General features: G+C 70.8%; 52 protein-coding genes (2 of these 52 only partly in view). 28 read left to right on the top strand and 24 right to left on the bottom strand.

Annotated features, from left to right (window positions below; all coding sequences use genetic code 11):
- The 6 genes from AB0B28_RS01795 to AB0B28_RS01770 form a co-directional block, all read right to left on the bottom strand.
- A protein-coding gene (locus tag AB0B28_RS01795) for a cyclopropane-fatty-acyl-phospholipid synthase family protein (RefSeq protein WP_360114795.1) crosses the window boundary here: on the bottom strand, positions 1-349 show its 5' end (the start). 890 nt of this gene lie to the left of the window's left edge; only the first 349 of its 1,239 coding nucleotides appear in the window; it begins with the start codon at positions 347-349; the stop codon falls past the left edge of the window.
- A complete protein-coding gene (locus AB0B28_RS01790; protein WP_360114792.1) occupies positions 333-1,082 on the bottom strand; it encodes a DUF1365 domain-containing protein in 750 nt (249 codons plus the stop codon). Before AB0B28_RS01790 ends, AB0B28_RS01795 begins: the two co-directional genes overlap by 17 nt.
- On the bottom strand, positions 1,076-2,335 hold the full coding sequence (locus tag AB0B28_RS01785) for an FAD-dependent oxidoreductase (RefSeq protein ID WP_360114789.1): 1,260 nt from the start codon (positions 2,333-2,335) through the stop codon (positions 1,076-1,078). The genes AB0B28_RS01790 and AB0B28_RS01785 overlap by 7 nt, the downstream gene beginning before the upstream one ends.
- 75 nt (positions 2,336-2,410) lie before the next feature.
- A complete protein-coding gene (locus tag AB0B28_RS01780) occupies positions 2,411-3,484 on the bottom strand; it encodes an alpha/beta hydrolase (RefSeq protein WP_360114786.1) in 1,074 nt (357 codons plus the stop codon).
- On the bottom strand, positions 3,481-4,431 hold the full coding sequence (locus AB0B28_RS01775; RefSeq protein WP_360114784.1) for an acyl-CoA desaturase: 951 nt from the start codon (positions 4,429-4,431) through the stop codon (positions 3,481-3,483). The genes AB0B28_RS01780 and AB0B28_RS01775 overlap by 4 nt, the downstream gene beginning before the upstream one ends.
- A gap of 101 nt (positions 4,432-4,532) precedes the next feature.
- Entirely contained in the window at positions 4,533-5,132 is a 600-nt protein-coding gene (locus AB0B28_RS01770; protein WP_360114781.1) for a hypothetical protein, read from the bottom strand.
- A 155-nt stretch (positions 5,133-5,287) separates the two neighbouring features.
- Between AB0B28_RS01770 and AB0B28_RS01765 the strand changes: the two genes are divergently transcribed.
- The 4 genes from AB0B28_RS01765 (at position 5,288) to AB0B28_RS01750 (ending at position 9,661) form a co-directional block, all read left to right on the top strand.
- Positions 5,288-5,767: a DUF805 domain-containing protein gene (locus AB0B28_RS01765; protein WP_360114778.1), complete on the top strand. Its 480-nt coding sequence runs from the start codon at positions 5,288-5,290 to the stop codon at positions 5,765-5,767.
- A gap of 89 nt (positions 5,768-5,856) precedes the next feature.
- A complete protein-coding gene (locus AB0B28_RS01760; RefSeq protein ID WP_360114775.1) occupies positions 5,857-7,038 on the top strand; it encodes an FAD-dependent oxidoreductase in 1,182 nt (393 codons plus the stop codon).
- Positions 7,039-7,048: 10 nt separating this feature from the next.
- On the top strand, positions 7,049-7,978 hold the full coding sequence (locus AB0B28_RS01755) for a sigma-70 family RNA polymerase sigma factor (protein ID WP_360114772.1): 930 nt from the start codon (positions 7,049-7,051) through the stop codon (positions 7,976-7,978).
- Between the two features lie 60 nt (positions 7,979-8,038).
- A complete protein-coding gene (locus AB0B28_RS01750) occupies positions 8,039-9,661 on the top strand; it encodes an acyl-CoA dehydrogenase family protein (protein ID WP_360114769.1) in 1,623 nt (540 codons plus the stop codon).
- A 4-nt stretch (positions 9,662-9,665) separates the two neighbouring features.
- On the opposite strand, the gene AB0B28_RS01745 is transcribed toward AB0B28_RS01750, so the two are convergent.
- Positions 9,666-11,048 (bottom strand): tryptophanase, encoded by a 1,383-nt coding sequence (locus AB0B28_RS01745; RefSeq protein WP_360114766.1) that lies wholly within the window; start codon positions 11,046-11,048, stop codon positions 9,666-9,668.
- A gap of 116 nt (positions 11,049-11,164) precedes the next feature.
- On the opposite strand from AB0B28_RS01745, the gene AB0B28_RS01740 reads away from it, so the two are divergent.
- The 7 genes from AB0B28_RS01740 (at position 11,165) to AB0B28_RS01710 (ending at position 17,824) form a co-directional block, all read left to right on the top strand.
- A complete protein-coding gene (locus AB0B28_RS01740) occupies positions 11,165-11,605 on the top strand; it encodes an Lrp/AsnC family transcriptional regulator (protein WP_360114763.1) in 441 nt (146 codons plus the stop codon).
- Between the two features lie 124 nt (positions 11,606-11,729).
- The gene (locus AB0B28_RS01735) at positions 11,730-12,206 is read left to right on the top strand and encodes a hypothetical protein (protein ID WP_360114760.1); all 477 of its coding nucleotides are present in this window, start codon (positions 11,730-11,732) and stop codon (positions 12,204-12,206) included.
- A gap of 157 nt (positions 12,207-12,363) precedes the next feature.
- On the top strand, positions 12,364-15,402 hold the full coding sequence (locus AB0B28_RS01730; protein WP_360114757.1) for a BTAD domain-containing putative transcriptional regulator: 3,039 nt from the start codon (positions 12,364-12,366) through the stop codon (positions 15,400-15,402).
- 116 nt (positions 15,403-15,518) lie between these two features.
- A complete protein-coding gene (locus tag AB0B28_RS01725; RefSeq protein WP_360114754.1) occupies positions 15,519-15,911 on the top strand; it encodes a YbaB/EbfC family nucleoid-associated protein in 393 nt (130 codons plus the stop codon).
- Complete coding sequence (locus AB0B28_RS01720) at positions 15,911-16,231, top strand: type VII secretion target (protein ID WP_360114751.1); 321 nt, start codon at positions 15,911-15,913, stop codon at positions 16,229-16,231. Before AB0B28_RS01725 ends, AB0B28_RS01720 begins: the two co-directional genes overlap by 1 nt.
- A gap of 4 nt (positions 16,232-16,235) precedes the next feature.
- Positions 16,236-16,937 carry a hypothetical protein gene (locus AB0B28_RS01715; RefSeq protein ID WP_360114748.1) on the top strand — a complete coding sequence of 234 codons (702 nt, stop codon included), beginning with the start codon at positions 16,236-16,238 and terminating at the stop codon, positions 16,935-16,937.
- Between the two features lie 14 nt (positions 16,938-16,951).
- Positions 16,952-17,824, top strand: a complete 873-nt coding sequence (locus AB0B28_RS01710; RefSeq protein WP_360114745.1) for a hypothetical protein — start codon at positions 16,952-16,954, stop codon at positions 17,822-17,824.
- Between the two features lie 101 nt (positions 17,825-17,925).
- Here AB0B28_RS01710 and AB0B28_RS01705 read toward each other — a convergent pair whose 3' ends face one another.
- Entirely contained in the window at positions 17,926-19,047 is a 1,122-nt protein-coding gene (locus AB0B28_RS01705) for a HAMP domain-containing sensor histidine kinase (protein ID WP_360114742.1), read from the bottom strand.
- Positions 19,044-19,709: a response regulator transcription factor gene (locus AB0B28_RS01700; protein ID WP_360114739.1), complete on the bottom strand. Its 666-nt coding sequence runs from the start codon at positions 19,707-19,709 to the stop codon at positions 19,044-19,046. The genes AB0B28_RS01705 and AB0B28_RS01700 overlap by 4 nt, the downstream gene beginning before the upstream one ends.
- Before the next feature lie 138 nt (positions 19,710-19,847).
- Between AB0B28_RS01700 and AB0B28_RS01695 the strand changes: the two genes are divergently transcribed.
- From AB0B28_RS01695 to AB0B28_RS01685, 3 genes are all read left to right on the top strand, one after another.
- On the top strand, positions 19,848-21,260 hold the full coding sequence (locus AB0B28_RS01695) for an ABC transporter permease (protein ID WP_360114736.1): 1,413 nt from the start codon (positions 19,848-19,850) through the stop codon (positions 21,258-21,260).
- Between the two features lie 2 nt (positions 21,261-21,262).
- Positions 21,263-21,928 carry an ABC transporter ATP-binding protein gene (locus tag AB0B28_RS01690; protein WP_360114733.1) on the top strand — a complete coding sequence of 222 codons (666 nt, stop codon included), beginning with the start codon at positions 21,263-21,265 and terminating at the stop codon, positions 21,926-21,928.
- Between the two features lie 151 nt (positions 21,929-22,079).
- The gene (locus AB0B28_RS01685; RefSeq protein ID WP_360114730.1) at positions 22,080-22,823 is read left to right on the top strand and encodes a hypothetical protein; all 744 of its coding nucleotides are present in this window, start codon (positions 22,080-22,082) and stop codon (positions 22,821-22,823) included.
- Here the strand turns inward: AB0B28_RS01685 and AB0B28_RS01680 are convergent.
- Genes AB0B28_RS01680 through AB0B28_RS01670 form a run of 3 tightly spaced genes read right to left on the bottom strand, consistent with a single transcriptional unit; the run spans position 22,814 to position 24,850 of the window.
- Positions 22,814-23,260, bottom strand: a complete 447-nt coding sequence (locus AB0B28_RS01680) for a MarR family transcriptional regulator (RefSeq protein WP_360114727.1) — start codon at positions 23,258-23,260, stop codon at positions 22,814-22,816. The two genes, AB0B28_RS01685 and AB0B28_RS01680, sit on opposite strands and share 10 nt — an antisense overlap.
- Entirely contained in the window at positions 23,257-24,081 is an 825-nt protein-coding gene (locus tag AB0B28_RS01675) for an alpha/beta hydrolase (RefSeq protein ID WP_360114724.1), read from the bottom strand. The genes AB0B28_RS01680 and AB0B28_RS01675 overlap by 4 nt, the downstream gene beginning before the upstream one ends.
- A 43-nt stretch (positions 24,082-24,124) precedes the next feature.
- Complete coding sequence (locus AB0B28_RS01670; protein WP_360114844.1) at positions 24,125-24,850, bottom strand: DeoR/GlpR family DNA-binding transcription regulator; 726 nt, start codon at positions 24,848-24,850, stop codon at positions 24,125-24,127.
- A 353-nt stretch (positions 24,851-25,203) separates the two neighbouring features.
- Between AB0B28_RS01670 and AB0B28_RS01665 the strand changes: the two genes are divergently transcribed.
- The 7 genes from AB0B28_RS01665 to AB0B28_RS01635 are packed head-to-tail and all read left to right on the top strand — an operon-like array spanning position 25,204 to position 32,920.
- Positions 25,204-26,262 carry a sugar ABC transporter substrate-binding protein gene (locus AB0B28_RS01665; protein WP_360114721.1) on the top strand — a complete coding sequence of 353 codons (1,059 nt, stop codon included), beginning with the start codon at positions 25,204-25,206 and terminating at the stop codon, positions 26,260-26,262.
- A 15-nt stretch (positions 26,263-26,277) separates the two neighbouring features.
- Positions 26,278-27,069 (top strand): ATP-binding cassette domain-containing protein, encoded by a 792-nt coding sequence (locus AB0B28_RS01660; RefSeq protein WP_360114718.1) that lies wholly within the window; start codon positions 26,278-26,280, stop codon positions 27,067-27,069.
- Positions 27,066-28,310: a sugar ABC transporter permease gene (locus AB0B28_RS01655; RefSeq protein ID WP_360114715.1), complete on the top strand. Its 1,245-nt coding sequence runs from the start codon at positions 27,066-27,068 to the stop codon at positions 28,308-28,310. The genes AB0B28_RS01660 and AB0B28_RS01655 overlap by 4 nt, the downstream gene beginning before the upstream one ends.
- A 3-nt stretch (positions 28,311-28,313) precedes the next feature.
- Complete coding sequence (locus tag AB0B28_RS01650) at positions 28,314-29,813, top strand: FGGY-family carbohydrate kinase (protein WP_360114713.1); 1,500 nt, start codon at positions 28,314-28,316, stop codon at positions 29,811-29,813.
- A complete protein-coding gene (locus AB0B28_RS01645; protein ID WP_360114711.1) occupies positions 29,806-31,278 on the top strand; it encodes an FGGY-family carbohydrate kinase in 1,473 nt (490 codons plus the stop codon). The genes AB0B28_RS01650 and AB0B28_RS01645 overlap by 8 nt, the downstream gene beginning before the upstream one ends.
- Before the next feature lie 11 nt (positions 31,279-31,289).
- Positions 31,290-31,904 (top strand): histidine phosphatase family protein, encoded by a 615-nt coding sequence (locus tag AB0B28_RS01640; protein WP_360114709.1) that lies wholly within the window; start codon positions 31,290-31,292, stop codon positions 31,902-31,904.
- Positions 31,901-32,920, top strand: a complete 1,020-nt coding sequence (locus AB0B28_RS01635) for a 2-hydroxyacid dehydrogenase (protein ID WP_360114706.1) — start codon at positions 31,901-31,903, stop codon at positions 32,918-32,920. The genes AB0B28_RS01640 and AB0B28_RS01635 overlap by 4 nt, the downstream gene beginning before the upstream one ends.
- A gap of 42 nt (positions 32,921-32,962) precedes the next feature.
- On the opposite strand, the gene AB0B28_RS01630 is transcribed toward AB0B28_RS01635, so the two are convergent.
- Positions 32,963-33,520, bottom strand: coding sequence for a dihydrofolate reductase family protein (locus tag AB0B28_RS01630; RefSeq protein WP_360114703.1), 558 nt, complete (start codon positions 33,518-33,520; stop codon positions 32,963-32,965).
- Between the two features lie 39 nt (positions 33,521-33,559).
- The gene (locus AB0B28_RS01625) at positions 33,560-34,432 is read right to left on the bottom strand and encodes a LysR family transcriptional regulator (RefSeq protein ID WP_360114700.1); all 873 of its coding nucleotides are present in this window, start codon (positions 34,430-34,432) and stop codon (positions 33,560-33,562) included.
- 121 nt (positions 34,433-34,553) lie between these two features.
- Between AB0B28_RS01625 and AB0B28_RS01620 the strand changes: the two genes are divergently transcribed.
- A complete protein-coding gene (locus AB0B28_RS01620) occupies positions 34,554-35,543 on the top strand; it encodes an NADP-dependent oxidoreductase (protein ID WP_360114697.1) in 990 nt (329 codons plus the stop codon).
- Positions 35,544-35,790: 247 nt separating this feature from the next.
- On the top strand, positions 35,791-36,513 hold the full coding sequence (locus AB0B28_RS01615) for a phosphotransferase (RefSeq protein WP_360114694.1): 723 nt from the start codon (positions 35,791-35,793) through the stop codon (positions 36,511-36,513).
- Here AB0B28_RS01615 and AB0B28_RS01610 read toward each other — a convergent pair.
- Entirely contained in the window at positions 36,510-37,670 is a 1,161-nt protein-coding gene (locus AB0B28_RS01610; RefSeq protein WP_360114691.1) for a sulfotransferase, read from the bottom strand. The two genes, AB0B28_RS01615 and AB0B28_RS01610, sit on opposite strands and share 4 nt — an antisense overlap.
- Positions 37,671-37,748: 78 nt before the next feature.
- Positions 37,749-38,234 (bottom strand): ATP-binding protein, encoded by a 486-nt coding sequence (locus AB0B28_RS01605; protein WP_360114688.1) that lies wholly within the window; start codon positions 38,232-38,234, stop codon positions 37,749-37,751.
- 197 nt (positions 38,235-38,431) lie between these two features.
- Here AB0B28_RS01605 and AB0B28_RS01600 point away from each other — a divergent pair, with 197 nt between their 5' ends.
- The 3 genes from AB0B28_RS01600 (at position 38,432) to AB0B28_RS01590 (ending at position 43,800) form a co-directional block, all read left to right on the top strand.
- Positions 38,432-39,169, top strand: a complete 738-nt coding sequence (locus AB0B28_RS01600; protein WP_360114685.1) for a hypothetical protein — start codon at positions 38,432-38,434, stop codon at positions 39,167-39,169.
- Positions 39,170-39,266: 97 nt separating this feature from the next.
- Positions 39,267-40,637: a DNA polymerase Y family protein gene (locus AB0B28_RS01595; RefSeq protein WP_360114682.1), complete on the top strand. Its 1,371-nt coding sequence runs from the start codon at positions 39,267-39,269 to the stop codon at positions 40,635-40,637.
- Positions 40,630-43,800: an error-prone DNA polymerase gene (locus AB0B28_RS01590; RefSeq protein WP_360114679.1), complete on the top strand. Its 3,171-nt coding sequence runs from the start codon at positions 40,630-40,632 to the stop codon at positions 43,798-43,800. The genes AB0B28_RS01595 and AB0B28_RS01590 overlap by 8 nt, the downstream gene beginning before the upstream one ends.
- Here the strand turns inward: AB0B28_RS01590 and AB0B28_RS01585 are convergent, their stop codons facing one another.
- Genes AB0B28_RS01585 through AB0B28_RS01575 form a run of 3 tightly spaced genes read right to left on the bottom strand, consistent with a single transcriptional unit; the run spans position 43,801 to position 47,845 of the window.
- Positions 43,801-44,736 carry a Dyp-type peroxidase gene (locus AB0B28_RS01585; protein ID WP_360114676.1) on the bottom strand — a complete coding sequence of 312 codons (936 nt, stop codon included), beginning with the start codon at positions 44,734-44,736 and terminating at the stop codon, positions 43,801-43,803. It abuts the gene before it with no gap.
- Positions 44,737-44,782: 46 nt separating this feature from the next.
- Positions 44,783-45,412: a DUF1345 domain-containing protein gene (locus tag AB0B28_RS01580; protein WP_360114673.1), complete on the bottom strand. Its 630-nt coding sequence runs from the start codon at positions 45,410-45,412 to the stop codon at positions 44,783-44,785.
- Positions 45,413-47,845 (bottom strand): ATP-dependent Clp protease ATP-binding subunit, encoded by a 2,433-nt coding sequence (locus AB0B28_RS01575; RefSeq protein WP_360114670.1) that lies wholly within the window; start codon positions 47,843-47,845, stop codon positions 45,413-45,415.
- 178 nt (positions 47,846-48,023) lie between these two features.
- Between AB0B28_RS01575 and AB0B28_RS01570 the strand changes: the two genes are divergently transcribed.
- A complete protein-coding gene (locus AB0B28_RS01570; protein ID WP_360114667.1) occupies positions 48,024-50,348 on the top strand; it encodes an FdhF/YdeP family oxidoreductase in 2,325 nt (774 codons plus the stop codon).
- Here AB0B28_RS01570 and AB0B28_RS01565 read toward each other — a convergent pair.
- The 5 genes from AB0B28_RS01565 to AB0B28_RS01545 form a co-directional block, all read right to left on the bottom strand.
- A complete protein-coding gene (locus tag AB0B28_RS01565) occupies positions 50,311-51,552 on the bottom strand; it encodes an MFS transporter (protein WP_360114664.1) in 1,242 nt (413 codons plus the stop codon). The genes AB0B28_RS01570 and AB0B28_RS01565 overlap by 38 nt on opposite strands.
- On the bottom strand, positions 51,549-52,547 hold the full coding sequence (locus AB0B28_RS01560; protein ID WP_360114661.1) for an ABC transporter substrate-binding protein: 999 nt from the start codon (positions 52,545-52,547) through the stop codon (positions 51,549-51,551). Before AB0B28_RS01560 ends, AB0B28_RS01565 begins: the two co-directional genes overlap by 4 nt.
- A complete protein-coding gene (locus AB0B28_RS01555; protein ID WP_360114658.1) occupies positions 52,544-53,332 on the bottom strand; it encodes an ABC transporter ATP-binding protein in 789 nt (262 codons plus the stop codon). Before AB0B28_RS01555 ends, AB0B28_RS01560 begins: the two co-directional genes overlap by 4 nt.
- Positions 53,329-54,381 (bottom strand): iron ABC transporter permease, encoded by a 1,053-nt coding sequence (locus AB0B28_RS01550; RefSeq protein WP_360114655.1) that lies wholly within the window; start codon positions 54,379-54,381, stop codon positions 53,329-53,331. Before AB0B28_RS01550 ends, AB0B28_RS01555 begins: the two co-directional genes overlap by 4 nt.
- A gap of 141 nt (positions 54,382-54,522) precedes the next feature.
- Positions 54,523-56,079: an SDR family oxidoreductase gene (locus AB0B28_RS01545; RefSeq protein ID WP_360114652.1), complete on the bottom strand. Its 1,557-nt coding sequence runs from the start codon at positions 56,077-56,079 to the stop codon at positions 54,523-54,525.
- Positions 56,080-56,211: 132 nt separating this feature from the next.
- Between AB0B28_RS01545 and AB0B28_RS01540 the strand changes: the two genes are divergently transcribed.
- On the top strand, positions 56,212-56,444 hold the 5' portion of the coding sequence (locus tag AB0B28_RS01540) for a DUF998 domain-containing protein (protein ID WP_360114649.1). Its footprint extends 427 nt past the window's final position; only the first 233 of its 660 coding nucleotides appear in the window; it begins with the start codon at positions 56,212-56,214; its stop codon lies beyond the right edge, outside the window.

The following is a 56,444-nucleotide window of genomic DNA, read 5'->3' as shown; positions in this document are numbered from 1 at the left end:
GCAGGCGTTGCAGTGGGGCCGGGACGAGGGTGTCGATGTGGGCGGCGAGCGCGGTGAGGAGCCGGGGCAGGTCGTCGGTGTCCCAGTCGCGGGCCTGGTAGGCCTCGCCGAAGCCAATGAGGCCGCCGGTGCCGATGCGGTTGAGGAAGGTCTGGGGGCGATGGAGGCGCAGGAGCGGGAGGCCTTCGGGGCCGACCGATCCATTGGGGGTTTCGACGCGGAGCGGGACGCGGCCCGCTATGCGGCGCATGAGGGTCGAGGCGATGCCGGCGCGCAGCGGCGCGTGGGGCGCGCGAGCCACGTCGGGCCAGCGCCGCGGGTCGGTGCGGGTGTCAGTAGGTGTGTTCACTGTGGACCTCTCGTTCGGGTTCGCGACGGTGGACGGGCAGTCCTCTGGCCCACAGGGCGATGCCGTGGGCTCGGATGCCGGCGGTGACGGCGAGGGTGTTGAACGGGTGGCGGATCGTGGCGGCCAGGAGTGCTCTGGTGCCGGCGGGCCTGCGGCGGCCGGTGACGGTGGCGACGAGGGTCGGTTCGCCGTCGAGGTCGTAGGCGACGGCGAGGTGGAGCCGGTCTGCGGGTTCGGGGAGGGTCATCCGGTAGTCCCCCGCGACGGGCAGGAACGGGGAGACGTAGAAGTCCTTGGCGGTCTCGGCGCGGCCGCGGGCGTCGGGGGTGAGGAGGTAGCGGTGGCGGCCTTGGTAGGTGTTGTGGACTTCGGCGATGACGCAGCGCGGGCCGGTCTCGGGGTGGCGGCACCAGTAGACGGTGAGCGGGTTGAACACGTGCCCGAAGGCGCGGGCGTGGGCGAGCATGCGGATGCGGCAGCCAGTGAGGTCGATCCCTTCGGCGGCGGCGAACTCGGTGAGGCTGTCGCGGAGGGTCTGGCCTTGGGCGGTGATGTGGTCGCGGGTGCGGAATCGGGCGAGGGGCCGCAGCCAGGCGGGCGGGCGCGGCGGGTCGTCGATGTCGAGGAGCCAGTAGAACGTGCGGTGTCGCAGCCGGTGGGTGATCGGGCGCAGGCGGGTGTGCCGCACCGTGGCCTCGTAGAGCGCGGCGCCTCGGGCCCAGCCGGTCACCATGGCGCGCCCAGGCTGGTGGCGGCCGCGACCCCGGCTCGGCAGCCGTCTTCGTGAAAGCCCCAGCCGTGGTAGGCGCCGGCGAACGCGGTCCGGCCGGTGTTGAGGTCGGCGAGTCTGCGTTGCGCGGCGAGCGCGGTCGGGGTGTAGACGGGATGCTCGTAGGTCATGGCGGTGATGATCCGGTCGGGGGCGATGCGGTCGGCTTCGCCGAGGGTCGCGACGACTTCGGATGCGGTGTCGAGGCCTTGGAGGCGGCGCAGGTCGTAGGAGACTTCGACGCCGCCGGGTCCGGGGCGGCAGCTCGGGAGGAGGTAGTTCCAGGAGCCGCGCGCGCCCAGGCGTTTGGGGAGCGGCGCGGGGTCGGTGTGGAGCACGGCGCGGTTGCGGGAGTAGGTGAACGCGCCGAGGACGGTGCGTTCGTCCCTGGTGCGGTCGGTGAGGAGGCGCAGTGCCTGGTCGGGGTGGGTGGCGATGACGACGGCGTCGTGTTCGGCGCTCGCTCCGGAGGCGAGGGTGATCGTGGCGCCGTCGGCGTGGCGGGTGACGGCGGTGACGGGGGCGGCGGTGCGGACCGTGGCGAGCTGCTTGGCGACGAGGTCGACGTAGGTGCGGGAGCCGCCGACGACGGTCCGCCAGGTCGGGGAGCCGCTGATGGTCAGCATCCCGTGGTTGGCGAGGAACGTGAACAGGTATCGGGCCGGGTAGTCGGGGACCTGGTGCGGCCCGCACGACCACACCGCCGACACCAGTGGGACCACGAAGTGGTCGATGAAGTGCCGGCCGAAACGACCGGCGGCCAGGAACGCGCCGAGTGTCGGCTCCACCCCGTCATTGTCGGCGAGGAGTCGCCGGGCGCGGGCGTGAAACCGCGGGACCTGCGCCAACAGGGCCCAGAACCGGGGGTCTGCGGCGTTGGCGGCCCGCGCGAACAGGCCCGAGGCGCCGCGGGCCCCGCAGTATTCGAGGCCGCAGCCCAGGCAGCGCACCGACATGCTCATCTCGGTGGGCCGCGTCTGGACGCCAAGCTCGTCGAACAGGCGGCACAGCAGCGGATACGTGCGCCGGTTGTGCACGATGAACCCGGTGTCGACCGGGATCGAGCGGTCGCCCAGGCGCACATCGTGCGTGTGGGCGTGCCCGCCGAGGCGGTCGTCGGCTTCGTAGAGCGTGACCGCTGCGGTGCGTTGCAGCAGGTAAGCGGCGGTCAGCCCGGCTACGCCAGAGCCGACGACGGCGATGTCGCGCACGGCCATGCGTCCTCCTCCGAATCGGTGCATCCACGATTCGGAGCCGACCGGGCCGCGGACGGGTCGCCGGGCCCGGAAATCTCACCGGCGCGGCGGCGGCGCTTCGCAGAAGGCGGCGACGGCCCCGATCACCGCGTCGAACCGCAGGGAGTGGCACAGGTCGAACGCGTGCTGGCCGCCGGGCAGCTCGACGTACACGACCGGCACGGCGGCGTCGCGCAGCCCCGCGACGAAGCGGCGCGCGTCGGCCACCGGGACGATCGTGTCCCGGTCCCCGTGCACGATCAGGCAGGGCGGGGCCTGTGGCGAAGCCAGGCCCAGCGGCGACGTCTGCTCGCCGCGGCCGTAATACGTGCCGTAGTAGCCGCCGAAGCCGACCACCGCACTCACCGAGGTGTCGGCGTCCTCGAACCCCGGCTGCCGCGACCGGTCCCCCGCGGTGAACGCCGCCGACGCCGCCAGGTGCGCCCCGGCCGACGAACCGGCCAGCACCACCCGGTCGGGATCGGCGCCCCAGTCGCGGCCGTGCGCACGAACCCACGCCACCAGGCGTTTCGCGTCGACCAGGTGATCCTCGAACGAGAAGTTCGGCCGCAGCCGGTAGTCGGCGCTGACGCACACCCAGCCCGCCTCCGCCAGCCGGTAGAGCAGCGGCAGCGACTGCGTGTCGCGGCGGCCGGAGTTGTAGCCGCCGCCGAAGAAGTGCACCAGCACCGGCGCGTCCTCGGTGTCCTTGGACCGGTAGAGGTCGAGGCGGTGCTCAGGTGCCGGGCCGTACGCGATCCCTGAGACGTGCTCGACCGTGCGGCAGCGACGCAGCAGCGGCGCCAAAACAATACGAACGTATGACCACCGAACGTGGACCGGTACGGGAGCCAGCGCGGCGGTCACGGCCCGCTTCGCCGTCGCGCCTCGCCGGGTCAGTTCGAGCAGTCCGGCCGCGACCAGTGCCGCGGCGGCCAGTGCCAGGCCTCCGGGTCGGGTGAGGGCCGCTCCGGCGGCGAGGACGGCCAGCCATGCGAACGGGGTCTCGTTGACCGTCACCGCGAGGTAGAAGACCGCTCTGGGGGCGGTTCGGGGCCGCGACCACAGCGCCGCCGCGGTCGGGACGGCGATGAGCACCGCGGCCAGGAGGTAGGCGTGCGCCCAGGTCACTGGGCGCCGCTTCGGGCGAGTTTCTCCAGGCGTTCGGGGGTGGGCCATTTGACGTCGGTGGCCCAGCCCGCGTGCTCGAACCAGCGGATGAGGCGGGCGGAGGTGTCGATCTGGCCGCGACCGACGCCGTGGCGGGCGCACGAGGGGTCGGCGTGGTGCGAGTTATGCCAGGACTCGCCGAAGGACATGAGGGCGAGCGGCCAGAAGTTCGCGGCCTTGTCGCGGCTGCGGAACGGCCGTTCGCCGACCATGTGGCAGACCGAGTTGGTCGACCAGGTGGCGTGGTGGAGGACCGCGACGCGGACGAGCCCGGCCCAGAAGAACGCGGTGAGCGCGCCGGCCCAGGACTGGGTGATGAGGCCGCCCAGGATCGCCGGGAGGAGGAACGTCGCGATCGTCCAGAGCCAGAACAGGCGGTCGACGCGGACGAGGTCGCGGTCGGCGAGGAGGTCGGGGGCGAAGCGTTCGGCGTTGGTGGTGTTGTGGGGCTGGAACATCCAGCCCATGTGGGCGTGCCAGAAGCCGCGCGCCAGCGCCCACGGGGAGGTGCCGAACAGCCAAGGGGAGTGCGGGTCGCCTTCCTTGTCGGCGAACGCGTGGTGGCGGCGGTGGTCGGCGACCCAGCCGATGACCGGTCCTTGGACGGACATGCTGCCGAGGATCGCGAGGGTGATCTTGAGGGGACGGGCGGCGCGGAAGGAGCCGTGGGTCAGGAGGCGGTGGAGGCCGATCGTGACGCCGTGGCCGGTGGCGTAGAAGAACAGCACGGCGAGGATCGCGTCGGTCCAGCCGAGTAGGCCGGTGGCCCAGGCGAAGGGGATCGCGGCGACGAGCGCGGCCATGGGGATGAGGAGGAAGAGATAGACGAGCAGTTGGCGGCCGGCGTCGCGGGGCGCGCCGAGCATGGGCCGCGGGCCGGTGCTGATCGTTCGGTCGGCTGCCGTCATGGCCGGGCCTCGCTTCCGCATCGTCCGACGCCGTCACCTCAGGTTCGAAGCGGGCGGGGCCGACGATGGGAACCACCGACAAAAAGTGACTCAGATCACAATTAGTCGAGCGAGCGGAGGGACTGCACGATCTCGGTGAACGCCTCGCGGTCGAGTTCGGCCTTGTCGCTGCGCAGCACCAGGGTCGGGAACTCGGGGTCGGCCGGGTCGTCGAGCACCACGATCGCGACCGGCTCCTCCCACTCGTTGCTGGTGTTGGTGTACTCGGCGTATTCCTGGAGGAAGACCTGCGCGGTGCCCACGCCGGTGTCGACCTCGACCACGTCGAGCGGGGCGGGGACGTCGTCGATCGTGCGGTAGTGGCCGTGGCGGCCGTTGATGATCCGCCCGTCGTCCTCGTCCACGCAGTCGGCGGCGACCGCCTCGATCGTCAACTGGCGGCCGAAGTTGTAGACCAGCACCCGGCACGCCGAGTCCGCGCGCTCAGCAGGGTTCGCGTACACCCCGCTGATCCCGATGTCGGCCGGGACACGCAACTCCACTGCCACATGCTCGTCGTCGATCACGACCCTTCGCGGCGAATCGGACGACGATCCGAGCAGCCCTATCGCCAGCGCCAGGACCAGTCCGATCGCGACGGTCCCTACCGCGCCGAGGGCGAGCCCGAGGAGCAGTCCGCGCTTGGGAGTGAGCGTGCGCATCGGCGGGGTCCTTTTCTGTGGTGGACGGCCATCGTAGGCCGCGGGGGCAAGCCCGATGGCGGGTGACAAGCACAAGGCGAGGCGGTGCGTGTACGTTGCTCAGATCCTCGCGCCTTCCATGCGAAGTGCGCGAACCCCCTGAGAAAGGACCTTCGATGCAGTGGTATCGGTTGGCGTTCAAGAAGTACGCGGACTTCAGCGGGCGCGCCCGCCGCAAGGAGTACTGGATGTTCGTCTTGTTTCACGCGTTGGCGATCCTGATTCTCTACGTGGTCGCCATTGCGGGGATCGTGACGCTGGTGGTCAATTTGCGCGAGCCCTCGCCGCTCTCGGCGCTCCCGGTCATACCGCTCGTGGTCTACGCGTTGGCGACCATCGTGCCGACGTTGGCGTTGATCGTGCGGCGGCTGCACGACACAGGGCGCTCGGGCGGGTGGTACTTCATCGCGTTCGTCCCGTTCGTCGGCGCGATCATCCTGCTGGTGTTCATGTTCGAGGACAGCCAGCAGACCCCGAACCAGTACGGGGAGTGCCCGAAGCCGGTCACCGCGTTCTACCCGTTCCCGCCGCAGTACCAGCCGTATGCGCACCCTTATACGCAGCCGTATACGCAGCCCGGTCCACCCCAGCCGTGAGTTAAGTGACCGGGGTCATATTCGGGGCTTGTCAGGAATCGCCGAGCCGTCTCGTTCAGAGGGCACGCGAATCAGACAGGAGTGTCATCATGAAGCACCGCATCCTCGTCCTCGGCGCCGGATACGCCGGGGCGTTCTCCGCCGGGCTCCTCGGTCGCCGCCTCGATCCCGCCGACACCGAGATCACCGTGGTCAACCCGTCCCCGGTGTTCGTCGAACGGCTGCGCCTGCACCAGGTCGCGGCCGGGCAGGACATCCGGCCCCGGCCGCTCGCCGAGGTCTTCGACGGGACCGACGTGCGATTGCGGCTCGGATACGTCGCCGCCGTCGATCCCGTGCGCCGCAGCGTCACCGTCACCGCTGAAGGCGGCCACGAGACCCTCGAATACGACACGCTCGTGTACGCGATCGGCAGCACGGTCGCCGACCACGGCGTGCCCGGGGTGGCCGCGCACGCCCACCACGTGACCAGCCGGGACGCGGCCCTGCGGCTGCGCGACCGGCTCGACGGCCTCGCCGAGGGCGCGAAGGTCCTCGTCGTCGGCGAAGGGCTCACCGGGATCGAGACGGTCACCGAGATCGCCGAGTCCCGGCCCGGCCTCGACGTCGCGTTCGCCGCGCGCGGGGTCCCCGGGGCGTGGCTGTCCGAGCGGGCGCAGCAGCACCTGCGGCGGTGCTTCGAGCGGCTCGGGATCACCGTCCACGAGCACACCGACATCACCGAGGTCGGGCCCGGCGGCGCGACCTGCGCCGACGGGACGGTCCTCGAAGCGGACGCCACGGTGTGGACCGCCGGGTTCGCGGTGAGCCCGCTCGCGGCCGAAGCCGGGTTCGCCGTGGCCGACGACGGCCGGATCCTGGTCGACGACACGATGCGGTCGGTCTCGCACCCGGACGTGTACGCGGTCGGCGACACCGTCCACGCCGTCGGCGAGAACGGCCGCCCGCTGCCGATGTCCTGCGCCTCAGCGGGGTTCACCGCGCAACGCGCCGTGGCCGGGATCGTCGAGCACCTCACCGGGCACGCACTCTCGTGGGGCCGGCTGGCGTACGTGGGCAACCACATCAGCCTCGGCCGCAAGGACGCGATCCTGCAGCTGGTCGACGGCACGGTCACCGCCAAGTCCTGGGCGCTCACCGGGAGGACCGCGGCCTACTTCAAGGCCTTGGTCCTCAAAGGCAGCGCGGTCGGCACCGCGAACCCCACGTTCGGCGTCCCGGTCCGCAAGCGCCGCATCACCGAGGCGACCAGAGAGGTACTTTCCGCTTAAAGTGGAGGTCATGGACAGCACCGCAGTGTTCGAGGCCAGTCGCAGCCGGCTGGCCTCGCTGGCCTACCGTCTGCTCGGGTCGGCGGCCGACGCCCAGGACGCAGTGCAGGACGCGTTCCTGCGCTGGCAGGGCGCCGAGGTCGAGCGGATCGAGGTCCCCGAGGCGTGGCTGACCAAAGTGGTCACGAACCTGTGCCTCGACCGGCTCCGGTCGGCGCGGGCCAGGCACGAGCGGGCCGTCGGGTCGTGGCTGCCCGAGCCGCTCCTGGACGGCGACCCGATGCTCGGCCCGGCCGACACCGCCGAACAGCGCGAATCGGTCTCGCTCGCGGTACTGCTGCTCCTCGAACGGCTCTCCCCCAACGAAAGAGCGGTGTACGTCCTGCGGGAGGCCTTCTCCTACAGCCACGCCGAGATCGCGCAGATCCTCGACATCACCGAGGCGTCCAGCCAGCAGCACGGCCACCGGGCCAAGCGGCGCGTGGCCGACGCCCACCGGGGCGGCGAGGTCGACCCCGAATCGGCGCGTCGGATCGTGGAGGAGTTCCTCGCCGCCGCAGGCTCGGGCCGCGTCGAACGCCTGGTGGCGCTGCTGACCGACGACGCCACCGCCGTCTCCGACCGCGCCGGGCTCTCCGACGCGATCCTGGAGTTCAGCACCCCGGAGAAACTCGCGGCGATCTTCCGCGCCGGGTTCAAACCCACCGAGGCGAAACGCCGCATCATCGGCGGGTCTCCCCAGATCCACCTCGCCTTCGTCAACGGCGACCCGGCGATGCTCGCCGTCTTCGAAGGCGACGTCGTGGGCATGGTGGCCTTCACCGTCGCAGGCGACAAGATCGCGTTCGCGTGCGGCATCGGCGCACCCCACCGGCTCGGACGCCTCACCGCCGCATGGCGAGAGCGGGAGCCGGGCGAGCCGCTCATCGCGTCCTGGTGAGCACTGGCTTCAAGCCTCAGGCGGTACTACGATGTGGGATTCGCCGACCAAGGGAGTGCGATGGCCCCGAACGCCGAGACCCACGACGTCCTCAACCAGCCGCCGCCGCTGACAGGCCGGAACCTCTACGACACCAACGGGCCGCTGCGTGAGGCCGCCGAGTGGTCGGGCGCGGCTTGGATCGGCGGCAGGGCAAGCGAACTGGGCAGTGTGCTCGCCACCGCCGAGACCGCCCGCGCCGCCGAGGACGCGCACCGGAACACCCCGGTCCTGCGCACCCACGACCGGTACGGCAATCGCATCGACGAGGTCGAGTTCCACCCCGCGTGGCACCAGTTCATGGGCCTCGCCGTCGAGAACGGCGCCCACGCGATGCCCTGGGCCGACGCCAGGCCGGGCGCGCACGCGGCCAGGGCCGTGCTCATGTCGATGCTCGCCCAGATCGAACCGGGCCACTGCTGCCCGATCTCGATGACCTACGCCGCCGTCCCGGCCCTGCGTCGGGAGCCCGAACTCGCGGCCGCGTGGGAGCCGCTGATCACCGCGAGCGAATACGACCCCGGACTGCGAGCGCCGCAAGAGAAAGCGGGCGTGCTCATCGGGATGGCGATGACCGAGAAGCAGGGCGGCTCCGACGTCCGCGCGAACACCACCACCGCGACGCCCACAGTGGACGGCATGTACGTCCTGCGCGGGCACAAGTGGTTCTGCTCGGCGCCCATGAACGACGCGTTCCTGGTCCTCGCGCAAGCGCCGGGCGGACTCACCTGCTTCCTGCTGCCGCGCGTCCTCCCCGACGGGACGCGCAATCCGATCCGGTTGCAGCGCTTGAAGGACAAGCTCGGCAACCGCTCCAATGCCTCGGCCGAGATCGAACTCCACGACGCCCTGGCCCACCGCGTGGGCGAGGAGGGCCGCGGCGTCGCGACCATCATCGAGATGGTCAATCACACCAGGCTCGACTGCGTCATCGCCACCGCGGGTGGCATGCGGCAGAGCGTCACCGAGGCCGCCTGGCACGCGACGCACCGCAGCGCGTTCGGCTCGCGCCTGGTCGACCAGCCGCTCATGACACAGGTCCTCGCCGACCTGTGCGTCGAGTCCGAGGCGGCGACCGCGACCATGATGCGTCTCGCCGCGGCCTACGACACCCCGGCCGACGCGCCGTTCCGGCGGTTGGCGACCGCAGTGGCCAAGTACTGGGTGTGCAAACGGGGCCCGGGCCACGCCGCAGAGGCACTCGAATGCCTCGGCGGCAACGGGTACGTCGAGGAAGCCCCGTTGGCGCGGCGCTACCGCGAGCAGCCCTTGTTGTCCATTTGGGAGGGATCGGGGAACGTGATCTGCCTCGACGTGCTCCGCGCCTTGGCCACCGCGCCCGAGACCGGCGAGGCGTTCCTGGCCGAGATCGGGCCCGCGGCGTACGCCGACGAGCGGCTGGGCGAGCATGTCCGGTCGCTCAAGCAGCGCCTCGCGTCAGGCGTCGAACCGGCCGGGGCCAGGCGGCTCACCGAGGACCTCGGCCTCGCGTTGCAGGCCGCGCTCCTCATCGCGCACGCGCCCGCACAGATCGCCGACGCGTTCTGCGAGACACGGCTCGGCCCAGGCCGAGGACTCGGCTACGGGGCCACGCCGGTCAAGGCGGCGAAGGCCATTGTGGAGCGACACCTGCCGGTCGCTTAGCGGTTCACCGGATCGGTTCGAACCGGGCCGTGAAGTGCCGCAGCGCCTTCGGCTCGTGCGTGATCCGGTAGCCCGGCAGGCGGTGCGCTCGCGCGGCCAGGCGCTCGCACACTTCGATCACGTAGTCGACGTGGCTCTGCGTGTACGTGCGGCGCGGGATCGCCAAGCGCACCAGGTCCATCGGCGCGGGCGACTCCGTGCCGTCGGGCCTGCGGCCGAACATCACCGTGCCGATCTCACAGCTGCGGACCCCGCCGAGCTCATAGAGCGCCACCGCGAGCGATTGCCCCGGATACTCCAGCGGGTCGAGGTGCGGCAGCAGCGCGCGGGCGTCGAGGTAGACCGCGTGGCCCCCGATCGGGCTGAGCACCGGGATGCCGATCTTCTCCAGTGCTTCACCGAGATAGGCGGTCGAGCCGATCCGATACCGCAGGTAGTCGTGCTGCACGACCTCCTTGAGGCCCTGCGCCAGCGCTTCGAGGTCGCGCCCGGCCAGGCCGCCGTAGGTCGGGAAGCCCTCGGTGAGGATGAGCAGGTTCCGGCACTCCTGCGCGAGGGCGTCGTCGTCGAGGGCGAGCCAGCCGCCGATGTTGCCCATCGGGTCCTTCTTGGCGCTCATGGTCATGCCGTCCGCCAACGCGGCGATGTCGCGCACGATGTCGACCACGTCGCGGTCGCCTTGGCCCGCTTCGCGTTCGCGGATGAACCAGGCGTTCTCGGCGAAGCGGCAGGCGTCGAGGAACAGGAGTTTGCCGTACCGGTCGCAAAGGTCGCGGACGCCTTGGAGGTTGGCGAGCGAGACCGGTTGTCCCCCGCCGCTGTTGTTGGTGATGGTGACGAACACGCACGGGACGCTCTCGCCCTGGGTGGACAGGAGCGCTTCGAGCGCGTCGAGGTCCATGTTGCCTTTGAAGGGGTGCGGCGAGGCCGGGTCGGTGCCTTCGGGGATGACGAGGTCGACGGCCTTCGCGCCGGTGGCCTCGACGTTCGCGCGGGTGGTGTCGAAGTGGGTGTTGTTGGGGACGATCTTGCCCGGCCCGCCGAGTACGGAGAACAGGATGCGTTCGGCGGCGCGTCCTTGGTGGACGGGGATGACGTGCTCGAAGTCGAAGAGGTCGCGCACGGCGTCGCGGAAGACGAAGTAGGACGGGGAGCCCGCGTAGGACTCGTCGCCGTGCTGGATCGCGGCCCACTGGTCGCGGCTCATCGCCCCGGTGCCGGAGTCGGTGAGCAGGTCGATGAGCACTTCGTCGGCGTGGAGTTGGAAGAGATTGTAGGAAGCGGCCTCCAGCTGCGCCTTGCGGTGCGCGGCGGTGGTCATCTTGATCGGCTCCACCGAGTGGATGCGGAAGGGTTCGATGATCGTGCGAAACGCGAGCTCGTCCATGATCACACTATGGCGCCTGGAGTGGCCGATGAGAAGGGTGATCACCACCCGGATCAAGCGATCGGGATTACGATCGGAACCCAAAGTTGATCTTGGTCTTATGAATGGAAATTCGCATGGATCGCATGGACTGGCGGCTGCTCCAGGAGCTTCAGGAGGACGCGAGGCTCTCGTTCAACGAGCTGTCGCGGCGGGTGCACCTGTCGGCGCCGACGGTGGCCGAGCGGGTGCGCAGGCTGGAGTCGAGCGGGGTGATCAGCGGGTACCACGCGCATGTGGACCCCGAGCGGGCCGGGCGGCCGGTGCAGGCGGTGGTGGTGATGGACTGCTACGGGCCCAGCTGCCTGCTGCGCGATCCCGAAGTGCTCGGGTGGCCGCAGATCCGCCAGCTGTTCCGCATCACCGGGGACGGCTGCTCGGTCCTGATCGCGGCGGTGCCGTCGATCGCCGAGTTCGAGTCCTTCATCGACCGACTCGCCAGGTACGGGCGCCCCAGCAGCAGCATGGTCCTGTCGCAGCCGCTGGACTGGTCGGCGGTGGTCGAGCCCGAGGCGTGATCGAAGCTCAGCGGCGTGCCAGGACATTGTGCATTCATTGACATATCTATATCTGTATGCAAACCTTAGAGAAATATCAGCTGATTACCGTATATTCCATTCCTACTCCCCCAAAGGATTGCATATGCGTCTCAAAATCCTGCTCGCCGCCGTCGGGCTGCTGGTCATGACGGCGGCCCCGGCCGCCGCCCTGCCCGCGTCCGAGGTGGACGACCACACCCACGAAGGCAACGTCCTGACGCTCAGCGTCATCACCGACCCCACCGCCGAGCAGATCGAAGCCGCCCAGAACGCGGACTTCACCGTCCTCGACCACGGCGACAAGGGGCACACCTACCCGCCCGACATCGACGGCCACGTGCCGACCTTCTACGGCGGCGACTGCTACGACAACGTCCTCGCCTACGCGACCTGGTGGTCCGTCGGCGACTGGTACATCGTCTACGACAAGTGCGAGATGGAGCGCTACGGCGCCGGCCAGTCGGACTGGGACCGCGTGGGCGCGCACGAGAAGGCCCACACCGACGGCTGGGGCCACCACGAGGAGCCGCGCGACCGGAACGCGGCCTTCGACCCCGGCATCGTCATCTGCGGTTGCTAGAGAGCGCGATCTCCGCTTTACGAGAGAGCGCGATCTCGCGTAGTGGCCCGGCTTCGAGTGAAGCCGGGCCACCCTCGCCGCACCGCCCGCACGCTCGCGGACGCGGCCGGGGATACTACGTGCTGAACGGACCCCGCACGGAACGGAGTCGCCTCGCGTGGCAGACCAGCTCGACCTCAGAGCCTTGGGGCCGTTGGAGGTCCGCGTCGGCGGCGAACTCGGGCCGCAGCCCTCGCCACTGCGGATGCGGCTCCTCGCCGCGCTGTTGGCCCGAGCCGGACGCCCGCTCGCGATCGACGAGCTGACCGAAGTCCTCTGGGGAGACGCCCCGCCGCCCACCGCGGCCGCGAGCATCCAAGTCCACGTCCACCGCCTGCGCCGCCACCTCGGCGACGCCGGGCACCTCGCACACGGCCCGGCCGGCTACCAGATCACCGTGACCGCGGGCGAATACGACGCCGCCCGCTTCAGCGCGCTCACCGCCCGCGCCGGACGCGAACGCCAGGACGGCCGCACCCAGGCCGCGCTCGACACCGTCCGGCGCGCGCTCGACCTGTGGCGCGGCGAGCCCTTCGGCGGCATCGTCCACTCCGGACTCGTCGCCGCCGCAGCCGAGCGCCTGACGCAGGAACGCCTCGCCGCGGACACGTCGGCCCATGAGCTCGGCCTCGACCTCGGCAGGCACGCCGAACTCCTCGGGCCGCTGGCCAAGGCCTCCCGCGAGCGCCCCTACGACGAGCACCTCGCCGCGCTGCTCATGCTCGCGCTCCACCGCTGCGGCAAGCGCGACGACGCGCTCGCGGTCTACCGCGCGAAGCACGCGCAGCTGATCGAGGACCTCGGCGTCGAACCCGGAGAGTCGCTGCGGCGCATGCACGAAGCCGTGCGCGACGACGACGCGCGACTCGCCGATCTCGCCACCGAGAGCCTCGACGGCGCTTGGGAGGCTCTGCGGCAGTCTGCGACGGTCGCCGAAGTGCCGAGGGAACTGCCCCGGCCGCCACACCCGTTCGCCGGGCGCGGCGACGAACTGCGGGCCCTCGACGAACTGGTCGAGCGGCCCGGGCAGGGACGCACGGCCGTGGTCACCGGGATCGGCGGCGTGGGCAAGACCGCGCTGGCCGTCCACTGGGCGCACCGCGCCGCCGACCGCTTCCCCGACGGGCAGCTCTACATCGACCTGCGCGGCCACGGCGACACCCCGCCGCTGCGGCCGATCGACGCGCTCGCGACCATGCTGCCCTCGCTCGGCGTCCCGCCCGCGCAAGTGCCCCTCGACCCGGGCGAGGCCGCCGCGCGCCTGCGCGAGCGCACCGCCGACCGCCGCCTGCTCGTCGTCCTCGACAACGCAGCCAGCGCGGACCAGGTTCGGCCGCTGCTTCCGGAGGGGCCGAACGCGCTCGTGGTCGTCACCAGCAGGCGCCGCCTCGACGGGCTGGTCACCGAGCCGGGCGGCGTCGCACTCACGCTCGGGCCGCTCGCAAGCGGCGACGCGCGCGACCTGGTGGCCCGCCTGCTCCGCGTGCCGGACCAGGACGCGGGCGACCTGGCCGAACGGTGCGGTCGGCTCCCGCTCGCGTTGCGCATCGCCGCCGCGAACCTGGCCGAGAGCCCCAATCCCGATGTGGGCGCTTATATTCGGCGGCTTTCGCGCACCGACCGGTTGGACTCGCTTCGGATCGACGACGACGCCGACGACGCGGCCGTGCGCGCGGTATTCGCGTCCTCATACCGGGCGATGCCTGAGAGCGCGCGGCGACTGTTCCGGCTGCTCGGTTCGATTCCGGGGACGGACATCAGTGCCGAAGGGTCCGCGAGCCTCTCGGGCGCGTCGCTCGACGCCACCGAACGGGCCCTCGGGGAGCTGGTCGAGGCTCATCTGGTCGATCACCATCGGCCCGGGCGGTACCGGCTGCACGACCTGATCAGTCTCTATGCCGCAGAACAGCTCACAGCCGAAGATCCTGAACCGGAGCGATTCGCGGCCTCGGAGCGGTTGCTGCTCTGGTACCTGCACGGCGCTGACGAGTGCCGTGCACGCGTCTATCCGTCGTTCTACCACATACCACTGTCTAAACAGGACAATGTGCTGCCAGAGATGGATCGCGAGACCGCGTCGGTGTGGCTCAAGACGGAGCATCGGAATCTCATCGCGGCGGTCGTCTACGCGGCCGAGCATGGCCCGCAACGCATCGCGTGGCAACTCAATGACCTGTTGCGCGGCTACATCTGGCTGAGTGCGCACGGTCCCGACGGACTGCGAGCGGGCAGAGCGGCCCTGGCGGCCGCCGAGGCCGAAAACGATCTGGCCGGGCAGGCCGTCACCGAACTCGGCTTGACCACCGCCATGCTCCGCTGCAACCGCCCCGAGGAGGCCATCGAACACGGCCTCCGCGCCGTCGAGCTCGGTGCGGCCGCGGGCTTTCCCGGCTGCCAGGCCGCCGCCGAGCAGAACATCGCCCACGCCTGCGCGAGCCTAGGGCGGCTGCGGGAGGCGATCGCGCACGGCGAGGCGGCGCTGCGGATCGCGGTGGAACTGGACGGCTACGACGGAGAGGTCGCCAACTTGGCGATCATCGGGGTCGCCTACTGCCACCTCGGTGAGCTCGACACCAGCATCGAGTACTTCACCAGGGGCCTCGACCTCGCCGTCGAGCGGAACATGTTCACCTTCGAGGGGTCGCTGCGCGCGAACCTCGCCAACGCCCATCGGCTGCACGGCGACGTCGACATCGCACAGTCCTATATGGATGAAGTTCTGAAAACTCAAGGCGGAGTGAGCCAAAGCGTCACGGTGCTCACCCTGGCCGCCCGAATCCACCTCGCCGCCGGACGCCACGAACAGGCCCTCGACCACGCGACCAGAGCGGTCGACGGGCTCGACGGGATCTCCGACCAGCGCATCGGGCTCAACGCGCTCTCGGCGCTCGGCTCGGTAAAGGACGCGATCGGAGAGCACCGCGCGGCCGTCGACTGCTTCGACCGCGCACTCGACCTGGCCGTCACCGACGCGCTCTACTACCGAACCGAGGCGACCTGCGCGCGCGCCGCCGCGCTGCTTCACCTGGGCGAACATGAAGCGGCAGAAGCCGATGCACACGCCGCGCTCGAACTGGCCCGCACCTCCGAGTTCGGTCTCCTCATCCGACTGGCGCAGTCGCTGCTGGCTGCGATCGCCGCCGCAAGGCACAGCTAGCCGTCCGGCGGGGTTCGACGGCAAGTGTTTGGCAAGTTCGCCGCGTTAGCGTCATCGTCAGCGCGGAGCCCTGGCACGAGCCGGCTCCGCTGATCTGGCGAAAGGTAAAGCACGGCATGGACTTTCGAGGGACCGACCCCGCTGCGGCAGTCGCGCGCATCGAAGAGTGGAAGGCCCGCCTCGACACGATGGCGGCCAACACGAGGGCGATGAGCGAACGGCGGGAGGGGCTGCGGTGCACGCACCAGGACCCGAACCACATCGTCGAGGTCACGGTCGACTCCAGCGGGGCGCTGATCGACGTCCGCTTCAGTGAGCGGATCAAGCGCGTCCAGCCCGACGACGTGTCCCGCACGCTGATGGAGACGATCACCGAGGCGCGGCGCCTCGCTTCGGAGCAGACCGCCGAGATCATCGGCGAGACGATGGGCGAGGACAGCGCCGCCGGCCAGGCGATCGCCGAGCGCCTGCGCACCGGCAAGTTCCCGTCGACGCCTGCGGGGGTGTGATGGCACAGGGATACAGCGTCGAGTCCGAGGAACTGCTGGCGCACGCGGCGACGTTGGAGGCGCTGGCCGACCGCATGCAGTCGGTCGGGGAGGCGAGCCAATACATCACGTTCGACTATGAGGCGTATGGCGTGTACTGCGCGTGGATGGGGTTGGTGATGATCGGCCGCCAATTCACGCAGGTCGAACTCGTGGCGGCCGTTCAAGCGAACTTGACAGCGGCCGCTGGTGAGTTGCGGGCCGCGGCGGCCGCATATGACGACACCGACGCGGTGGTGGAGCAGGAATTGCAAGGGCTGCTGGCGGAGTTGGAGGGGTAAGGGCATGAGTGACAACCCTTTGATCGCCGAGGAAGTCTCGTCTCGGCAGTGGTCGACCGGCGCGGGTCTGCTCGAGAGCGCGCACGGCGTGGCCGACGCGATCTCGTCAGAGAACTGGGTCGATGCGAGCCTCGGGGGCATCGGTCTGGGGTTCGAGGTGTACGGGGCTTCGATGGACCCGTTCAGCGCGTTGCTGTCGAACGGCCTGGGCTGGGCGATGGAGTACTTCGAACCGCTGCGAGAGGCGCTGGACTTCGTCGCCGGCAAGCCGGACACGCTCACCGCGCACTCGGATACCTGGTACAACACCTCGAACGAGTTGTTCTCGATCTGGGAGGACCTCGGGGCGGCGCTGGCGAAGGACCTGCCAGGTTGGAACGGCGAGGCCTCCGAGAGCTACCGAGCGCTGATGGGCCACAACGTCGAGGCGATCGGCGGCCTCAGCGGCACCGCCGCGGCGATGGGCACGGCCACCCTGGGCGCGCGGGGCCTGATGGAGATCACGCGCGAGCTCATCAGAGAGTTCATCGCCGACGGCATCGCGAAACTCATCGTCTGGGCACTCGAATGCGCGGGCATCGTCACCGCGCCCGCAGTCGCCGTAGGCATTGTGGGCACCGTGATCGAATGGTGCGGCACGGTCTTCAGCTGGGTCATGGCGCTCATCGCCAGTTTCCAGAACCTCAGACTTCTTCTCGAGTTCTAGGACGGACGAGTTCGATGAGCACCCCGAACATCAGTGTGAACATCACACCGGACAGCCCCAATTTCGGAACGATCACCCCGGACACCAGTTTCGAGGCCCCCGCGTTTCAGGCGCAGCAGGCCGGAGACGGCGTCTCGACCAACCTCGGCGGCGACGGCTCCGGCGGTCCACAGATGCCGACGTTCCAGGTCGAAGGCGCCCCGACGGTCTCGTTGGTGCAGGACGGGATCTCGCGAGCCGTGGTCGATGGCGCGATCACCGGCGCGAACCCGATGCAAGGGGACCGGCTGATCAAGATGCCGAAGGAGACCGGCCTCGGTCCTCTCGGATTCTCGGTCTTCGACAACCTCGACCAGAACCAGCGCGGGCAGATGCATGCCATCTTCGAGGCGCTGGCGCGGCACGACGGCGAGACAGGGACTGATCTCGTTCAGGCCTTGGCCGACAACGAGGGCAACGTGGGGGCGCTCCAGCGACTTGAGCAGCAGGGAACGGGAGGCATGTCGCAAGAGGTCGCCGGACATCTCAGGGGCTGGTTCAGCCGGTCCGAATCCGGCGGTCCGGGTGTGATCATGCGTTCGTTGAACTTCGGGAACATGCTCCTCGGCGTCTTCACCGACGGCGGTTTCGGTGCCATTACCGCAGCGGGGATCGAGGCTGGGTTCGACAGCGCTCCGGTTTCGATCGAAGCCCCGTACAACCCGGACACCGGCTATGCGGCCAAACCCGCCGATCCGATGATTCCGGGCCCGCCCACGCATCTGGACCGCAACGATTCGACCAACTACTTCGAGCCGAACACGAACAGGCAGCCGCCGCCAGATCCCCATGCGGGAACACGGCCAAAAAACGGCGACTCGGGTTCGGATGGGGGTCCCAAGAGCTAGCGCCGCTGGTTGATCTCCTGCGCCAGACGGAATCAGCCGGTGTGCGCTCCCCGGGATGAGGTCGGTGGTGGCTTTCAAGCCGCTGCCGGCCTCTTCTGGGTTCAGGTGAGGGGCAGTGCGACTTGGATCGTGAGGCCGCCTTCTGGGTTTGCTTTGGCTTTGATCGTGCCGTGATGGGCTCGCACGATCGCCTCGGCGATCGCCAGGCCGAGGCCGTGGCCTCGGTCGCTGCTGGTGCGGGGGTCGACCCTGTGGAACGGTTCGAAGAGGTTCGCGAGGTCGGCGGGGTCGAGGACCGCGCCGGAGTTCGCGATGTCGAGTAGGGCGGTGCCGCTTTCGGTCCGGAGCCGGATGTCGATGTGGCCGCCCTCGTGGTTGTGCTTGACGGCGTTGCCGATCAGGTTCGACAGGAGTTGGCGCAGCAGGACCCGGTCGCACGGGATCGGGGCCTGCGCCGCGTCGACGGTGATCGTGAGGCGTTCGGCCTCGGCGGCCGCTCGGTGCTCCCCCAGCGCCTCGTCGAGCAGCGCGGCGAGGTCCGCTTCGTCGGCGAGGGTTCGGGGCTGTTCGAGGCGGGCGAGTTCGAGAAGCCTGCGGGTGATGTCGATGCTGCGGTCGTTGGCGTCGGCGAGGATCGCCGCGTACTCGGCCGTCTCGGCGTCGTCGGACTCCGCGCGCATCACTTGCAGCGTGGTCCTCGTGGTCGCTAGCGGTGTCAAGAGTTCATGCGAGGCGTTCGCGGCGAAACGGCGGTTGGCCTCGACGTGGGCCTGGAGGCGGGCGAGCATCGCGTCGAACGTGTCCGCCAGCTCGCGCAGCTCGTCACGGGGACCGGTCGCGCCGATGCGATGCGAGAGGTCCCCAGCACCGGCCTTCTGCGCGGCGGTGTTCACGTCGCGCACCGGTTGCAGGAGCCGCCGGGCGAGCCTGCGGCCCAACAGGATCGTGGCCGCGACCACGAGCGCCAGCGCGGTGATCGAGACGAGGAGGACCACGCGGATGAGGTCGTCGCGGGAGGCGATCGCGAACAGGTCGTTCGAGGGCGGGACGCCTTGCTCGGCGGTGACGATGTCGGACTCGTCGAGGTGGACGGTGCGGCTGAAGTCGTAGTCGGGCAGGAAGCGCAGGGCCAGCGCGAGGATCGCGACCATGACGGCTCCGGCGATGCCGAACAGGAGCCCGTAGCTCGCGGTGAGGCGGGTCTGGAGCGTGAGTCGCCTCATCGCGGGTCCCCGAGGCGGTAGCCGGCGTTGACGGCGGTGTGGAGGATCGGCGGGTCGCCGAGTTTGCGGCGGAGGGTGGAGATGGTGATGCGGACGGCGTTGGTGAGCGGATCGGTGCCCGCGTCCCAGGCCTTCTCTCGCAGGTACTCCTGGCTGCGGACCGCGCCGTCGGCGCGCATGAGCAGTTCGAGGACGGCGAGTTCCTTGCCGGTGAGGTGGATCGAGCGATCGCCTCGGCGGACGGTGCGGCGGTTGGTGTCGAGGACGAGGTCAGCGAAGGTGAGGACCGGTTCGGCCGCGGGCGCGGCGCGGCGGTAGAGGGCGCGCAGGCGGGCCACGAGCTCGGGCAGGTCGAAGGGTTTCGCGAGGTAGTCGTCAGCGCCCAGTTCGAGCCCGGAGACCTTGTCGTCGAGGGTCCCGGCGGCGGTGAGCATGAGGATGCGGCAGTCGGGGTCGAGGGCGAGGGCGCGGCGGCACACGTCGTCGCCGTGGAGGCCGGGCAGGTCGCGGTCGAGGAGCATCGTGTCGTAGCCGGTGTCCGTGAGGCGCTGGAGTGCGGTCTCGCCGTCGTGGACGGCGTCCACGGCGAACCCTTCGCGGCGCAGGCCCTTGGCGAGCATCGCGGCGAGGGGGCGTTCGTCTTCGACGATCAGCACGCGCACGTCGGTCCTCCCAGGTTCGGTCCGGTCATGGTCGCCGCCGGGCGTATGGCCCGGTTATGGGCGCGTCATATTCGGGCCATATCCGGTCACCTTAGGCTCGCCGCTTCCAAGATCGAACCGTTCTCAACCTGGAGTGACATGAATTTCTTCAAGCGGGCCGCGCTGCGCCTGGGCCATAGCCCGGGGCGGTCGCTGCTGCTGACGGCGCTGTTGTTCGCGATCGGGGCGCTGGTCCTGTCGGGGTTCGTGATCGAGGCGGCAGCCGCGCGGGCGACCGAGGCGGCGCAGCGCGCGGTGGGGGCGACGGCCACGATGCGCCTGGACCTGGACGCTTATATGCAGGCGGGGATGGGGACGGCACAGAACGGGCAGAACGCCGGGATGATCGGCGGCGACGGGGACCTCTACACCGGCTGGGTCGACCGGATCGGGGAGTCGGAGGCGGTCGCGGAGTACAACTACGAGCTCGGGACGGCCGCGGCGCCGGTCGAGGGCGCGGAGGTGTACAACGCGGTGGAGCCGCCGCCGGGGCAGGACGAGTACCTCGCGGGGTTGCTCACGGCCACGGGCGTGCGGGATTCGCGGATCGTGGGCGAGTTCCGGGACGGGCGCTCGCAGCTGGTCGAGGGCGAGCCGATCGTGCCCGGCGGGCCTGAGGACCTGGCGTTGATCGAGGAGCGGTTCGCCGAGGCGAACGGCCTGGGCGTCGGCGACAGGTTCGTGCTGGAGACCGGCACGATCGGGATCGAGAAGACCCGGGTCGAGCTCACCGTCGGCGGGATCTACCGCAGCGAGGCGGTCTCGGAGACCGCGCGGTACACGCCGCCGATGAACGAGCCGGGGAACAACCTGTTCCTGGCGGTGGAGTCGGTGTCGATGCTCGAAGGGGTCGTGCCGGGCGAGGACGGGTCGAAGATCCAGTCGGCCACGTTCACGTTGAGCGACCCGGACGACCTCGACGCGTTGCGGGCGGCGGCCGAGGCGGCCGGGGTCGACACGGCGCTGTTCCCGATCGAGGTCAACGACAAGCAGTACCAGCGGCTGGTCGGGCCGATCGCGAGCACCGCCGGATTCGCGTCGGTCGCGGTCTGGACGGTCTCGGCCGCGGGGGCGGTGATCTTGACGCTGCTGGTGGTCTCGTGGGTGCGCGAGCGCAGGCGCGAGATGGGCGTCCTGCTGTCGATGGGCGAGCGGCGCGGGCGGCTCGTGGGGCAGTTGCTCGCCGAAGTGGGGATGTGCGCGGTGCTCGGGCTCGGGTTGGCGTCGGCGGTCGGGCAGCCGATCGCGCAGTGGGCCGCCGATGCGCTGCTGGCCGGTGAGGTCGCGACCGCGCAGGCCGCGGCCGAGGAGGTCCCCGACTACGGAGCGGTGAACGGCGGTGCGGTCCGGGAGGATGAGGGCCCGATCGACGAGTTGGACGTGTCGATCGGCGGCGCGCAGATCGCGCGCGTCGGGCTCATCGGACTGGGGTTGACGGCCGCCGCGACCGCTGTGCCCGCGATCGCTTTGATGCGGCTCAAGCCGCGCGAGATCCTCTCGAAGGGAGCCTGAGCATGTCCACTGTGCTCGAACTGAGCAAGCTGACGTACGCGTACCGAACCGTCAAGCGCCCCAAGACGATCCTGCGGGGCGTCGACTACGCCTTCGAGGCCGGGGTGTTCTACGCGGTGTCGGGGAGGTCCGGGAGCGGGAAGACCACGTTGCTGTCGCTGGCGAGCGGGCTCGACTCGCCGACCGGTGGGGCCGTGCGGTTCCGCGGCCGTGACATCGCCGAGATCGGGCTGGGCCGGTACCGCAGGAGGTACGCGGCCACGGTGTTCCAGTCGCTGAACCTGCTCGACTATCTCAACGCGGTCCAGAACGTCACGGCCGCAATGGAGATCACCGGGGTGAGGGAGCGGCGCAAGAAGCGGCGCGCGATCGCGCTGCTCGAAGGGCTCGGGCTCGACGCGGAGGACCTGCGCAGGCGGCCGCCGCAGCTCTCGGGCGGCCAGCAGCAGCGCGTCGCGATCGCGCGGGCGCTGGCGTGCGAGGTGGACGTGCTGTTCGCCGACGAGCCGACCGGGAGCCTCGACGGCGAGACCGCCGACGACATCGTGCGCACGTTCCGTTCGCTCGCACACGATCACGGCAAATGCGTGATCGTGGTGACGCATGCAAAGCAGGTGGCGGACGCGGCCGATGAAGTGCTCAATCTGCGAAAGGGCAAGCTTTCCTAGACGACTGGGCCCGGGCCGATCGCGCCCGGGCCCCATTCCATTGCGGAGCCATTGGAACCGGGCGGTCGAACCCGGCGTCACATGGGCGATCGCGCATTTGCGCTTGGCCAATAGACTCATCGAAACCGATCGACTACGACGGAGCGCCCTCATGGCATACCCCGGCCCGCCCACCAGTCCCCAGCAATTCGGCCCGCCCGAGACCGGCAATCGGAATCGGATGTGGCTCATCGCGATCGGCGTGATCGCCGTGGCGGTGATAGCCGCCGCGACCGCGATCGTGCTCGTGTTGCAGAACCGCTCCGACGAATCGCCGCCCGCCGGGATCGGCGCCGACCAGACCTCCGAGGCACCGTCCAGTGAGGAGCCGAGCCCGGAGGAGACCACCGGCGGGGCCGCCGCCGAGACGCAGGGCGAGATCGGCGAATCGGCCGGGTTCAACGACGAGACCTGCGCGGCCTTCGACCTCGCCTCGTTCGAGACCGTCTTCGGCAACCCGCACGACCCGGCCCAGAACTACACGTACTCCAACGACGACGACGGATACGCGCTGCTGACGTGCAGCTTCTACGGGTCCTCGCAACAGGAGCTGCGCGTGACCTCCTCCGGCTGGCGCGAGCCCGCCGCCACCTTGCAGCTCTACGAAGACGACCGCGGCGAGCTCGAGGCCGACGACGGCTACAAGGTGACCGACCTCGACTTGGGCGAGGCCGGGTACCGCGCGGTCGAGAACGACGACGAGCGCGTCGAGATCATCTACCACTTCGTGCAGGGCTCGCTGGAAGTCAACCTCAAGACCACGATCAATGTCGCCGAAAGCGACGTGGCCGCGGCCGACGCGATGCTCACCGAGATCAGCGCCCAAGCCGTGGCGCTCCTCGAAAGCTACGTCTGAGGTCGGTCCGGTGCGCGCTTGAGCATCGCGTCTCCGGCCTGGACGTAGGCCTCGAAGAAGTCGGCGATCTCGCCGAGGCGGGCCCGGGAGCGGTCGGTCTCGGTGAGGTCGACCCCGCCGCGCAGCACCCGCACGAACGCGCGGGTGCGCTCGTGGCTCGCGGCGAGCAGCTGCTCGAACCCACCCACGGCCTCGACGAGGAGCCTGCGGCTGCCCGGCTGCGGCAGCGTCCGGGCCAGGCCCCACGACACGAGTTCGCGCACGGCCGTGCTCACCGCGCCCTTGCTGAGTTCGAGCGCGTCGCGGATCTCGTCGTGCGAGACCGGGCCGGACGCGAGCAGGAGGTGCCCGTAGACGCGGCCGGTCGCGCGCGGCAGGTTCCAGGAGGCCAGGATGTCGGCCATCGTGGCCGTGAACGCCGCGCGGTCCTCGTTCATTCTGGTTGCCCCGCTTCCGGATCGGGCCACGACGCGATGAGATCAGCGATTGCGCGCGTGGTCGCCTCTGGGTTGTCGAGGGTGACTATATGGCCCGCCGCGGGGATCACGTGCTCGTCCACCCCTTCGGCGCGGGCCCAGCGGGGCATGGCCGCGGCGATGTTCCCGGTGCGGTCGGCGTCGCCGCGGATGAGCCCCAACGGGATCGGGGTGCGGTAGCCCGGATCGGGGTCGACCAGCGAGACGGTCGCGCGCCAGACGTCGAGGAAGACCGGTTTCGGCATCCGCGCGAAGGCCGCTTCGGCGGCGGCGGCGCCCTCAGGGGTCACGGCCGAGGCCTTCGCCATGACGCCGGGCAGACGGCCCGCCGGGATCGCGGCGAGCGACGGGGCGGCGAGCCTCAGCATGGCCCGCTCGAAACGGGTGAGCGGCCCGGCGTTCCAGGCCGAGTCCACCACGATCAGTCCACGGGCGCGACCGGGCAGGCGGCGCACCAGCGCCTGCGACAGGTTGCCGCCCAGGGAATGGCCGATGAGAATCGGCCGGTCGAGGCCGAGATGGTCCAGGAGCGCGGCGAAGTGGTCGAGGGCCGTGGCGGCGTCGAAGCGCGAGCCCGGCGCGAGAGTGGAGGCGCCGTGGGCGGGCAGGTCCCACGTGACGACCCGGTGGCCCGCCTCGTGCAGTGCCTGGGCCTGCGGTTCGAACATGGCGTGGTCCATGCCCGCGCCGTGGGTCAGGACCACCGGGGCCGCAGGGCCGGGTCGATCGCGGTAGCGCAGGTGCGCGCCTTGGTGGTCGAAGACCTCCGGCAAGTTCGTCATATTCAGATTATAGTGAATATAAGAGAGTGGCGTCAAACGGCGCTCACTCGGCGGGCGCGACCAGGACCTTCTGCGCCTTCGACTGGAGCGCTTCGAGTTGCGGCTCGGGGATGTCCGAATCGACGATGACGAGGTCGAACGCGGAGACCGGCGCGAGCTGGTAGAGGCCTCGGCGCTGGAACTTGGTGTGGTCGACCAGGAGGACGCGGCGGTCGCACGCGTCCATCAAGGCGCGCTTGACCGCCACGGTCTCCGGGGACTGGTGGTAGCAGTTGCCGCGCGTGATCGCGGTGGTCGAGGCGAACAGCACGTCCGCGTGCAGGCTCGCGATCGAGTCCACAGTGCGCAGCCCCAGAAAGGCGTCGTAGGCCGGATAGTACGTGCCACCCAAGGAGATCAGCTCGATCCCGGGCCCGCCCGCGAGGCCCTGGATCACCGGACCGAAATAGGTGATCACCGTCAGCGGCGCGCGCTCGGGCAGGAGCCCGGACAGCGCGAGGGCCGTGGTGCTCTCGTCGAGCATGACCGACTGGCCGGGTTTGACCAGGCGCAGCGCCGCCCGCGCGATGGACTCCTTCGCTTCTGCCATGGCGCCCATGCGATGCCGCACGTCGCCGTGGAACGCGGTCGAGGGCTGCGCGGTGGCCCCGCCGCGCACCTTCCGCAGCCAGCCTTCGCGCTGGAGGTAGTCGAGGTCGCGGCGGATCGTCATGGGGGTGACGCCGAGGTCGTCGGCGAGCTGCTCGATGCGCACGAAGCCCTCGTCCACGACCCGGGCCCTGATCCGTTCGCGCCGGGCGCGCGGGGCGCGGCCGCCGTCGCCTGCGGCGTCGGGTTCGGTTGCCATGTCGACCTCTGTTCGTTCCGTGTGAAGTGAACAATCCCGCACCGGTCGCCCGGAGGGCGGACGGTGGGCTGTGAGCGGTGTCTTCCCGGTCGCGGCCAGGCGATGACCGCCTCGCGTCATGTGCGACTGGGACCTTCTTAGCACAGTGAAGTGTTCGCTTACAACACCAGGAGTGTTCGCTTCTCGCTCACTAGTGACATCGGGCCGGTCCGGGGTCTACGGTCTCGGTAGTCACGACAACCCCTCCCGCTAGGGAACCGACAAAGGAGTCGTCAATGAGAAGAATCGCGGCCGGCGCCCTCTCCGGCCTCATCGCCCTCGGGGCCCTGGCGGCCTGCGCCGAGGAGCCCAGCGCCGAAGGCGAAGGCGGCACCGGGAAGGTGGCCTTCCTGATGCCCGACCTCGCCTCGACCCGATACGAGCAGTACGACGCGCCCCTGTTCACCGAGCGCATGGGCGAGCTGTGCGAGGAGTGCGAGGTGATCTACCAGAACGCCGACTCCGACGCGGCACTCCAGCAGCAGCAGGCGAACTCCGCGATCGCGCAGGGCGCCAAGGTGATCGTCCTGGACCCGGTGGACTCCACCGCCGCGGCCACCATCGTGCAGACCGCGCAGTCCCAGGGCGTCAAGGTCGTGGCCTACGACCGGCCCATCCCCGACAAGCCCGCCGACTTCTACATCTCCTTCGACAACGAGGCCATCGGTGAGGCCATCGGCCAGTCCCTGGTCGACCACCTCGACGCCACCGGCGTCGAGGGCGGGCTGCTCCAGGTCAACGGCTCCCCCACCGACGCGGCCGCCGGGCTCATCAAGCAGGGCATCCACAACGCGATCGACGACTCGGGGTACGAGCTGCTCGCCGAGTTCGACACCCCCGACTGGGCCCCCGAGGAGGCGCAGCAGTGGGTGAGCGGCCAGATCGCCCAGTTCGACGGGCAGATCGCCGGGGTCGTGGCCGCCAACGACGGCACCGGCGGCGGCGCGATCGCCGCGTTCAAGGCCGCCGACGTGGACCTGCCGCCGGTCACCGGGAACGACGCCGAACTGGCCGCGATCCAGCGGATCGTGGCCGGGGACCAGTACAACACCATCTCCAAGCCCATCAGCATCGTCGCGGCGGCCGCGGCTGAGGTCGCGTACCAGCTCATGACGGGTGAAGAGCCCGAGGTCGGGGCGACCTTGTTCGACACCCCGTCGCAGCTGTTCGCGCCCACCGTGGTCACGCAGGAGAACCTCGCCGAGGTGATCTTCGGTCCCGAGGGCGTGCTCAAGCCCGAGGACGTGTGCACCACCGAGTACGCCGACGCGTGCGCCGCGCTCGGCATCGCGTAGCGAAGGAAACTGACCATGACGAAGGCAGGGTCCGGGCCCGCGGTGCTGTCGCTGCGCGGGATCTCCAAGAGCTTCGGCGCGGTCGCCGCCCTCACCGATGTCGACCTCGACGTCGGTGAGGGCGAGGTGGTCGCGATCGTCGGCGACAACGGCGCCGGGAAGTCCACATTGGTGAAGGTGCTCGCGGGCGTGCACCCGCCCGACAAGGGCACCATCGAGTTCGAGGGTGAAGAGGTCGCGCTCGAATCGCCGAACCAGGTGCACGCCTTGGGCATCGCGACCGTGTTCCAGGACCTCGCGCTGTGCGAGAACCTCGACGTCAAGGCGAACCTGTTCCTCGGGCGGGAACTTCGCCCGTTCCTGCTCGACGACGTGGCGATGGAGCAGCGCTCGTGGGAGCTGCTGCGCCAGCTCTCGGCCAAGATCCCGACGTTGAACGTGCCGGTCGCGGCCCTGTCGGGCGGGCAGCGCCAGACCGTGGCCATCGCCAGGTCGCTCCTGGGCGACCCCAAGGTGATCCTGCTCGACGAACCGACCGCGGCCCTGGGGGTCGCGCAGACCGCCGAGGTGCTCAACCTCGTCGAACGCCTGCGGGAGAGAGGACTCGGCGTGGTCATGATCAGCCACAACATGGAGGACGTGCGGGCGGTCGCCGACCGGGTCGCCGTGCTTCGCCTGGGGCGCAACAACGGCGTGTTCGACGCGAAGACGGTGTCCAGTGAGGACATCATCGCGGCGATCACCGGGGCCGCCGACAACGCGGTCTCGCGCCGCGCCGCCCGCACGGCCGGAGGGGAGACGCGATGAGCGACAACGCCTCGGCCCGCGCGGTCGACCTCCAGGACGAGCGGCTGCTCGCGCCGCAGACCTTCGCCGACAGCGCGCGGGCCTCGCTGCGCCGCGTCAGGGACGGCGACCTGGGGATGCTCCCGGTCTTCGGCGGCATCGTGGTCATCTGGACGGTCTTCCAGATCCTCAACCCCACGTTCCTGTCCAGCACCAACCTCGTGAACCTCTCGTTCGACATCGTGCCGGTCGGGTTCATCGCGCTCGGCATCGTGTGCGTGCTGCTGGTGGGCCAGATCGACCTGTCGGTCGGCTCGGTCTCCGGCGTCGCGGCGGCCGTCACCGCTCTGGTGATGGTCCGCTACGAGCAGCCGATCTGGCTCGCGATCCTCGCCGCGATCGCGTGCGGGTGCGTCATCGGCTGGATCTACGGGCAGGGGTTCAACCGGTTCGCGGTGCCCAGCTTCGTGATGACCCTCGCCGGGCTGCTGGCGTTCCTCGGGGTGCAGCTGTGGCTGCTGCGCGGGCAGAACGCGATCAACCTGCCGTACGACTCCGGGCTCGTCAAGTTCGCGCAGCTGTGGTTCGCTCCGCAGTGGATCGCCTATCTGATGGCGGTCGCGGCCGGGGTCGGCGTCTTCGCGATCGGCCTGGCCGGGGCGCGCACCCGCCGCAAGGCGGGACTGTCGTCGGTCTCGACGCGGCTGCTGGTGTTGCGGGCCGCGCTCGTGCTCGCCGGATTGGGCTTCGCTGTGTACTACCTGGGGCGCACTCGCGGCGTCTCGTGGATGTTCATCCTGTTCGTGGCCGTGGTGCTGGTGATGCACTACGTGTTGTCGCGCACCAAGTTCGGGCGCTCGATCTACGCGGTCGGCGGGAATCCCGAAGCGGCGCGGCGCGTGGGCATCAACGTCAAGGGCGTGTACGCGTGGACGTTCGTCATGTGCTCCACGCTCGCGGCCGTCGGCGGGGTCCTCGCCGCGGCGCGGCTGGCGGCGGCCACGCAGAGCACCGGCACCGCCGACGTGAACCTCAACGCGATCGCCGCGGCCGTCATCGGCGGGACCAGCCTGTTCGGCGGGCGGGGATCGGCGTTCTCGGCGCTGCTGGGCATCGTGGTGATCCAGTCGATCTCAAGTGGACTCACGCTGCTGAGCCTCGACTCGTCCTACCGGTTCATGATCACCGGGGCCGTGCTCGTGCTGGCCGTCGCGCTCGACTCGTTCGCGCGGCGCTCGCGCCAGGCCCACGGGAGAGGATGAGGCATGACCTCGATAGCGATCGACGCGGGCACCACCGCGATCAAGGCGGTCGGCTACGGCCGCGACGGGACCGAACTGGCCGTCGCGCGCCGCCCCGCGAACGTGGCGCGGCCTCGGCCAGGGTGGGCCGAGCAGGACATGGGGCAGGTCTGGGCCGCCGCGGCCGAGGCGGTCCGGGAAGTCCTTGCGCTGCTGCCCGAACCGCCGACGATGGTGGCGCTGACGGCGCAGGGCGACGGCTGCTGGCTCGTGGACGAGCGCGGCGAGCCGACCGGCCCGGCGATCCTGTGGTCGGACGGGCGGGCCGCGCGGATCGTGGACCGTTGGAGGGAGTCGGGTGTACTCGCCGAAGCGTTCCGGCGAGGCGGGTCCTGCACGTTCCCCGGGCTCGCGAACGCGATCCTCGCATGGCTGGCCGAGCACGACCCGGACCGGCTGGACCGGTCTGCGGCATCGCTCACCTGCGGCGGGTGGCTGTTCCAGCGGCTCACCGGGGTCGTCGCCGCCGACGAGTCCGACGCTTCAGCGCCGTTCCTGGATCTGGAGACGCGCGCGTACGACACCGAGGCGATCGGGCTGTTCGGGCTGGAGTCCCAGGCGCGACTGCTGCCGCCGGTCCTGGGCGACGCGGGCCGCAGCGCCGGGCTCGGTGCGGGCGCGGCGGCCGAGCTGGGGCTCCCCGAAGGGCTCCCGATCGTCATGGCGCCCTATGACGTGGCCTCGACCGCGATCGGCGCGGGCGCGGTGGCCACCGGGTCGGCGTGCACGATCCTCGGCACCACGCTGTGCACCGAGGTCGTGCGCGAGGCGGTGGACGCATCGGGGGAACCGGCCGGATTGACGGTCGCGCTCGACAGTCACACGAGCGGTCGGCGCGGCCGGGTGCTGCGCGTCCATCCGACGCTCGCGGGCACCGAGGTCGTGGACTGGGCCACCAGGATGCTCGGGCTCGACTCGCCGAACGCGTTGAGCACCTTGGCCGGAGAGGCCGAGCCGCTCGCCGACGGGCCGCTGTTCCTGCCGTACCTCTCCCCCGCCGGAGAGCGGGCGCCGTTCCTCGACACCGACGCGCGCGGGACGTTCTGGGGGCTCTCGCTCGAACACGGCCGCGAGCAGATCGCGCACGCCGTGTTCGAGGGGCTGAGCCTGACCATCAGGGACTGCGTGGAAGCGTCCGGCACGGCCGCGACGGAACTGCGGTTGTGCGGCGGCGGCGCGAGCAGCGACGTGTGGTGCCGGATGATCGCCGACGTGACCGGTGTGCCCGCGGTGCGGTCGGCCGACAGCGAAGTGGGGGCGAAGGGCGCGTTCATCGTGGGCCTCGTGGCCACCGGGGTCGAACCGGACCTGGCCAGTGCCGCGCAGGCGTATGCGCGCCAAGGCGACCGGTTCGAACCCGACCCGGTCCGGGCCGCGCACTACGAGCGGCGGTTCGCCGCGTTCGGGGACCTGCGGGAACTCGCGCGTCCGGGCTGGCGGCGGCAGGCGGCCGACCGTGGCTGACCGGATCTGGATCGGCGCCGACCTCGGCACCCAGAGCGTCAAAGTGGTGGCCGTGGACGACGGCGGCCGCGTGCACGGCCGCGGTTCACAGCCGCTGACCGGCGCCAGGAGCGGCGAGCGGCACGAGCAGGACCCCGAACAGTGGTGGACCGCGTTCGCGACCGCCGCCCGAGGGGCCACGGCCGGGCTCGACGCGACCCGGATCGGCGGGATCGCGGCCTGCGGGACCTCCGGGACGATCCTGCTCGCCGACGCGGCGGGGCGTCCGCTCACCCCGGGACTCATGTACGACGACGCCAGAGCCGCCGCGGAGGCGTTGCGGGTCAACGAGATCGGCGAAGCGGACTGGAACCGGCTCGGGTACCGGCGCATGCAGGCGGGCTGGGCACTGCCGAAGCTGCTGTGGCTCCTGGGCCACGGCGGCGCGGCGGCCGGGGCGCGGCTGCTGCATCAGACCGACGTCATCACGTGGCGGCTCGCGGGCCGCCAGGTGGCCGCCGACGCCAGCCACGCGCTCAAGACCGGGTACGACCTCCTTGAGGAGGACTGGCCTTGGGAGGTGCTCGACCGACTGGGGATTCCGGCCGGGCTCATGCCCGAGGTGGCGCGGCCCGGCACGGTGCTCGGCGAGGTCGACCCGGCGGGCGCGGAGGCCACCGGGATTCCGGCGGGCACGCCGATCGTGGCGGGGATGACCGACGGGTGCGCGGCCCAACTGGCCGGAGGCGCGCTCGGGACCGGGTCGTGGAACTCGGTGCTGGGCACCACATTGGTCCTCAAAGGAGTGTCGGACCGGATCGTGCGCGACCCGGCCGGCGTCGTCTACTGCCACAGGGGACCCGGCGGGACCTGGCTTCCCGGCGGGGCGTCGTCCAGCGGCGCGGGGGCGCTCTCGCGGCGCTGGCCCGCAGCGGATCTCGACGAACTCACCGCGCGGGCCTCGCGGCGCGCGCCGGAGCAGGTCGTGTACCCGCTGGCGTCCGAGCGCGGCGAGCGGTTCCCTTTCACCGCTGCGGATCTGGAGCCGTTCCAGATCGGCGATGCCGCCGACGACGTGGACGTGTTCCACGGCGTCCTCATCGGACTCGCGTGCGTCGAGCGGCTGTGCTTCGACCACCTCGACCACATCGGCGCGCCCACCGGCGGGGACCTCGCGTTCACCGGCGGCGGGGCCGCCAACCGGTACTGGTCCCAGCTGCGCGTCGACCTGCTCGGCCGCCCGGCGGCGCTCCCCGAGCACGCCGAATCGGCGGTCGGTATGGCGGTGCTCGCCGCGACCACCGCGGGCCGGTCCGCCGCCGAGGCCGCCGCCTCGATGGTGCGCACTGGGGCGCGCCTCGAACCGGACCGGGCCCGGCACGAACTCTTGAGCGACCTCTACCTGCGGTTCGCCGACCATCTGCACGACACCGGCCGGATCGACCGGCCGCTGCACGCCCATGTCCACCGGAGGGCCGAACACTGACCGACATCGTGATGGTGCGCCACGGCGAGACCGTGTGGCACGCCGAGAACCGATACACCGGGACGACCGACGTGGCGCTCACCGCACGCGGCCGCGAACAGGCCCGGCAACTGGGCGGCTGGGCCGCCACCGCCGGACTGTCCGCGCTGTGGTCCTCGAACCTGACCCGGGCCGTCGAGACCCTCGAACCGGCCGCCGAGGCCACCGGCCTTGCGCCGCAAAGGGACGACCGGCTCCGCGAGATCGCGTTCGGCGACGGCGAAGGGCTCACCGGGGCCGAGATGCGCGAGCGGTTCCCCGAGCGGTACGCCGCGTTCGTCCAAGACCCGGTCGGCGACCACCTCCCCGGCGGGGAGGACCCGGTGCGGGCCGTGGAGCGCGCGAGCGCGAGCCTGGACGAGATCGCGGCCGCGCATGAGGGCGGGCGGGTGCTCGTGGTGTGGCATTCGACGCTGATGCGGATGCTGCTGTGCGACTGGCTGGGCATCCCGATGTCCGAATACCGGCGGCGGCTGCCGATGGTGCGCAACGTGGGCATCACCGAGGTGCGGGTCGCCGAAGGGCGGCGTTCGCTGCTCCAGTTCAATACGCCCATCGAGAAGGCGATCGCCGAGGAGGACCGATGACCGTTCGAGTGCTGGCCGCGGGTGACCGTTTCGTGCTGCCGGGACTGCTCGCCGATGCGCTGCGGGCCAGGGTGGACGCGGAGCTGGAGATCGCGGAGCTGTCGCTGCCGTGGCCGGACGTGCCGTTCGGACCTGTGGCCGAGGTCGTGGAGGCGTCGGGGAGCGAGGACGAGCTCATCGAAGCGCTGCAAGGCGTCCGGGTGTGCGTGACGCAGATGGCGCCGATCACCGCTCGAGTGCTGGAGGCGTGCCCGGATCTGGAGTTCGTGGCGGTGGGCCGGGGCGGGCCGGTGAACGTGAACTTGGCAGCGGCCGCGAAGCGCGGGGTGGCGGTGTCGAGTGCGCCGGGCCGGAACGCGACCGCTACGGCAGAGCACACGATCGCGTTGACACTGGCGGCGATGCGGCGCATTCCGCAGGTGCACGCGGACCTGGCGGGCGGGACGTGGCGCGGGGACTACTACCGGTACGACTCGGTGGGCCTCGAGCTCGAAGGGCGGACCGTGGGGTTGATCGGCTACGGGGCCATCGGGAGCCGGGTCGCGCGGGTCGCGGCCGGGTTCGGGGCGAACGTGGTCGTCAGCGACCCGTACGTGGATCCGGAGACGCTCAAGGGGATCGCCGAAGCGGTCGAGTTGCCGGAGCTGTTGGAGCGGTCGCAGGTCGTGTCGATGCACGCGCGGCTGACGCCGGAGACGACCGGCATGATCGGGGCCGCCCAGATCGCGGCGATGCCGCGCGGGGCGGTGCTGGTGAACTGCGCCCGCGGGGCGCTGGTCGACTACGAGGCGGTGTGCGACGCGCTCGACTCGGGGCATCTGTTCGCGGCCGCGTTCGACGTGTTCCCGACCGAGCCGATTCCGGCCGCCTCAAGACTGCTGCGGACCGAGGGCATCGTGATGACCCCGCATCTGGCCGGGGCCAGCCGGGAGACGGCGCACAACGCGGCGGCCATCACGGCGGCCGAGGTGGCCCGTTTCCTGGCGGGGGAACCGTTGCTGCACCGGCAGAACTGAGCCGAGGGGCGCGATCGGGAGGCCGGTCGCGCCCCGCTTCGGTCAGCGGCGCGGTTCGTACCGCATGACCACCGCGCCCGAGGCGAGTTCGTGGCGGCTGACCGGTGCGAGGTCGAGGGGCTCGGCCAGGCCCGCGAACGGGGTCGGGCCGTGCCCTGCGATCCGCGGGTGGACCACGAACTCGTACTCGTCGATCAGGTCCAGCTCGGCCAGCGCGAGCGGGAATGTCACGCCACCGGTGAGGAGGCCGCCTTCGTGCTCGGCTTTGATCTGCCGCACGGCTTCGGCGAGGTCGCCGCGTACGAGTTCGGAGTTCCAGTCGACTTGGTCGAGGGTGGTGGAGACGACGTACTTCTTCTTGGCGTCGATGGTGCGGGAGAACGGGACCATCCAGGGGTCCATCCATTCTGGAGGTTCACCGGACTCGGAGAGGCGCCATGCCTCCTCCATCATCTGGTAGACCACGCGGCCGAACAGGAGGGCGTCGACGCGGTCGATGATCGAGGCCGCGTGCCGGTGCATGTCCTCGGTGGGGACGACCGCGTTGTGGTCGCAGCATCCGTCAGAGGTGATGTTGATCGAGTATCGAAGAGCTCCCATGTCCGGAGCGTACCGGCCGCCACCGACACGCAGGCCCGCTCAGCGCGCGTGAGCTCCTCGCAGCTCGCGGATGACGGCGCGCACGGGGAGGGTCTGCGCGAGGGCGGGTGTGGTGACGTATCCGAGGTGGCGGGTGGGGGCGGTCTCGCCGAGGTCGGCGACGGTGACGCCTTCGGGCGGCGAGGCGAGCGTCAGGTGCGGCATCACGGCCATGCCGATGCCGGCGGCGACCATGGAGAGGACCACGCTGTCGTCCTCGACCATGATGCGGCGCTCGGGGAGCCAGTCTTGCTCGGTCCACCACTGGCGGGTGTAGCTGGAGCAGTTCTCGGACCAGTCGAGCAGTGGCAGGCGGCGCGGGTCGCCGGATTTCGCGGGCGAGACGAGCAGGTAGCGCTCTTCGTAGAGACGGTTGAAGATCAGGCCGTCGGGGACGGGCGAGGTGGGCGGGACCGTGGTGATCCCCAGGTCGGCGGTGGCGTCGAGGACTTCTCCGGCGCTGCCGCGGCCCACGTCGCGGACGATGCTCACCTGCGGTTGGAGGCCGGGGTGGAGGGCGGCGAGGCGGTCGAGGACTTCGGGGAGCAGCCCGGCGGCGGCGGAGCGGAAGGCGGCGATGCGGACGGTTCCGGTGACCTCTTCGGCGGCCGCGCCGCGGGTCTCTGAGCCCATCGAGTCGAGGAGGCGGAGGATGTGGCGGGCCTGGGTGCCGGCCCGGTGCCCGGCGTCGGTGGGGTGGGCGCCCTGGCGGCCGCGGTCGAACAGGACCGCGCCGAGCTTGCGTTCGCTGGTGCGGACCGCGTGCGAGACGGCCGACTGGGTCATGCCCAGGCGCGCGCCCGCGCGGGTGAAGCTCTGCTCGTCGGCCACGGCGACCAGGACGCGCAGCTCGGTGGGGGAAAGGTCGCTCACTGAGCGAATCTAGCCCCGAGGGGGCCGCACCGGCAACATCCATGAGCGGTGTTCATGGAAGCGGCGGTTCCATCCGCGCGAGCGTCTGTATAGGGCCTCGAATCGCGGATAGAAATACGTCATGACCGATCAGATGACGTACATCCAACTCGTGGGCCGCCCCAACGGATTCCCCACCGCCGACGACTTCGCGTTCCGGGAGGCGCCGCTGCCCGGGCTCGAACCGGGCACGGCCCTCGTCGAGAACCTGTACCTCTCGGTCGACCCGTACATGCGCCAGCTCATGGACGAGGTCTGGGAGTTCAACACGCCGCTCGAAGGGCGCACGCTCGGCCGGGTGATCGCCTCGGCCGACGAGCGGCTCAAGGTCGGCGACGTGATCCGGCACCGCTACGCGTGGCGGACCCACTCGCTGGTCCCGGCCGAGGAGGCCCAGCCGGTGAACGAGTACCCGGGCGTGCCGCTCAGCGCGCACCTGGCGCTGCTCGGCAACGGGACGGGCCTGACCGCGTACGTCGGCCTCACCCGGATCCTGGACGTGCGGCCCGGCGAGACGGTGTACATCTCGGCGGCCGCGGGCGGCGTCGGCAGCGCGGCCGGGCAGATCGCGCGGCTGCTCGGCGCGGGCCGCGTCATCGGCAGCGCCGGCTCGCCCGAGAAGGTCCGACACCTGGTCGAGGACCTCGGTTTCGACGCCGCGTTCGACTACCACGACGGCCCGGTCGCCGAGCAGCTCGCGAAGGCCGCGCCCGATGGCATCGACGCTTATTTGGACAACGTGGGCGGCGACCATCTGGAGGGCGCGATCGAGAATCTGCGCGAGTTCGGGCGCATCGCGTGGTGCGGCGGGATCTCGGGCTACAACGGCGAGGCCGCGCCGGTGCGCAACATCGACGACGTGCTCGGCAAGAGCCTGCGGCTCCAGGGCTACATGGTGCGGCACCACTTGGACGCCCGCGAGGAGATGGAGGCGCGGCTCGTCCCGCTGCTCCAGAGCGGCGAGATCGTCAGCGAGGAGACGGTCGTGGACGGGTTCGAGAACACGGTGTCGGCGTTCCTGGGCATGCTCCGAGGCGAGAACACCGGAAAGATGCTGGTGCGCGTGAAGTAGGTACGCGCCGAGGAGTCGTGGGCTCTCGGGCGTGTCTGAGAATCCCCGGCCGCCCGGGATTCTCGGACACGCCTAGGGGGTGTTTACGAACTCGCGGCGAGTCGGTATCCGAGTCCATTCGTTCGCTCGCGAGGCGGAAGGCCTTCCCGATACCGGTGTTGTATCGGGACGGCCGACAACGAAGTGAGCGGGCAAATGGGCCGGATAGCGGCCGTCGGGGGTCGTAAACACGCCCTAGCCTCGACGCATGCACAAGGAAACGCTCACCGGCGGCAACATGGACCCCGTGATCAAGGTCGGCGACACGGTCCGCCGTGTCACCGGCCCCTGGACAGCGGCCGTGCACGAACTCCTGGGCCTCTACGCGGCGGCGGGAATCGAGGCAGCGCCGCACGCGCTCGGCCTCGACGACCGGGGTCGAGAGATCCTGACCTACATCGAGGGCGAGACCCTCGAAGCGGCACCGCCTGAAGTCCGGTGGCGGGCCTCGATCCTCCGCGGGTCGGCGGGGCTGCTCCGCGAGCTCCACGACGCCAGCGCCCCGCTGGCCGCGCGGGGCCTCACCTGGCGGAACGAAACACACGACCCGGCAGAGGTCATCTGCCACAACGACTTCGCCCCGTACAACCTCATCGTCCAAGGCGGCCGTCTCGCGGGCGTGATCGACTTCGACATGGCCTCCCCCGGCTCCCGCATCTGGGACTTCGCCTACCTCGCCTACCGCCTCGCCCCCTACGCCGAAGACGCGGCGGGCTTCGACCCCACCACCCACGGCACCTCCGACGACCGCCTCGACACCCTCATCACCGCCTACGGAACCGACTTCCCCCCACCCGCAGTCCGCCGCACCATCACCGAACGCCTCACCGCTCTAGCCGCGTTCTCCGACAACCGAGCAACCCAAACAAACAACCCCGACCTCCACACCCACGCAGCGATGTACAGAAGAGACGCAACCCGCCTCCGCTAACCACCCAGGGCGGCGTACTCGCTGAAGGCTTGGTCGACGTCGGTTTCGGTGATTCCGTATCGGTCGATGTCGTACCGGTGGGCGCCGCCCGGTCCGCGCTCGGCCAGGGTCTTGACTCGGGCGGCCTCCGCGTCGTTCCACGTGAGTCCCAGACGGTCGAAGAGCGCCTCGAACGCATCGAGCGGGTCGGTCGCGACCGACGCGTACGGCACGTCGATGATCTGCGAGCAGGGGATCCCGGGCCGGTCGGCGCAGGCTCGTGCGGCGAGTCCGGCCATGGCGCCCAAGGCCATGCGCCCGACGTCGTGCCGTTCGGCTTCGCCCATGCGCCGCAGGTGCATGGCTCGGCTGGTCTCCACCAATGAGCAGATCGACCCGGTGACGGGGACCGGATCGCGGTGCGTCCACACGATCGTCGCGTCGGGGAACACTTTGCGCACCAACGGCAATCGTCCCAGGTGGATCGGGCACTTCAGCACCCATCTGGCCGGGGGCCTCCGGTGCTGGAGCACCTGGAGCGCCTGGTGCAGGTACTCGTAGTCGGGCGCGAAGTCCCGCTTGCGCAGCCACTCCTCATAGCCGGGCATCGGGGCGCGAGCAAGGTGCTGTTCGCCTTGCGGCAGCAGGAAAGCGCACTCGTCCGGCAGTTCCGCGTCGGGCAGGTGAATGACCCGCATCCCCGGCGCCAACCGCGACACCGTCTTCATCCCCGCGGCCACCGCGCCGACGACCTTGCGTTCCTGCTTCTCGGGCAGCGGCAGGTCCGTGTGCGACCACTCCCACAACTTCGGCCCGCGCGACCCCGGTGCGCCGGCCAGCACCTGATGCATGAACGTCGTGGCGGTCCGGGGCAGCCCGACCACCACGATCGGCGCGTCAATGGCCTCTCGCCCGATCTCCGGATGCGCCGCATGCAGCCCGCGAATCCGAACCCGGTTCAACATCCGCGCCTCGACATCAGCGCAGAACGAAAACCACCCCAACGCGCTCAACCCCGAAACAGCGGCGACCTCCCGCAGCAAGAACTCCATATCCGCATGAAACCCCGGGTCATCCCCCCGATCGACCCCATGCTTCGCCAGCAGCCGCGCATACACCTCACCGCCATCGCCCCGCCGCCGAACCAACCCCACGACACCATTGACCACGGGCAGCACACGAGAAGTCCGACGCACCAGAAACGCCTTCCATCGAGGGGGAAACCGAAAGCCCCCCAATAATGCCCACCGCTCAGGCTAGAGATTGGCCGGGTCGAAGAGGTCGCGTTCGGGTTGGGTCGGGGCTTGGAATTGGGTGTGCCATTCGCCGAGCAGGGCCGGGTCCACTGGGGTTGCGCCGGGTGCTCGGTTTCTGGTTGTCATGCGGCGGCGCAGTTCTTCCAGCGGCACTTCGAGGTAGCGCAGCTCGACGGCGGCGCCGAGTTCGCGGGCGCGAAGGCGCCTCTCGTCCCGCTCCTCGCGGCCCCAGAATCCGTTCTCCAAGATCACGCTCGCACCGCCCGCCAGCAGATCCTGCGCGCGGTCCCACTGCTCTTCCTCGACGCGAGCGCGAGCCTCCTCGTCAAACAGCCCGAACCCCGTCTCCACGAGCGCTTCGTCAGGACACAACCGAACCGCGGGCATCTCCCGCGCCAACCGCTTCGCAAGCGTGGTCTTCCCCGCCCCGGGCAACCCGCACACGAGCACCAGCCGGGGACGTTGCGGACTGGAGGCGTGGGTCATGCCGAAACCGTAGAGCCCGCTCGACTGGGGCGTCAACCGTGAAACCGGACTCGACGCCGGTTTCGCTGCGGGGCGTTCGAAGCCGGGCGCAGGATTCGGGAGGCGAGATTTATCGAACACGTGTTTGCACTTGCGCCCCGCTCGCGGTTGGGTAAGTTGATCTTGAAACACATGTTCGACACTGTACGGGGGTTCAGGTGGCGACGACGGTCGCGGCCGCGCTGGCCGCTGAGCTCGGGTTGCGCTCTGCGGCGGAACTGCGGCCCGTGCCCCGCGACGGGGCGCGGCTCAACGCCGACCCCGTCGGGCTCCCGAAGGCCATCTTGCCGGTCACCCCCGACATTTCCGGGCTCCTCCCCTACGGCGGACTCGCAACTGTGACCGCAATCTCCGCCACTCGACAGGGGGCCACATCGCTCCTGTGGCGGCTCCTGGCGGGCCCGACCGCGGCCGGGGCCTGGTGCGCCCTGATCGGGGTGCGCCACCGCTACTCCCTCACCGCCACCGCCGCGGGGGCCGACCTCGACCGCATCGCGTTCGTCGACGCCGCCGGGCCGTTGATCGCCGACGCCGCCGGAGCGCTCGCCGGAGGCGTCGCCGTCATCGTCGTCCCCAGCGACGGGCTCACCCCACCCCAGGCCAGGCGCCTGACCGCCCGCGCCCGCAACGGCGGCACCGCGATCGTATGGCTGGAGACCCGCCCCGTCGCCGGACCCGACGCCCGGCTCGACGTCACCAGCGCGAGATGGAGGGGCCTGCGCACCAACACCGGCCGTGTCTGGGGCGCCGGAGAACTCGACGCGTGCGAACTCGACGTCACCGCGCGCTGGCGCTCCGGTGGCCGCCGCCGGGCGCAGGTCTGGCCCTACGGAGGCGACCCGGCCGATCGGACCCGCACCCCCTCGGCGTACGCGCGATGGGGTGAGTGCCCATGAGCGCCAAGGTCACCCGCGCGCCGAGCCGGGTCCTCGTGACGCGCCTGCCGGACTGGGACCGCGGCCCCTCGGCGTACGCGCGATGGGGTGAATGTCCATGAGCGCCAAGGTCACCCGCGCGCCGAGCCGGGTCCTCGTGATGCGCGTGCCGGACTGGGACCGCGACGACGCGGCCGCGTTCGCTCCGGTCCTAGAGGCCTTGGACCTGCTCACCCCCTACGTGGAGGTCCTCGAACCGGGCCTCGTCGCCGTCCCGCTGCGGCGCGGTGCGGGCGATGAGGCCGCCTTCTGCGAGCGGCTCATCGACACCGTCACCGGGCTGGTCGACCACGACTGCCTCACCGGGATCGCCGACGGCCTGTTCGCCGCGATTCTGGCCTCGGAAGAGGGCCGGATCGTCCCGCTCGGCGGCGACGCCGCGTTCCTGGCCCGGAGGGACATCGCCGACCTCCGCATCACCGGCCTGATCGACGCCGAGCTGTGCAAGACCTTCCGCTACCTGGGGATCGAGACCCTCGGCGCGTTCGTGGCCCTGCCCGCTGCGGCGGTCGCCGAGCGCTTCGGGCCCGGCGTGCGGCGGGCCCAGCGGCTCGCGGCCGGGGAGCTCGCCCGGCCGCTGGTCCCGCTCCAGCCCGCCCCCGAACTCACCGTCGAAGCCGTCCCCGAGACCCCGTTCGCCACGATCGAGCAGGCGGTCCTGGCAGCCCGGCCCTTGGCCGAGCGCCTCACCGCGGTCCTGGACGGACGCAACGTCACCTGCACTCGGATCACCGTCACCGCCCGCAGCGCGACCGGGCTGGTCCGGGAGCGGACCTGGCAGATCGACCCGAGTGCGAACGCCGCCGACCTGGCCCGCCGGGTGCGCTGGCAACTCGAGGGCTGGCATCTGGCCGTCACCGGCGAAGAGGACGACGACGCCGTCGTCTCGCTCGCGCTCGCCCCCGGCGGGCTCATCGGCCTGGTCGAGGCCGGTCGGGGCCTGTGGGACTTCAAGGACCCCGCAACGATCAAAGCCGAGGCCGCGCTGCGGCACGCCCAGAGCCTGCTCGGGCCCGAGGCCGTCCGGATCGCCGCGCTCACCGACGGCCGCGGCCTGCACGAACGCGAGGGCACCGCGGCCTGGGAGGCCGAGCCCAAACCACCGCAGCCTTCGGGCCCGTGGCCGGGGGCCTTGACCGGCCCGCCTCCAGCGCTCGTCGGCGAGAACGAGGACATCGAGGTGCTCGACGCGGCCGGGGCCCCGGTGCGGGCCCTGGCCCGCGGAGACCTGTCCGCGACCCCGGCACTGGTGGCCCTGGGCCGCAAGCGGTTCCGGATCGTGGCATGGGCCGGGCCCTGGCCGGTGGTCGAACGCTGGTGGAACGGGGCCCGCCGGTACGCGCGCCTCCAGATCGAACTCGCCGACGGCCGCGCCGCGCTCCTGGTCTGCGAGAACGGGCAGTGGAAGGCGGTCGGCTGGTATGACTGACTACGCCGAGCTGCACTGCCACTCGCACTACTCGTTCGCCGACGGCGCCGACTCCCCGGAGGCCCTCGTGGCCGAAGCGCACCGGCTCGGCCTCGAAGGGCTCGCGATCACCGACCACGACGGCCTCTACGCGGTCTCGCAGTTCGCCACCGCCGCGCGGGCGCGCGGGCTGCGGACGGTGTTCGGCGCCGAGCTCGGCATCGAACTGCCGCGGGCGCGGCGGGGCCAGCCCGACCCGGCCGGGGAGCACCTGGTCGTCCTCGCCCGCGACGCCGAGGGGTACCGAGGGCTCTCCCGAGCCATCACCGAGGCCAAACTCGAAGGCGGAGAGAAAGACCTGCCGCAGTACCGTCTGGGGCGGCTCGCCGAGCACGCCGACGGGCGCTGGCAGATCCTCACCGGCTGCCGCAAAGGCCCGCTCAACGCGGCCTTGAACCGGGACGACCCGGACGGCGCCGAGCGGGCGCTGCGCGAACTGGTCGAGCTCTTCGGCCCCGGCAACGTCGCGGTCGAACTCACCAACCACGGCCAGCCCGGGAACCTCAAACGGGTCGAGGCGCTGGCGGACCTCGCACGCCGCCACCGACTGCCCGTCGTGGCCACCGGCAACGTCCACTACGCGGCCCCTCGCCGCCAGCGCATCGCCGCCGCGCTCGCGGCGATACGGTCGCGGCGCGATCTGGACTCGATCGACCCGCACCTCCCGGTCGCCTCGGCCGCGCACCTGCGCAGCGGCACCGAAATGGCCCGGCGGTTCCCCGATCACCCCGAGGCGATCGACAACGCCGTCGCGATCGCCCGCGAATGCGCGTTTGACCTCGAACTGCTCGCGCCGCAGCTGCCGCGGTTCCCCGTCCCCGAACCGCACGACGACTTCTCTTACCTCGCGGAGCAGGTCGTCACCGGGGCACGGCGGCTCTACGGGGAGCCGGGGGTCGAGCGCGTCCCCGGCGCGTGGGCGGTCCTCGACCGGGAGCTGCGGGTCATCCGGCAACTGCGGTTCCAGGGGTACTTCCTGATCGTGGCGGACATCGTCGACTTCTGCAACGCCAACGACATCTACTGCCAGGGAAGGGGATCGGCGGCCAACAGCGCCGTCTGCTACGCCCTCGGCATCACCAAGGTGGACGCCGTGGCGGCCGGGATGCTGTTCGAGCGGTTCCTGTCCTCCCACCGCGACGGGCCGCCGGACATCGACCTGGACATCGAGTCGGGCCGCCGCGAAGAGGTCATCCAGTACGTCTACGGCAAGTACGGCCGCGAGCGGGCCGCACTCGTGGCAAACGTCATCACCTACCGGCCCCGCTCCGCGGTCCGCGACGCCGCCAAAGCGCTCGGGCACTCGCACGAGCAGGCGACGGCCTGGTCGAAGCGGCTCCACCGCTGGAGCGGCCTCGACCCCGACGAGGCCGGAGACGTCCCCGCCGACGTCCAGTCGCTCGCCGCGGACCTGGTGCGGATGCCTCAGCACCTCGGCATCCATCCCGGCGGCATGGTCCTCACCGAGCAGCCGGTCAGCGAGATCGTCCCCGTCGAGCCCGCGCGCATGGCCGACCGGACCGTGCTCCAGTGGGACAAGGAGGACTGCGCCGACGCGGGGCTGGTCAAGTTCGACCTGCTCGGCCTCGGCATGCTCGAAGCCCTGCACCGCATGGTCGACCTGGTCGCCGGTTTCCACGGGACCCGCCTCGACCTGGCGCTGCTCGACCTCGCCGATCCCGAGGTCTACGAGATGCTCTGCCGCGCCGACACCGTCGGCGTCTTCCAGGTCGAGTCGCGCGCCCAGATGGCGACGCTGCCGCGGCTCAGGCCGCAGAACTTCTACGACCTGGTGGTCGAGGTGGCCCTCATCCGACCCGGCCCCATCCAGGGCGGCTCGGTCCACCCGTATCTTCGCCGCCGCCACGGCGAGGCCTGGGAGCACACGGTCCCCGAAGTCCTCAAGCACACACTCAAGCGGACCCTGGGCGTGCCGCTGTTCCAAGAACAGCTCATGCAGATCGCGATCGACGCCGCCGGGTTCGACGGCGGCGAAGCCGACCGCCTCCGCCGGGCGATCGGCGCCAAGCGCTCCGAGGAGCGACTGGAGGAGCTGAAGGGGCGCCTCTACGCGGGCATGGCCGAACGCGACATCACCGACGCCCAGGCCGATCAGATCTACGAGCAGCTCAAGGCCTTCGCCGACTTCGGGTTCCCCGAGTCGCACGCCATGTCGTTCGCGCACCTGGTGTACTCCTCCGCGTGGCTCAAATGCCACTACCCGGCCGCGTTCTACGCCGGGCTGCTGGCCAGTCAGCCCATGGGGTTCTACTCCCCCGCGAGCCTCATCGCCGACGCCAAGCGGCACGGCCTCGCCGTCCTCGCCCCGGACGTGAACTTCAGCGAAGCGGTCGCCTCGCTCATCCCCGCCGAGCGCGCGTGCGAAGCGCCCCTACACGGCGTCGCGGACCTGCGGCTCGGGCTCGACAACGTCAAGGGGCTCGGCACGGACGCCGGGGCGCGGATCGTGGCGGCCCGGGAGGCGGACGGGCCGTTCACCGCGATGGCGGACCTGGCCAGGCGCGCCCGCCTCGACCAGGGGCGCTTGGAGAAACTCGCCGTGGCCGGAGCCCTGGAGAGCCTCGAACCCGACCGCCGCAAGGCGCTGTGGACGGCCGGGACGATCGACGAGCGGCCCTCGACGATCCCCGGCACGGGTCCGGCCGCGCCCGCGCCGACGCTGCCGGGGATGAGCGCGGCCGACCTCGCGCGGGCCGACTACACGGGGCTGGGGCTGTCGGTGCAGACGCACCCGATGGAGCTGGTCAGGCACCTGCTCGACCCCGAGGGCGTGCTTCCCAACGAGCGATTGCCGTTCGCGGCCGACGGGGAACGCGTCGAGGTCGCGGGCATCGTGACGCACCGCCAGCGCCCGTCCACGGCGAAGGGCGTGACGTTCCTGAGCCTGGAGGACGAGACGGGCATCGCGAACATCGTGTGCTCGCAGGGGCTCTGGAAGCGCTGGCAGAGCGTGGCGACGGTCGCGAAGGCCCTGCGGGTGCGGGCGACGGTCGAGCGGCCGCAGGACGTGGGGGACGCGGTGGTGATGCCGATGCTGGTGGCCGACAAGCTGACCTTGCTGGATCTGCACAGCCCGGCGGCCCCGTCGCGCGACTTCCGCTGATCAGGCCGGTGCGGGCGGGAGGTTCTGGAGGAAGGTCGTCGCCGGGCAGAAGAAGACGGTGCCGGTGGTGGCGGTGGAGAAGTCGAGGATGCGGTCGACGTTGCCGTGGGGTTTGCCGAGGAACATGTTGCGGAGCATCTCGTCGATGACGTCGAGGTCGGCGGTGTAGCCGACGAAGTAGGTGCCGAAGGAGGCCGATTCGAGGGAGCCGAAGGGCATGTTGAAGCGCATGATCTTGCGCGGGGTGCCGTCGGGGTGGGGTTCGAGGTCGTTGAGGGCGATGTGGGAGTCGGCGGGTTTGGCGGCGTCGGAGAGTTCGCGGTCGGCGAGTTTGGTCCGGCCGATGACGCGTTCCTGCTCGGATTCGGGGAGGCCTTCCCAGGCCTTCAAGTCGTGGAGGTATTTCTGGACCACGACGTAGGCGCCTCCGGCGAAGGCCGGGTCCTGGCCGTCGATGATCGCGGCCTGGACCGCGTCGGGTCCTTCGGGGTTCTCGGTGCCGTCGACGAAGCCGAGCAGGTCGCGTTCGTCGAAGTAGCGGAAGCCGTGGGTCTCGTCGACGATCGCGCAGGCCGAGCCGAGGGCTTCGACGATGGTCTTGCCGAGTTCGAAGCAGGGCCCGGGGGCGCGGGCTCTGATGTGGAGCACGAGGTCGCCTTCGGTGGACGGGGCGCGGTGGCGGGGGCCTTCGAGCGCGGTGAACTCGCGCAGCTGCGCGGGGCGGGGGCCGGTGAAGAGCCGGTCCCACAGGTGCGTGCCGATGCCGACGACGCAGCTGAGGCGGTCGGCGGGGATGCGGAAGCCGACGCCGCGCCGGATGCCGTCGAGGTCGGCGAGGAAGTCCCTGATCTCGGGTTCCCTGCCGGGCCGGGCGGTGAGCACCAGGATGAGGGCGGCCTCGGTCGGCTGCTCGATCACGATCTGCGGCGTGTGCACGGTGGCCCCTTCCGGTCGGAGACTCCATTGTGTACCGAATGGCGGCTCACGTGGTGAAGAAGCCCGCGACGAGGTTGATGGTGGTGGCGAGGATGACCGCGCCGAACACGTACGAGATGAGGCAGTGGCGCAGGGCCACGGCCCGGATCTTCGAGTCGGACACGTCGGTGTCGGAGACCTGGTAGGTCATGCCGAGGTTGTAGCTGAAGTAGAAGAAGTCGCGGTAGGCGGGCGGGTCGTCGGTGTTGAAGTCGATGCCGCCGCCGCCCGCGTAGTAGATCTCGGCGTAGCGCGTGGCGTACATCAGATGCAGTGCGGCCCAGCAGAGGAAGACGCCGAGCAGCGCGGTGGCGGCGGCGAGGAACGCGGTGGCGTCGTCGCCGAGCAGCAGGAGCGTGACGATGCCGCCGAGCCCGCCGAGGGCGAGCGCGACCACGAGCACCTCGTCCGCGAAGGGGCGCAGGTCCTCTCGGGTCACGTTGCGCTCGGTCGCTTCGGCGTCCATCGGCCACAGCGCGATCCAGCCGGCGACGGCGAACGCCCCGGCGGCGAGTGCGATGCCGACGAGGACGCCGAGCGCGGGGTTCGCGACCAGGCCGGTCGCGAACCCCGTGGCGACGCCGACGACCAGCGCGAGGGCCAGTCGCGGTGTCGCCGAGCTCGGGACGGTCGCCATCTAGTGCTCGGGCTCGGGATGCTCGACGCCGATGTCGAGTCTGCCGTCGGCGAGGTCGACGCGCACGGTGTCCCCGGGGACCACGGTGCCTTCGATGAGCAGGCTCGAGAGGCGGTTGTCGAGTTCGCGCTGCACGAGTCTGCGCAGCGGCCGGGCCCCGAACTCGGGGTCGTAGCCGATCTCGGCGAGGTGGTCCTTGGCTCGGTCGGTGACGTCAAGGCCCACGTCCTGGGCCTTGAGCAGGCGCTCGGTCTTGCCGAGGACGAGCGTGACGATCTGGCGCAGCTGGTCGCGATCGAGCCGCTTGAAGACGATGATCTCGTCGATGCGGTTGAGGAACTCGGGTCGGAAGTGGCTGCGCAGGCGTTCCATCAGCTGCGGTTCGAGGTCCTCGATGGTCTCGTCGGTGGCGGCGAGGATGAGGTCGGAGCCGATGTTGCTGGTGAGGATCACGATGGTGTTCTTGAAGTCGACGGTGCGGCCTTGGGCGTCGGTGAGGCGGCCGTCGTCGAGGAGTTGGAGCAGCACGTTGAACACGTCGGGGTGGGCCTTCTCGATCTCGTCGAACAGGACCACCGAGTAGGGCTGGCGGCGGACCTTGTCGGTGAGCTGCCCGGCCTCCTCGTACCCGACGTAGCCGGGAGGCGCGCCGACCAGGCGCGACACGGTGTGCTTCTCCTGGAACTCGCCCATGTCGAAACGGATCATGCGGTCCTCGTCGCCGAACACGGCGTCGGCGAGGGCCTTCGACAGCTCGGTCTTGCCGACGCCGGTGGGGCCGAGGAACAGGAACGAGCCGGTGGGCCGGTTCGGGTCGGCCATGCCCGCGCGCGAGCGGCGCACCGCCTCGGCGACGGCGCTCACGGCCTCGTCCTGGCCGATCACGCGGTCGTGCAGGGTGCCTTCGAGGTTGAGGAGCTTCTGCTTCTCCTCGGCGGTGAGCTCGGCGACGGGGATGCCGGTCTGGCGGGACACGACCTCGGCGATGTCCACGACGGTGACCTCCGGGTGGTCGGGGGTCGCGTCGCCGGTGGCGGCCTGCTGCTCGGCGATCTGCTTCTTGAGGCGGTCGGCGCGCTCGTAGTCCTCGTCGGCGACGGCCGACTCCTTCTCGCGTTCGAGGCGGGCGAGGGCCTCCTCGGCTTCGCGGGCGTCGGCGTCGGGGGTCTTGACGCGCAGGCGGACGCGGGCCCCGGCCTGGTCGATGAGGTCGATGGCCTTGTCGGGCATGAACCGGTCGGTGATGTACCGGTCCGAGAGTTCGGCGGCGGCCACCAGGGACTCGTCGGTGTACTCGATCTGGTGGTGGGCCTCGTAGACGTCGGCGAGGCCGCGAAGGATCGCGATCGTGTCGTCCACGGAGGGCTCGGCGACCATGACCGGTTGGAAGCGGCGCTCCAGCGCGGGGTCCTTCTCGATGTGCTTGCGGTACTCGTCGATCGTGGTCGCGCCCACGACGTGGAGTTCGCCTTTGGCGAGCGCGGGCTTGAGGAGGTTCCCGGCGTCCATCGAGCCGTCGCCGGTCGATCCGGCGTTGACGAGGGTGTGGAGCTCGTCGATGAAGACCACGACCTCGTCGGAGTGTTCTCTGACCTCGTCGAGGAGCTTGGAGATGCGCTCTTCGAAGTCGCCGCGGTACTTGGTGCCGGCGACCATGCCGCCGAGGTCGAGGGCGATCACGCGGCGTCCGGCCAGTGTGGAGGGGACGTCGCCGTTGACGATCCGCTGCGCGAGGCCTTCCACGATCGCGGTCTTGCCGACGCCGGGCTCGCCGATGAGCACGGGGTTGTTCTTGCGGCGGCGCGAGAGGATCTCGACGGTCTGGGCGATCTCGTCGGCGCGGCCGACCACGGGGTCGACGTCGCCGGCCTTCGCGGCCGCGGTGAGGTCGCGTCCGAACTCGTCGAGTGTGGGCGTATCGGACTCGGCGGCCTTGGGGCCCTTGGCGTCGCGGGTTTCGAGCTGGGGGCCGACCAGGGCCCCGGCGGCGGGGCTGTCGCGCAGCGCGGCGATGCCGAGCAGCAGGTGCTGGGGCCCGATGTAGCTCGACCCGCCGCGGGCGGCCTGCTGCTGGGCGGTGCGCAGGACCTGCTTCGAGGCCGGGCTGAGCGAGAGGTCGCCGGTCTCAGGCCCGTCCTGTCGCGCCAGGCCGCGCATCTGCTCGGCGATCTTGTCGGGGTCGAGTCCGGACTCGTCGAGGATCGACCGGGTCGGCTCGTTCTCGGCGGCGGCCAGCAGGAGCGTCTCAGGGGTGATCTCGGAGGCGCCGAGCGCCTCGGCGGTGTCCTGGGCGGCCACGATGAGCGCCCGAGCGTCGTCGCTGAGCAGCCGTCCGAGGTCGACGCGCTGGACCTGGCCCCGGCCCGCGCCCGAGTCGAAGAACCGGCTCAGGATGTCGTCGAAGGGGTCTCGGGAGAACCACTGGTCGGCCATGGCAGTCGCCTTTCGTGCGAGCGGAAGCGTCACCTCAGACTCGCAGCAACGCTCCGCGAGCATGCGCGGTTCGGCGGGATTTCCAACCGGAATGGCACACCTGACCTGCGCGGAAACGGCCGGAGTGGGACGGCGGGCGCGTAAGATCCGGGGCGACGTCGCACCGGAAAGGCCAGTGATGAGCACTCCCGACGACCCCGAAGCGATGGAGCACCGGGTCGGCCCCGACTCCGACGGCAAGCCGAAGTCCAGCCCCTACCACCATCCGGCCGCCGGATGGGGCGCGGCCAAGGGCGTCGGTCGATTCATGGTCGGCGAACGCACGTTCATCGACGGCCCGCGCGCGATCATGCGGATGAACCACGAGAACGGCGGCTTCGACTGCCCCGGCTGCGCCTGGCCCGACGACCGCAAGGGCCTGCACCTCGACATCTGCGAGAACGGCATCAAGCACGTCACCTGGGAGATGACCCACAAGCGGGTCGAGCGCGAGTTCTTCGCGGCCCACACGGTGACCGAGCTGTCCGGATGGAGCGACTACGCGCTGGAGAAGCAGGGCCGCCTGACCGAGCCGATGGTCTACGACCCCGATACCGACCATTACGTGCCGATCGGGTGGGAGGACGCGTTCGCGCTGTTCGGCGAGGTCGTGCGCGGGCTCGGCTCGCCTGACGAGGCGTCGTTCTACACCTCGGGGCGGCTCGGCAACGAGGCCACGTTCCTGTACCAGCTCATGGCCCGCGAGCTGGGCACCAACAACCTCCCGGACTGCTCCAACATGTGCCACGAGGCCAGCGGCCGGGCCCTTCAGGCCGCGCTGGGCACCGGCAAGGGCACCGTCGACCTCGAAGACTGGGAGGCTACCGACGCGCTGTTCATCCTCGGGGTCAACGCCGCGTCCAACGCGCCGCGGATGCTCACGGCCCTGGTCGAGGCCCACCGCCGCGGCGCGCAGGTGGTGCACGTCAACCCGCTGGTCGAGGCCGCCGCGCGGCGCGCGATCATCCCGCACGACTTCGCCGACATGGCGACCTTCCGGGCTACCGCGACGAGCACGCTCAACCTCCAGGTGCGCATCGGCGGCGACATGGCGCTCCTGCGCGGCATGGCCAAAGCGGTCCTCGAACGCGCCGCGCACGACGAGAAGGCCGTCGACCGCGAGTTCATCGAACGGCACACCACCGGTTTCGACGCCTACCGGGCGCTGTGCGAGGCGACCCCTTGGGAGCTGATCGAGACGCAGTCGGGGCTCGCGAGAGCCGAGATCCTGAAAGCCGCGGAGGTCTACCGCGAGGCCGACCGCAGCATCATCAGCTGGTGCCTCGGCGTGTCGCAGCACGAGCACGGCGTCGACACCGTGCGCGAGATCGTCAACCTATTGCTGCTGCGGGGGAACCTCGGACGCGAGGGCGCGGGCCCCTCGCCGGTGCGCGGCCACAGCAACGTCCAGGGCAATCGCACGTGCGGCATCGACCACCGGCCGAAGCCGGAGTTCCTCGACCGGCTCGCGGAGGTCTGCTCGATCGAGCCGCCCCGCGAGCACGGGCTCGACACCGTGGGCACCATCAAGGCGATGCTCGACGGGGACGTGAAGGTGTTCGTCGGCATGGGCGGCAACTTCGCGCTGGCCGCGCCCGACACGCCGAGAACGTATGCGGCGCTGCGGAACTGCGAGTTGACCGTCCAGGTGAGCACCAAGCTCAACCGGAGCCACCTCGTGCACGGCCGCCGGGCGCTGATCCTGCCGTGCCTGGGCCGCACCGAGAAGGACCACCAGGTCGCGGGCGTGCAGGAGACCTCGGTGGAGGACTCGATGAGCATGGTGCACCTGTCGGTCGGGATGAAGAAGCCCGCGTCGCCGCACCTGCGCTCCGAACCGGCGATCATCGCCGGGCTCGCTCATGCGGCACTGCCGGGCAGTCCCACCCCGTGGCAGTGGTACGTCGAGGACTACGACCGCATCCGCGACACCATGGCGAAGGTCCTCGACGGCTTCGAGGACTTCAACCGGCGCGTGCGACTCCCGCTCGGGTTCCGGATCAAGCAGCCCGCGAGGGAGCTGGTGTTCCATACCCCGTCGGGCTCGGCCGAGTTCTCGACCGCCGACCTGCCCGACGTGGTGCCCGCGCCGGGCATGCTCGCCCTCGGCACGATGCGGTCGCACGACCAGTGGAACACCACGATCTACTCCGACAACGACCGCTACCGGGGCGTCAAGCGTCTCCGCACGCTCGTGTTCATGAACGCCGAGGACATGGACGAGCGCGGGCTCGCGAAGTTCGACCCCGTCGACATCACCAGCGTGGCCAAGGACGGCAGCGAGCGGCACCTCAACGGGTACTTGGCGATCCCGTACGACCTGCCGCGCGGCTGCGCGGCCGGGTACATGCCGGAGATGAACGTCCTATGCGCGCTGGAGGACTACAGCCTCCAGAGCGACCAGCCGCTCATGAAGCATGTGAAGGTCACGATCGTGGCGGCGCGATCGTCCGCAAGCGCCTGACCGGGGACGCGAGCAGCAGGATCGCTCCGGCTGCGACGGGAATCGCCAGCAGGAGGAACGCGTTGCGGACGCCGACGAGGTCGGCCAGTCCCCCGGCCGCCAGGGCGCCGATCGGCGCGCCGCCCCAGGCGATCATGCGGCCGGTCGTGTTCACCCGGCCCTGCAACGCGTCGGGGGTGAGGAGCTGGCGGACGGTGATGCCGTTGACCACGGCCGCGGTATGGGCCGCGTCCCAGGCGATCCAGGCCGCGACCGCGAGCGCGAACGCCGCCGGGCCGGGACCGGCCGCGGCGAGGGCGATCACCATCGCGAGCTCGGTGAGGTAGGCGGCGATCGAGACCGGCCCGTGCCCGAAGCGGGCGGTCCAGCGGGTCAGGAACATCGCGCCGAGGAGCGAGCCTGCGGCGGTGGCGCTGTAGAGCAGGCCGAGTTTCCAATCGGGGACGTGCAGGAGTTCGTGGGCGTGGACCACGATGAGGCCGAGCGCGCCGCCGCCGGTGCAGGCGATCCCGAAGCCCGCGAACGTCAGAGCGCGGATGCGCGGCTCGGACCAGATGAACCGCAGGCCTTCGGCGATGTCGGCGCCGATGCTCGCGGCCTTGGCCGCGGGGCGTTCGGGCAGGGTCAAGCCGCGCAGGAGCAGCGCTGAGGCGGCGAACGTGAACGCGTTGAGGCCCAGTACGGTCTCGGGTCCAGCAACGCTGGCGAGCAGGCCGCCGAGTGCGGGCGCGGCGATGCCGACCACGGTCGAGGTGGAGAAGATCAGCGAGTTCGCCCGCTGGAGACCGCCGGGGCCCACGATCTGGGGCAGTGCCCCGAACGCGGCGGCGTCGAACCACACGAACGCGGTGCCGGTGAGGACCACGACGGCGAGCACGTGCACGGCGGTGACCGTGCCGAAGAGCGCGGCCAGCGGCACGGTCGCGAGCAGCACGGCGGCGGCCGCGTCGGCGCCGACCATGAGCCGCCGCCGGTCGAGCCGGTCGGCGTACGCGCCAGCGAACAGTCCGAACAGGAGGTACGGGGCGAGGGCCAGGCCCGACGCGGCGGCCGTGGCGGTGGCCGAACCGGTGCGGTCCCAGACCAGCATCGGCACGGCCACCCCGGAGGCGGCCGTGCCGACCAGGCTGGTCATGCGCGCGGCGTACCAGCGGCGGAATCCGGGGAGGGCAAGCAGGTCACGGCCCGTCCGGGTCGCGGTCATGCCGCGAAGGCCTCAGGGTGGAGGCCCGCGGCGATGGTGTGGACGGCGTCGATGTTGCCCAGGGAGCCGGGGTAGACGTCGGAGCCGGAGATGACCACGATGCGGTCGCCTGTGACCGCGCTGAGGTCGGGCAGGGTGCGGGCCAGGTAGTCGCGGGTGGCCTGCTCGTGCTCGGCGTCGCTGGCGGCGAACACGATCACGTCGGGGTCGGCGGCGGCCAAGGCCTCGGGGTTGATCTGGGCCGCGAAGAACGAGGCGAACTCGGGGTCGCCCGGGCCGAACACGTTGTCGCCTCCGGCGCGGGCGATCATGTCGTACTCGATGCCCGCGCCGATCGCGGTGAGGGCGGCGCCTTCGACGTAGATCTGGGCCACGGTGGGGCGGTCCAGGTCGGCGATGCGGCTCGCGACGTCGTCGAGCGTGGCCCGGGCTTCGTCCGCCAGCGCGGTCGCTTCGGTTTCGACGTCGAAGATCTGCGCGAGGTTGTCCAGGTCGGTGAACAGGTCGTCGACGGTGCCTTCCATGCGGCGCTCGGGGCAGCCGCCGGTCGCGGTGTAGGCGGCCACGCCGGCTTCGGCGAGCTGGTCGAGGCTGGCGAAGCCCTGCTCGGCGGTGAACTCGTAGTCGGTGGGCGAGTACACGAAGTCGGGTTCGACGTCGAGGAGGGTCTCGCGGGTGGGCGGGGTGTCCTCGCTGATGACGGGGATGTCGGCGGCGAGGGGCGCGAGGCTGTCGTCGAGCGGCGCGGTGGCGGTCTGGGCCTGGGCCGCGATGCGGTCGGCGAGGCCCAGGCGCAGGAGCAGCTCGGTCTGGGTGGGGCTGAGGCCGACGACGGCTTCGGGCACGGCGTCGAGGACGAGTTCGCGGCCGCAGTTCTCGATGGTCAGGGTCTGGCCGGTGGCCTCGGTGGTGGCGTCGGCGACGTCGGAACCGCAGGCGCTCAAGGCGAAGAGGGCGCCGACGGTGATGGCGACGGCGGCGGGACGGGTGTTCATGCGGTGTTCCTTTCGGGTGCGGTGAGGGGGCTCAGGGCGAAGTGCGGGCGCCCGGTGGCGGGGTGGGTGATCCGGTCGGCGCGGACGGCGAAGGCCTCGGCGATGAGGTCGGCGGTGAGGACGGCGGCCGGGTCGCCGGAGGCGATGAGGCGGCCTCCTTTGAGGACGGCCACGGCGTCGCAGTACTCGACGGCGAGGTTGAGGTCGTGGAGGGCGGCGACGGTGGTGAGCCCGAGGTCGGCGACCAGGCGCATGAGTTCGAGTTGGAACGTCACGTCGAGGTGGTTGGTGGGCTCGTCGAGGACGAGCACCGGGCAGTCCTGGGTGATGGCGCGGGCCAGGAGGATCCGCTGCTTCTCGCCGCCGGAGAGGACGGCGAAGGGGCGGGCCGCGAGGTCGAGCGCGCCGACGCGCTCCAGTGCGGTCTCGGCGGCGGCGAGGTCGGCGGGGCTGTCGGCGCCGAAGCCCCTCTGGTGCGGGACCCGGCCGAGCATGACGACCTCGAACGCGGTGAGGTCGTGCTCGGCGGCGCTTTCTTGGGCGACCACGGCGATCCGCCGGGCGGCGGATCGGGCGTCGAGCCGCCACAGGTCGGCGTCGCCGACGCGGATCGAACCGGAAGCGGGGCGGTGGAGGCGGTAGAGGCCGCGCAGGAGGGTGGACTTGCCGGAACCGTTGGGGCCCAACAGGGCGAGCCGTTGGCCCGGTTCGACGTGGAGGGAGACGCGGTCGACGATGCGGCGGCCGGCGAGGTCGATCGAGAGGTCGTCGATGCTGATCCTCATCGGCGCCGACCTCTTCGCATGAGCCACAGGAAGAACGGTGCGCCCACCACTGCGGTGACGATGCCGATCGGGATCTCGGTGGGCGCGGCGACCGTGCGCGCGGCGAGGTCGGCGGCCATGAGGAACACGGCCCCGCCGAGGACGGCCACGGGCAGCATCCGGCGGTGGTCGGCGCCGACTGCGATGCGGCTGACGTGCGGCACGATCAGGCCCACGAACCCGATGCCGCCGCTGACGGCGACCACCGCGCCGGTGAGCAGCGCGCAGGCGACGAGCAGTTGGCTGCGGAAGCGGTTCACGTCGACGCCGAGCATGGTCGCGGTCTCGTCCCCCACTTGGAGGGCGTTCAGGGATCGGCTGCGCAGCAACGCGAACACGAACACCACGGCGAGCGCGGCGGCGGGGACCGCGAGTTTGACCCAGGTCGCGGCCGCGACGCTGCCGAGGAGGAAGAACAGGATGCTGAAGACGTTCTGGGCCTCGGTGGTGATCGTCAGATAGCTGGTGACGGCACTGAGCAGGGCCCCGAGGGCGACGCCGGAGAGGATCAGCCGGGTCGGGGCGACGAGCCCGCCTTGGCGGGCCAGCAGGTAGACGGCCACGGCGGCCGCGAGCGCCCCGGCGAACGCGGCACCGCTGAGGGTGAGGCCGGCGGCGCTGGCGCCCAAGGTGATCACGGCGACGGCCCCGACCCCGGCCCCGGCCGAAACCCCGAGCAGATACGGCTCGGCGAGCGGATTGCGAACCAGAGCCTGCATGAGCGCCCCGGCAAGCGCCAGCCCGGCCCCGGCGATGCCGGCGAGCAGCGTGCGCGGCAACCGGAACCGCCACACGGCCTGATCCTGCAACGGCGTCAGACTGCCATCGCTCATCCACGGCAGGTTCGGCACCAGATGCCCGAGCACGATCCGAAACGACTCGCCGACACTCACGTCCACAGTCCCGGTCGCACCGGACACGACCACAACGCCCACACCCGCCACCACCAGAGCGAACACGACAGCGACCGGCCGCTTGAGGGCAGATACTCGGGACAGGGTGGCGGTCAAGATTCCTACTCGAAGTCGAAGAAGAGCGACCGCAGACGCACGGCCGCTCAGTGCACGCCGACTCTAACAGCAATGAAAACCGTTGTCGTTATCGACTACGACTCCAGACGTTGGGAACCCGACTGCCTGGGCTTTCGGCCCTCATCGGTGCAGGGGCCCGGAGGGGCGGTCTTCGCTCTCGGCGATGGCGACGATCCGGCGGGCCATGCCGGAGAAGACCAGGCCGTGGAACGGGAGCACCGCGAGCCAGTAGAGCCGCCCCGAAAGGCCGCGCGGGAAGAACACGGCCCGTTGGCGGTAGCTGGTGCGCGTCCCGGTCTCGCACGCCAGGTCCAGCCAGGCGAGTCCGGGGAGCCGCATCTCAGCCCGCAGTCGCAGCAGCCGGCCCGGTTCGCAGACCTCCACGCGCCAGAAGTCGACCACGTCCCCGACCCGCAGACCCGAACGACTCCGGCGTCCCCGTTTGAGGCCCACGCCGCCGAAGACGCGGTCGGCCCAGCCCCGGAGTGCCCACAGCAGCGGCGTCGAATACCAGCCGTTCTCGCCGCCGATGCCCGCGATCACCCGCCACAGCGCCTCCGCGCTCGCGGTCGTCTCGACCGTACGCGCATCGGTGTAGACCACCCGACCGGCCCATTCGGGGTCGCTCGGCAGCGGATCGCTCGGCGCCTGCGCCACGGCGGCGTCGACCCAGCTCGTCTCGACGCGGTCGAGCTCGATCCGGCTGAGCGCCAGCCGAAGCGCGTCGTCGTACGAGGTGAGGCCTTCGAGCGGCCTGGGGATGAGGTCGTCGACGCGGTGGTCGCGCATCACGCAGTCGTGCTGAAGGGACTCCACGAGCGGCCGCGCGAGGCTGCGCGGCACCGGCGTCACCAGCCCGACCCAGTGCGACGCGAGGCGGGGCGTGAGCACCGGCAGGGCCCAGATCCGGCGTCGCGGCAGCCCCGCGATCCTCGCGTAGCCATTCATCATCTGGTCGTAGCGCAGCACGTCCGGGCCGCCGATGTCGACCGTGCCGCTCGCGTCCTCGAGCTTGAGCGCGCACAGCAGGTAGTGCAGCACGTCGCGGATCGCGATGGGCTGGATGCGGTTGCGGACCCAGCGCGGCGCGGGCATCACCGGCAGCACCTCGGTCAAGTGCCGGATCATCTCGAACGACGCCGACCCCGAGCCGATCACCACGCCCGCCTGGAACACCAGCGCGGGCACCCCGGACCGTTCGAGGATCTCCCCCACCTCGCGCCGCGAGGCCAAGTGCACGGACAGCGGCCCCGAACGCGGGGTGAGCCCGCCGAGGTACACCAAGCGCCGTACCCCAGCCTCCGCGGCCGATTCGGCCACGTTGCGGGCGATCTCGCGGTCGAGACGCCGGAAATCGCGATGCCCGGTCATCGAATGGACCAGGTGGTAGGCGAACCGGACGCCGTCCATCGCCGCACGCACCGCGGCCGCATCGCCGGCGTCTCCCTGCACCACCTCGACGGCCTCGGACTCGGCGAACCCGCGCGCCCGCTCCGGGCTCCTCGTCAACACCCGCACCCGGTACCCGGCGTTCAACAGCCGCGGCAGGAGCCGCCCGCCGATGTACCCGGTCGCTCCGAGGAGCAGCACGAGCGGCGCCGTCTCGCCGCCTTGCCCCGGCTTCCAGCGGTACAGCGGCTCGGCCCCGGTCGGAGCCGCCACGTCCAGATCGCCCATCTCCGCCGCCCCCCTGCCCCGTCAGCGTCGCACACCGGTGGGCGGTGGTTCCCTGACTTCTGGCACATGTGGGGTGACTGTGAGGCGCTTACGCTGGAGGACTTCCACCCCTGAAGGGCACCCTCGATGCGTTTGTCGACTCGGAGACTGCTGCTGCTCGGTGCTGCCGCGGGGCCGGTGTTTCTCGTGGCGTCCACGGTGCAGAGCCTGGTACGCGCCGGGTACGACCCGGTTCGGCATCCGATCAGCTCGCTGGCGATCGGCGGGCCCGGGTGGGTTCAGGTCGTCAACTTCATCGTGACGGGGCTGCTGATCGTCGCGCTCGCCGTCGGGGTCCGGCGGGCGCTCGGGCCGGGGCGGGGGCC

The sequence above is a fragment of the Glycomyces sp. NPDC046736 genome, assembly GCF_040645615.1.
Taxonomy (GTDB): domain Bacteria; phylum Actinomycetota; class Actinomycetes; order Mycobacteriales; family Micromonosporaceae; genus Glycomyces.
This window is presented reverse-complemented; position numbering and strand designations above follow the sequence as displayed.

Bases quoted from the DNA above. Each gene is read 5' to 3' on its own strand.
- AB0B28_RS01790 (WP_360114792.1), bottom strand. From the start codon at position 1,082: ATGGTGACCGGCTGGGCCCGAGGCGCCGCGCTCTACGAGGCCACGGTG.
- AB0B28_RS01785 (WP_360114789.1), bottom strand. From the start codon at position 2,335: ATGGCCGTGCGCGACATCGCCGTCGTCGGCTCTGGCGTAGCCGGGCTG.
- AB0B28_RS01775 (WP_360114784.1), bottom strand. From the start codon at position 4,431: ATGACGGCAGCCGACCGAACGATCAGCACCGGCCCGCGGCCCATGCTC.
- AB0B28_RS01770 (WP_360114781.1), bottom strand. From the start codon at position 5,132: ATGCGCACGCTCACTCCCAAGCGCGGACTGCTCCTCGGGCTCGCCCTC.
- AB0B28_RS01765 (WP_360114778.1), top strand. From the start codon at position 5,288: ATGCAGTGGTATCGGTTGGCGTTCAAGAAGTACGCGGACTTCAGCGGG.
- AB0B28_RS01760 (WP_360114775.1), top strand. From the start codon at position 5,857: ATGAAGCACCGCATCCTCGTCCTCGGCGCCGGATACGCCGGGGCGTTC.
- AB0B28_RS01755 (WP_360114772.1), top strand. From the start codon at position 7,049: ATGGACAGCACCGCAGTGTTCGAGGCCAGTCGCAGCCGGCTGGCCTCG.
- AB0B28_RS01750 (WP_360114769.1), top strand. From the start codon at position 8,039: ATGGCCCCGAACGCCGAGACCCACGACGTCCTCAACCAGCCGCCGCCG.
- AB0B28_RS01745 (WP_360114766.1), bottom strand. From the start codon at position 11,048: ATGGACGAGCTCGCGTTTCGCACGATCATCGAACCCTTCCGCATCCAC.
- AB0B28_RS01740 (WP_360114763.1), top strand. From the start codon at position 11,165: ATGGATCGCATGGACTGGCGGCTGCTCCAGGAGCTTCAGGAGGACGCG.
- AB0B28_RS01735 (WP_360114760.1), top strand. From the start codon at position 11,730: ATGCGTCTCAAAATCCTGCTCGCCGCCGTCGGGCTGCTGGTCATGACG.
- AB0B28_RS01725 (WP_360114754.1), top strand. From the start codon at position 15,519: ATGGACTTTCGAGGGACCGACCCCGCTGCGGCAGTCGCGCGCATCGAA.
- AB0B28_RS01720 (WP_360114751.1), top strand. From the start codon at position 15,911: ATGGCACAGGGATACAGCGTCGAGTCCGAGGAACTGCTGGCGCACGCG.
- AB0B28_RS01715 (WP_360114748.1), top strand. From the start codon at position 16,236: ATGAGTGACAACCCTTTGATCGCCGAGGAAGTCTCGTCTCGGCAGTGG.
- AB0B28_RS01710 (WP_360114745.1), top strand. From the start codon at position 16,952: ATGAGCACCCCGAACATCAGTGTGAACATCACACCGGACAGCCCCAAT.
- AB0B28_RS01705 (WP_360114742.1), bottom strand. From the start codon at position 19,047: ATGAGGCGACTCACGCTCCAGACCCGCCTCACCGCGAGCTACGGGCTC.
- AB0B28_RS01695 (WP_360114736.1), top strand. From the start codon at position 19,848: ATGAATTTCTTCAAGCGGGCCGCGCTGCGCCTGGGCCATAGCCCGGGG.
- AB0B28_RS01690 (WP_360114733.1), top strand. From the start codon at position 21,263: ATGTCCACTGTGCTCGAACTGAGCAAGCTGACGTACGCGTACCGAACC.
- AB0B28_RS01685 (WP_360114730.1), top strand. From the start codon at position 22,080: ATGGCATACCCCGGCCCGCCCACCAGTCCCCAGCAATTCGGCCCGCCC.
- AB0B28_RS01680 (WP_360114727.1), bottom strand. From the start codon at position 23,260: ATGAACGAGGACCGCGCGGCGTTCACGGCCACGATGGCCGACATCCTG.
- AB0B28_RS01675 (WP_360114724.1), bottom strand. From the start codon at position 24,081: ATGACGAACTTGCCGGAGGTCTTCGACCACCAAGGCGCGCACCTGCGC.
- AB0B28_RS01665 (WP_360114721.1), top strand. From the start codon at position 25,204: ATGAGAAGAATCGCGGCCGGCGCCCTCTCCGGCCTCATCGCCCTCGGG.
- AB0B28_RS01660 (WP_360114718.1), top strand. From the start codon at position 26,278: ATGACGAAGGCAGGGTCCGGGCCCGCGGTGCTGTCGCTGCGCGGGATC.
- AB0B28_RS01655 (WP_360114715.1), top strand. From the start codon at position 27,066: ATGAGCGACAACGCCTCGGCCCGCGCGGTCGACCTCCAGGACGAGCGG.
- AB0B28_RS01650 (WP_360114713.1), top strand. From the start codon at position 28,314: ATGACCTCGATAGCGATCGACGCGGGCACCACCGCGATCAAGGCGGTC.
- AB0B28_RS01640 (WP_360114709.1), top strand. From the start codon at position 31,290: ATGGTGCGCCACGGCGAGACCGTGTGGCACGCCGAGAACCGATACACC.
- AB0B28_RS01635 (WP_360114706.1), top strand. From the start codon at position 31,901: ATGACCGTTCGAGTGCTGGCCGCGGGTGACCGTTTCGTGCTGCCGGGA.
- AB0B28_RS01630 (WP_360114703.1), bottom strand. From the start codon at position 33,520: ATGGGAGCTCTTCGATACTCGATCAACATCACCTCTGACGGATGCTGC.
- AB0B28_RS01620 (WP_360114697.1), top strand. From the start codon at position 34,554: ATGACCGATCAGATGACGTACATCCAACTCGTGGGCCGCCCCAACGGA.
- AB0B28_RS01615 (WP_360114694.1), top strand. From the start codon at position 35,791: ATGCACAAGGAAACGCTCACCGGCGGCAACATGGACCCCGTGATCAAG.
- AB0B28_RS01605 (WP_360114688.1), bottom strand. From the start codon at position 38,234: ATGACCCACGCCTCCAGTCCGCAACGTCCCCGGCTGGTGCTCGTGTGC.
- AB0B28_RS01595 (WP_360114682.1), top strand. From the start codon at position 39,267: ATGAGCGCCAAGGTCACCCGCGCGCCGAGCCGGGTCCTCGTGATGCGC.
- AB0B28_RS01590 (WP_360114679.1), top strand. From the start codon at position 40,630: ATGACTGACTACGCCGAGCTGCACTGCCACTCGCACTACTCGTTCGCC.
- AB0B28_RS01580 (WP_360114673.1), bottom strand. From the start codon at position 45,412: ATGGCGACCGTCCCGAGCTCGGCGACACCGCGACTGGCCCTCGCGCTG.
- AB0B28_RS01575 (WP_360114670.1), bottom strand. From the start codon at position 47,845: ATGGCCGACCAGTGGTTCTCCCGAGACCCCTTCGACGACATCCTGAGC.
- AB0B28_RS01570 (WP_360114667.1), top strand. From the start codon at position 48,024: ATGAGCACTCCCGACGACCCCGAAGCGATGGAGCACCGGGTCGGCCCC.
- AB0B28_RS01565 (WP_360114664.1), bottom strand. From the start codon at position 51,552: ATGACCGCGACCCGGACGGGCCGTGACCTGCTTGCCCTCCCCGGATTC.
- AB0B28_RS01560 (WP_360114661.1), bottom strand. From the start codon at position 52,547: ATGAACACCCGTCCCGCCGCCGTCGCCATCACCGTCGGCGCCCTCTTC.
- AB0B28_RS01555 (WP_360114658.1), bottom strand. From the start codon at position 53,332: ATGAGGATCAGCATCGACGACCTCTCGATCGACCTCGCCGGCCGCCGC.
- AB0B28_RS01545 (WP_360114652.1), bottom strand. From the start codon at position 56,079: ATGGGCGATCTGGACGTGGCGGCTCCGACCGGGGCCGAGCCGCTGTAC.